General features: G+C 59.9%; 35 protein-coding genes. 14 read left to right on the plus strand and 21 right to left on the minus strand.

Annotated elements, in window-relative coordinates:
* Positions 1-313: 313 nt before the first annotated feature.
* The 5 genes from VGG64_24985 to VGG64_25005 all read right to left on the minus strand — a co-directional run bounded on the left by VGG64_24985 (position 314) and on the right by VGG64_25005 (position 10,228).
* The gene (locus VGG64_24985; GenBank protein HEY1602884.1) at positions 314-1,468 is read right to left on the minus strand and encodes a hypothetical protein; all 1,155 of its coding nucleotides are present in this window, start codon (positions 1,466-1,468) and stop codon (positions 314-316) included.
* Between the two features lie 570 nt (positions 1,469-2,038).
* Positions 2,039-3,466 (minus strand): c-type cytochrome domain-containing protein, encoded by a 1,428-nt coding sequence (locus VGG64_24990; protein HEY1602885.1) that lies wholly within the window; start codon positions 3,464-3,466, stop codon positions 2,039-2,041.
* Positions 3,467-3,552: 86 nt separating this feature from the next.
* On the minus strand, positions 3,553-6,045 hold the full coding sequence (locus VGG64_24995) for a DUF1553 domain-containing protein (GenBank protein ID HEY1602886.1): 2,493 nt from the start codon (positions 6,043-6,045) through the stop codon (positions 3,553-3,555).
* A gap of 135 nt (positions 6,046-6,180) precedes the next feature.
* Positions 6,181-8,520 (minus strand): pre-peptidase C-terminal domain-containing protein, encoded by a 2,340-nt coding sequence (locus VGG64_25000; GenBank protein HEY1602887.1) that lies wholly within the window; start codon positions 8,518-8,520, stop codon positions 6,181-6,183.
* A 265-nt stretch (positions 8,521-8,785) separates the two neighbouring features.
* Positions 8,786-10,228, minus strand: coding sequence for a DUF1501 domain-containing protein (locus tag VGG64_25005; GenBank protein HEY1602888.1), 1,443 nt, complete (start codon positions 10,226-10,228; stop codon positions 8,786-8,788).
* A 402-nt stretch (positions 10,229-10,630) separates the two neighbouring features.
* Between VGG64_25005 and VGG64_25010 the strand changes: the two genes are divergently transcribed.
* Positions 10,631-11,125, plus strand: a complete 495-nt coding sequence (locus tag VGG64_25010; GenBank protein HEY1602889.1) for an NIPSNAP family protein — start codon at positions 10,631-10,633, stop codon at positions 11,123-11,125.
* 223 nt (positions 11,126-11,348) lie between these two features.
* A complete protein-coding gene (locus VGG64_25015) occupies positions 11,349-11,552 on the plus strand; it encodes a hypothetical protein (GenBank protein ID HEY1602890.1) in 204 nt (67 codons plus the stop codon).
* A 356-nt stretch (positions 11,553-11,908) separates the two neighbouring features.
* Here VGG64_25015 and VGG64_25020 read toward each other — a convergent pair whose 3' ends face one another.
* The gene (locus VGG64_25020; protein HEY1602891.1) at positions 11,909-13,072 is read right to left on the minus strand and encodes a hypothetical protein; all 1,164 of its coding nucleotides are present in this window, start codon (positions 13,070-13,072) and stop codon (positions 11,909-11,911) included.
* Positions 13,073-13,466: 394 nt separating this feature from the next.
* Between VGG64_25020 and VGG64_25025 the strand changes: the two genes are divergently transcribed.
* Entirely contained in the window at positions 13,467-14,147 is a 681-nt protein-coding gene (locus VGG64_25025; protein HEY1602892.1) for a zinc metallopeptidase, read from the plus strand.
* A 36-nt stretch (positions 14,148-14,183) separates the two neighbouring features.
* Here VGG64_25025 and VGG64_25030 read toward each other — a convergent pair whose 3' ends face one another.
* Both VGG64_25030 and VGG64_25035 read right to left on the minus strand, forming a co-directional pair.
* Positions 14,184-17,195, minus strand: a complete 3,012-nt coding sequence (locus VGG64_25030; GenBank protein ID HEY1602893.1) for a PVC-type heme-binding CxxCH protein — start codon at positions 17,193-17,195, stop codon at positions 14,184-14,186.
* Between the two features lie 699 nt (positions 17,196-17,894).
* Positions 17,895-18,296: a hypothetical protein gene (locus tag VGG64_25035; GenBank protein ID HEY1602894.1), complete on the minus strand. Its 402-nt coding sequence runs from the start codon at positions 18,294-18,296 to the stop codon at positions 17,895-17,897.
* 266 nt (positions 18,297-18,562) lie between these two features.
* Here VGG64_25035 and VGG64_25040 point away from each other — a divergent pair, with 266 nt between their 5' ends.
* Positions 18,563-18,841: a hypothetical protein gene (locus VGG64_25040; GenBank protein HEY1602895.1), complete on the plus strand. Its 279-nt coding sequence runs from the start codon at positions 18,563-18,565 to the stop codon at positions 18,839-18,841.
* Between the two features lie 449 nt (positions 18,842-19,290).
* Here the strand turns inward: VGG64_25040 and VGG64_25045 are convergent, their stop codons facing one another.
* On the minus strand, positions 19,291-19,617 hold the full coding sequence (locus VGG64_25045) for an RNA-binding protein (GenBank protein HEY1602896.1): 327 nt from the start codon (positions 19,615-19,617) through the stop codon (positions 19,291-19,293).
* A gap of 270 nt (positions 19,618-19,887) precedes the next feature.
* Complete coding sequence (locus tag VGG64_25050; GenBank protein ID HEY1602897.1) at positions 19,888-21,534, minus strand: alkaline phosphatase; 1,647 nt, start codon at positions 21,532-21,534, stop codon at positions 19,888-19,890.
* 241 nt (positions 21,535-21,775) lie between these two features.
* On the opposite strand from VGG64_25050, the gene VGG64_25055 reads away from it, so the two are divergent.
* Positions 21,776-22,783, plus strand: a complete 1,008-nt coding sequence (locus tag VGG64_25055; protein ID HEY1602898.1) for a methyltransferase — start codon at positions 21,776-21,778, stop codon at positions 22,781-22,783.
* 68 nt (positions 22,784-22,851) lie between these two features.
* Here VGG64_25055 and VGG64_25060 read toward each other — a convergent pair whose 3' ends face one another.
* The 4 genes from VGG64_25060 to VGG64_25075 all read right to left on the minus strand — a co-directional run bounded on the left by VGG64_25060 (position 22,852) and on the right by VGG64_25075 (position 26,258).
* Positions 22,852-23,646, minus strand: coding sequence for an MOSC N-terminal beta barrel domain-containing protein (locus tag VGG64_25060; protein ID HEY1602899.1), 795 nt, complete (start codon positions 23,644-23,646; stop codon positions 22,852-22,854).
* Positions 23,647-23,685: 39 nt separating this feature from the next.
* Positions 23,686-23,880: a DUF5989 family protein gene (locus VGG64_25065; GenBank protein HEY1602900.1), complete on the minus strand. Its 195-nt coding sequence runs from the start codon at positions 23,878-23,880 to the stop codon at positions 23,686-23,688.
* A gap of 68 nt (positions 23,881-23,948) precedes the next feature.
* A complete protein-coding gene (locus tag VGG64_25070) occupies positions 23,949-24,389 on the minus strand; it encodes an SxtJ family membrane protein (GenBank protein ID HEY1602901.1) in 441 nt (146 codons plus the stop codon).
* Positions 24,390-24,419: 30 nt separating this feature from the next.
* Positions 24,420-26,258, minus strand: coding sequence for a carbamoyltransferase (locus VGG64_25075; protein HEY1602902.1), 1,839 nt, complete (start codon positions 26,256-26,258; stop codon positions 24,420-24,422).
* Positions 26,259-26,634: 376 nt separating this feature from the next.
* Here VGG64_25075 and VGG64_25080 point away from each other — a divergent pair, with 376 nt between their 5' ends.
* The gene (locus tag VGG64_25080; GenBank protein ID HEY1602903.1) at positions 26,635-28,056 is read left to right on the plus strand and encodes a PhoPQ-activated pathogenicity-related family protein; all 1,422 of its coding nucleotides are present in this window, start codon (positions 26,635-26,637) and stop codon (positions 28,054-28,056) included.
* Positions 28,057-28,103: 47 nt separating this feature from the next.
* Here VGG64_25080 and VGG64_25085 read toward each other — a convergent pair whose 3' ends face one another.
* Positions 28,104-29,591 carry a hypothetical protein gene (locus tag VGG64_25085; GenBank protein ID HEY1602904.1) on the minus strand — a complete coding sequence of 496 codons (1,488 nt, stop codon included), beginning with the start codon at positions 29,589-29,591 and terminating at the stop codon, positions 28,104-28,106.
* A 378-nt stretch (positions 29,592-29,969) separates the two neighbouring features.
* Between VGG64_25085 and VGG64_25090 the strand changes: the two genes are divergently transcribed.
* From VGG64_25090 to VGG64_25100, 3 genes are all read left to right on the plus strand, one after another.
* Positions 29,970-30,863 carry a phosphoribosylaminoimidazolesuccinocarboxamide synthase gene (locus tag VGG64_25090; GenBank protein ID HEY1602905.1) on the plus strand — a complete coding sequence of 298 codons (894 nt, stop codon included), beginning with the start codon at positions 29,970-29,972 and terminating at the stop codon, positions 30,861-30,863.
* Between the two features lie 148 nt (positions 30,864-31,011).
* Positions 31,012-32,151 carry a chorismate synthase gene (gene aroC, locus VGG64_25095; protein HEY1602906.1) on the plus strand — a complete coding sequence of 380 codons (1,140 nt, stop codon included), beginning with the start codon at positions 31,012-31,014 and terminating at the stop codon, positions 32,149-32,151.
* Between the two features lie 57 nt (positions 32,152-32,208).
* A complete protein-coding gene (locus tag VGG64_25100; GenBank protein ID HEY1602907.1) occupies positions 32,209-33,558 on the plus strand; it encodes a hypothetical protein in 1,350 nt (449 codons plus the stop codon).
* A gap of 30 nt (positions 33,559-33,588) precedes the next feature.
* Here VGG64_25100 and ccsA read toward each other — a convergent pair whose 3' ends face one another.
* From ccsA to VGG64_25125, 5 genes are all read right to left on the minus strand, one after another.
* Positions 33,589-37,056, minus strand: coding sequence for a cytochrome c biogenesis protein CcsA (gene ccsA / locus VGG64_25105; protein HEY1602908.1), 3,468 nt, complete (start codon positions 37,054-37,056; stop codon positions 33,589-33,591).
* A 164-nt stretch (positions 37,057-37,220) separates the two neighbouring features.
* A complete protein-coding gene (locus VGG64_25110; GenBank protein HEY1602909.1) occupies positions 37,221-38,315 on the minus strand; it encodes a hypothetical protein in 1,095 nt (364 codons plus the stop codon).
* Positions 38,316-38,570: 255 nt separating this feature from the next.
* Entirely contained in the window at positions 38,571-39,392 is an 822-nt protein-coding gene (locus tag VGG64_25115; protein HEY1602910.1) for an OmpA family protein, read from the minus strand.
* An 80-nt stretch (positions 39,393-39,472) separates the two neighbouring features.
* Entirely contained in the window at positions 39,473-40,963 is a 1,491-nt protein-coding gene (locus VGG64_25120) for a helix-turn-helix domain-containing protein (GenBank protein ID HEY1602911.1), read from the minus strand.
* A 79-nt stretch (positions 40,964-41,042) separates the two neighbouring features.
* Positions 41,043-41,384: a hypothetical protein gene (locus VGG64_25125; GenBank protein ID HEY1602912.1), complete on the minus strand. Its 342-nt coding sequence runs from the start codon at positions 41,382-41,384 to the stop codon at positions 41,043-41,045.
* 576 nt (positions 41,385-41,960) lie between these two features.
* Between VGG64_25125 and VGG64_25130 the strand changes: the two genes are divergently transcribed.
* The 5 genes from VGG64_25130 to VGG64_25150 all read left to right on the plus strand — a co-directional run bounded on the left by VGG64_25130 (position 41,961) and on the right by VGG64_25150 (position 48,476).
* Entirely contained in the window at positions 41,961-42,644 is a 684-nt protein-coding gene (locus VGG64_25130; GenBank protein ID HEY1602913.1) for a 7-cyano-7-deazaguanine synthase, read from the plus strand.
* A 102-nt stretch (positions 42,645-42,746) separates the two neighbouring features.
* Positions 42,747-43,148, plus strand: a complete 402-nt coding sequence (locus tag VGG64_25135) for a 6-carboxytetrahydropterin synthase (protein ID HEY1602914.1) — start codon at positions 42,747-42,749, stop codon at positions 43,146-43,148.
* A 280-nt stretch (positions 43,149-43,428) separates the two neighbouring features.
* Positions 43,429-43,794 carry a hypothetical protein gene (locus VGG64_25140; protein HEY1602915.1) on the plus strand — a complete coding sequence of 122 codons (366 nt, stop codon included), beginning with the start codon at positions 43,429-43,431 and terminating at the stop codon, positions 43,792-43,794.
* A 953-nt stretch (positions 43,795-44,747) separates the two neighbouring features.
* Positions 44,748-47,348, plus strand: a complete 2,601-nt coding sequence (locus tag VGG64_25145) for a hypothetical protein (GenBank protein ID HEY1602916.1) — start codon at positions 44,748-44,750, stop codon at positions 47,346-47,348.
* Positions 47,349-47,471: 123 nt separating this feature from the next.
* Entirely contained in the window at positions 47,472-48,476 is a 1,005-nt protein-coding gene (locus VGG64_25150) for a hypothetical protein (GenBank protein ID HEY1602917.1), read from the plus strand.
* Between the two features lie 56 nt (positions 48,477-48,532).
* Here the strand turns inward: VGG64_25150 and bioA are convergent.
* Positions 48,533-49,742 (minus strand): adenosylmethionine--8-amino-7-oxononanoate transaminase (gene bioA / locus VGG64_25155; GenBank protein HEY1602918.1); only part of this gene is annotated, 1,210 nt, incomplete at its 5' end.

The following is a 49,742-nucleotide window of genomic DNA, read 5'->3' on the forward strand; positions in this document are numbered from 1 at the left end:
TGGCAGAATTGCAAAGATACGGATTCCACACCCACCTCGATCGGCCATAGTTATGTGGATATTGCCGTGCGGGCGGATCAAAAATCGCCAATTCACTTCACGTTCTACTGGCCAGACACATTACGCTGGGAAGGCCAGGACTACGTGGTCGCCGTCACGCACACGGATTGAGCGCGAACGCACGCCTTCGCTACTCAAAATCCCCCTCCCTGACGGGGAGGGGGTCGGGAGAGGGGTCAACCGCACAGCACCCCTCCCCCCTTGGGAGAAGATGGTAACCGTCCACCGTTCGTGGTTCGCACGCTCGGTGCGGCTATTGCGAGAAACCAATGGACGATTCTTGCGCCAAGCGCGCTGTCGCCCCGTAATGCAGTGACACGGTGACGGTCTTTTCCTGCCAACTGACCGACGGGTGCAAGGCCAAGGCGTTTTGCCCGTTCTTGGCCGTGGTCGCAAGGGCACCGCTCTCAGCCGGACGCAGCAGGTGCATGCCCGCCAACAGTCGATTCACGTTCAGCGGCTCGCGTGGCAATCGTAATACGAGGGCCGGGGGCGGTTTAATCGCCGTGACCTGGTACTCGGCATAATGTTCCAAGGTGTCTCGACCCCGCGAGACGCACAGGCAGTCCGCTTCGCTGTGAAAACGAACCTTGTGCCACCGTGCCCGTTGCTCGTCGGTGGCAGCCGCCAGATGTTCGGCAAGCGCGTGGTTCATGGCTTGGGCCAACGCTTCGACCTCGCGATCGACGGCCACTTGCATGGCCGCCGCCACGTGAGCCGAACACTCGGCTTCGGCCGCTTGCTGACTTTCTTGCACGCGTCGCCGCGCAATTCGTTCCGTCAAGCGGCCGATCAGGCGCGGTTGCTGGGCCGAGACTCCCTTGCTGACAAGCGTCGTCGTCGCCCGGCATTTGGCCCCTTGAGTGGTCATGCCCGTATGATCTAGGAACAGTTGTTTGGTGATAACGAATCGCGTGGTGGCGTCACTATCGAGCCGCACGCCGTGCGTGCTTCCAGAGCCGATCATGCGGGCCGTTCCTTCGATGCGCATCTCGAGCGCTCCGCGATCGGCGTTGGCCACGGGCGCGATTTGCAGAACGCCATCAACATGAGCCTGACCTTGGACGGGCACTTCGAGCAGCACATCGCGAAACGGTCCCTTGACGGAAAGTTTCGAGGAACGCCCGCAGGCCAGCACCTGGCTCGACATCCGGCAGTCGAAGTCATCCAAGCAATCGGCCAGCGTTAGCAAGTTAGTCGTGCGCTTGTGGAACCGGGCGGGAGCACCGGGGTCGCTGTAGTGAATTCCCAGTTCCATTGAGCCGGCCGATCGGCTGGGCCGCGCGGCATTTTGATTTGTCACAGCGGACTTGCGCACCGCGTCTTCTGCCTGCGCGATTTCTGGTAGCCAAGCGGCGTCACCCACAATGAGCAGAATTACAAATCCGATCTCACGAACCAGCAGCATTCCCTGCCGCGACTGCGGACGAACGGCTCGTGAGGATGCGTAGCAATGATCAGTTACCCGGCAGAACATAGGACGCCTCGGTTTCTCTTCGGCGCTTGGACAATCATTTGCCTTCGCGCTACTGCGATAGGAACTAAATGCCCCCTCTCCAAGGGGCAAACTGTTTTTGTTTTCGTGACGTCTGCTGAGTTTCGACAGATGATGTTTTTTGAACAAACGAGTCGGCAGACGTATTACGCAAACGCAATGCCGTAGCGCGCAGCACAAACCGGCAGCCGCGTGACAAGTTGAAGACTTTAACGGAGTTCCGAGATAAGAATGGCGCGAACGCGCTTGCCTCTTTCCACACTATTTAGCGCGGCGGTCGGTGCATAGACCACAGTTGCGCTTTTTGCAGCCAGTCGCCAGCGGAAGTGCTCGTGCGGTTATTCACGAGCATTTGGCTCGTGCAATCTTTCACGAAGTTGCACGCGCGACCGGAACGCAGATTTAGTTGCCGCAGCCCGGCATAGCGTCACATGGCGCGGGCGCGATGGCATGCCCCTTGGGCAACGCACGAGAGTGTGCCGATTACTTTGCGGCGGCCTGGGCCGCGGCGGGTGGGGCGGGCGCGGCAAGCCCGGGCGCTGCCCTGAACGAGGTTACGAGGGCACCGTCGGCGGTGTTCCAGACGCGCACCTCGCCATCGAAGCTACCGGTCGCCAGCCGTTTTGAGCCGTCGTGATAGGCCATCGAATAGACCCAGTCGGCATGCCCCTCGTAGTTGCGGACCGGCTTGCGCTCGGCCGCTTCGAATTGCCGGGCCGTCTTGTCGGCCGAACAGCAAAAGATCTGACCCGCCTGGACGACGATATCATAGACTTCCTGTCCAAAGCCGGCGATCTCGCCGATCTTGGCCGCGTCGGCCGGTTTCCACACGTGTACCTTTTTGTCACGCCCAGTCGATAGCACCTGGGTTGAATCGGCGTTGAAGGCCACGCCAAACACTTGTTCGCCATGCCCAGGATAGGTGACCAACGACTCGCCGGTTGCGGCGTCGAACATTTTGGACGTTTTGTCGCGGCTGGCCGAGGCGATTCGGGTGCCGTCGTGATTCCAGGCAATTGCCATTACCCAGTCGGCATGGTCCTCGATCACCCGTTCTTCTTTGCCGCTGGCGACGTCGTACAGGCGGATCGAGCGGTCGGCTCCGCAGGCTGCCAACCGATTGCCGGCCGGGTTGAACGCCACGCCCCAGGCCACATCCGGCATCGATCCCAGGTTGCGCACCACGGTCCCTTGGGCCGGGTCGTACAGCGTGACTTCGCCCGATTGGCCGGGCGTGCCGCCCGCGGCCGCTAGCAATGTGCCGTCCGGGTTGTAGGCCAATCCCAACACCCGCTGCGGCACGTTCTTGATGCGCCGCACGAGGGAGCCATTCGTGGGATTCCAGATTGTGATCTCGTTATAGCCGCTGGCGGCCAACTCCTGGCCGTTGGGGCTAAAGGCCAGCGCCGTCACCGGAACCGCGACACGATAGCTCTCCGGAGCGTCCGGATGAGGCAGCCGCGGAACGATCGATGCCAGGGGTGCCTTCGGGTCGGGGGCGTCGAATTTTGCCCCTTCTTCGATCCAGCGCTTGATCGTCGCGATTTGTTCAGGCGACAGCGGGTCGCCGTCCTTGGGCATTCGTTCGTCCTTGTCGGTCGAAGAGATCAACCGCAACAGCTCGCTCTCGTCGGCCTTGCCGGGCGTGACCGCGGCCGAGGTGCTGGCCCCCGGCTTGAGCAACGATTCAAACGTCGTCAGCTGGTAGTCACCTTTGGGGTCGGCCGCTCCGTGGCAGGCCAGGCACTTTTGCACCAGGACCGACGCCACGTCCTTCGAGAACACCACCGGCGCCGCAGCCGGCGCGGGTTCGTCGGCCTGCACGGCGTTACACAGCAACGTGCCGCACAAAATTGCGCCAAGAATTGCTAGACAGCCGGCCGGCAGATGGGAAAAACCGCTCGTAAGCATACGTCGAACCTCTCGCCTATGCACCGCGGCGGCCGGGGCAAAATCCGAATTGCGTCCCGGCTGGAAATAACCGCCTGCCGCCCCTATTAGTGTTGAAACAAGAACTCGTTGGCGTTCAGCAGCGCCCAGCAGACATCCTCTAGCCCGCGCATACGGTCTCCGCTGGCGGTGATATGCTTGCTGGCGGCTCCTAACTCGGCCTCGCTCGGCGGACGCGAGAGCGCGGCCAAATACAGCTCGCCCACCACGTCGTTGTCGCTCTTGCCACCGGTAACGAGCGTGCGCAACCGGTTCTTCTCGTCGCGAACCTTGGAGTGCACCAGCGGGCCGTTGATCATCTGCAATGCCTGCGACAGATTCGAATCGCTGGAACGCTCGCACTGGCAGGCCGTCTCGCGGGCTGGCTGGCCAAAGACCTTTAGGAAGTAGTTATCCACGTCTGGGCTGGGCAGCTGCGTGGCCCGGGTCCCCTCCGGCAAGCCGGCGAATTTTTCGGCCACGCCGGTCACCCGGCAGATCGCGTCGAGCAACTGCTCGGCACTCAGCAGGCGCGTGGTGGCGTGCGAAAAATACTTGGTGTCCATCCGGTTGAAATCATTCTTGCGCGAGCTGAGCTGATACGTGCGGCTGTTGAGGATCGTCCGCATGGTGTGCTTGCGATCGAATCCGTGCTGCACAAAATCCTTGGCCAGATGATCCAACAGCGCCGCGCTCGACGGCGGATTCGAATCGCGGAAATCGTCCACCGGCTCGACCACGCCACGCCCCAGCAAGTGGCCCCACATGCGGTTGACTTCCACCTTGGCAAAGAACGGATTGTCCGGCGCCGTCAGCCAGCGTGCGAAGGACTCGCGGCGATCTTCATCACCCGGCACGTCGGCGTCCCCCTTCAGGGGGAGCCAGGGCTTCATCTGTTTGCCAGTGCGCGGCTGGGTCACTTCGCCGCTGCGCGAAACCCACACTATTTGCTCTTCGGCCGTCATGCCCGGCTTCTTCTGAATGCGATTGAAGAAGGCGCCAATGCCGTAATAGTTGTCTTGCGTCCAGCGCTCGAACGGATGGTTGTGGCACTTGGCGCACTGAATGCGAATGCCCAAGAACAACTGCGACGTCGTCTCGGTGCAATCGTTGGTGTCGGCCGCCGTGCGAAAGAAATTGGCCGCCGGATTGGCATACGTGCTGCCATCGGCCAGCAGCAGCGTCTGGGCAAACTTGTCGGCCGGCATGTTGTCACGCAGGGCCGCCACCAACCAGCGATGGAACTTGTGTACGCCCGACGGCGTGACCTTGTTGCCGCGCAGCCGCAGCAGGTCGGCCCATTTCATCGCCCAGAAGTCCGCATACTCGGGCCGTTCAAGCAGGGCGTCGACCAGCTTGGCCCGCTTGTCGGCCGACTGGTCGGCTAGATAGGCTTGTGCCTCGGCCACGCTGGGCAACTCGCCGATCACGTCCAGATAAACGCGTCGCACGAATTCTTCGTCGTTGCACACTTCCGAGGGCAAAATCTGCAATTGCCGCAACTTCTCGAACACATCGTGATCGACGAAGTTGTTCTCGGCCGGATCGTTCCACTTGAACCCTTCGATGTCTTTCAGGAACACGAGCGAGGCGGTTTCCATTTTTTCCAGGTACCGCACCAGGATCGCGCTCTCGCCACGATCCAGTCCCACGACCAGGCCGTTGTTGTCGACCGTGGCCACACTCTCGTCCGAGCTGGAATAGCAGGCGATGTTGGTAATGTCGCGCACGCTGCCGTCCGAGAAGTTAGCGAGCACCAGCATTTGCTGTGTGTGCGCCGGACGGCGCAGCACTCGCTGCCGCGGATAGACCTCGACTTTGACACATTGGGGTGCGTCGGCCGGATCGGCCTGGCAACCCTGCGCGATCCAATCGTGCAGCAACTCGTAGCTGGGGTCAGTCTTCTTCAAGCGGCGACCGCCGCCGTGCGCGATCTCCATTAGCGGCTTGCGCAACAGCAAGCTGGAGTCTGGTTCGTAGACGTTGGTACGGCGATTGAAAGCCTCGCGTACCAGGGTCTCGGTATCGACGACCGGATCGTAGGCCCGCAACGACAGGCGGAAGCCCCCCTTGCCGCTGGGGGAACCGTGGCAGGCTCCCATGTTGCAGCCTTGCTTCGAGAGTGCGACCAGCGTGCCATATTGAAAGGACACGTTCTCCGGCTTGCCGAAGTTGCTCACCTCGACGGCGACTTTGGCCGTCTGGCCACCGACGGTGACCGCGATCTCGGCTTTGCCGTCGCCCACCGGCACAGCCACGCCTTGCTCGACACGGACGACCTGCTCATTGTTCGAGGCGAATTGCGCGGCCCGGGTCAGATCTTGGACTTCTCCGCCGGCATAAAAGCCACTGACCAGGATGTGCATCCGGCGCTGCGGCGTCAGCAACTGAATCGAGGCCGGCTGCACTTCGATCCGTTCGGGCGTGCCCACCACGATCGGGGCGAGCTGCACGTCGCCAGCCTGTGGTTCGGCCACGGCGCCGCGAGTACACGCCAGCACTACAGCCACCAGCGCCGCGCAACGCATCGCCTGGATCGAGAGCTTGTTTATGTGCCGCATCGCATCTCCTTCGCTTTGCTGCTGCGGGTCACCTTGCCGAGCAAGAGTTCCCCGCGCGACGACTTTCTGTTCTTCAAATGTTCGACATTCGCACGCGTCGCCACCCAAAGGGGCGTTGGCGCCCGTAGCGTGCCCTTACGGCCGGGTGATCTCCAGTGTCACCGGATCACTCTCCAAGCTGATCGCACGATCTTTGACTTTGGTCGTGGCCGTTAGCGCGAGCGCTGCTTTGCCGGCGTAGGCGTCGGCCGCGGCTGCGAGTTCCAACGCCACGTCGTTTTGTCCTTCCGGCACCGTCACTTCGGCCGGACCCGTTATGCCTGGTGGCAGCGAGCGAAAGCGAATCGTGACCGGGCCATTGGCGTCGCCAAAACGGGTCAGCTTCACGCCGATCGTCTGCTTTCCTCCCGCGGCTAACGGGCCGGCGGGAGTAGCTGCCAGCTGAATCGGCTTTACCACGCGTAGCACCAGGTTCTCGATCGCGGCCCGCTGCGGCTGATTTTGGAACGTTGCCGCCGCGGTCACGCGGAACGGATAGTCTCCCTCGGCCATCGCCAGCGGACCCGATAGTTCGATCGTGGCGTCAGGCTTCCCTTTTTCGATCGCCGCGGCCTTGGCCGTCACGCCGGGCGGAAGCCCCTCGACGGCCAGGTCGATCTTGTCGTCGAACTTGTTCAATCGGTTGGCCGCCACCTTGAAACTATTGGTGGCGACAATTTGCGGCAGCGGCACCGTCGTAGCCGGGGCCGAGATCTGAAAGAATTCGGCAAACACCGGACCAACCCCCAGCCCGATCAAGCCGTCCAAATTCGCAGGTGGATAGGCCCAACCGTTGAAGGCCGCCTTCAGCGGAACGAGCGTCGAGGCCACGGTGCGGAAATCGGCCTCGCCGATCTTCGCCTGGCCGGCGATGCGGATATTGGCGCACAACCCCGGCTCGAGCGACGCCGGCAACGTTACCCGCAACACCGTATCTTTGCCCCCTTCGGCAATCGTGTTACCGGCCAAGGTCAGCCCCTCCGGGGCGCCTTGCACAGAGAGAGTGATGGGGCCGTTGTAGTCGCGCCGGGCACAGGTCACCTTAGCCACGAACACGCCCGCCTTGGGCGCTTCGAGCTTTTCGGCTTCTACGGCCAAGGCAAACCCAGCCCGATAAGGCTCCGCCTCGATGCGATAGACATACTCAGGTCCGCCGCGCCGCAGCAGGTCTTCGACCAGCAGTCGATATACGCCATCGGCCGGGGCGGTGAAATCCAGCACGCCTTCATCCCCGGCGGTGTCCTCGGCTTCGGCCACCTGGCCGCCGTCGGCCTTGAGCATCCGCAGGTACAAGTCGCTCGGCGAACCGAGGCTGCGTGTCTTGCCGGTGAAGATCCAACGCTGACCCTGCTTGGCCTCGAACTGGTAATAGTCGCGGTCCTTCGGCACGTCGAAACGGCCATTCAGCGCTGATGGCAAAACCAGCGGCGCCGCGGTCTCGGGTGTGTCGTTCGGTTCAAACTCGATCTGCTCGGTCAATCCATCGGTGGCCAGGTTGACCATCGCCGAGCCTTGTCCGCGCGGAAACCGTGCGGCAATGGCCAATCGATCGGCCGAACCATCACTCGGTATCGGCACGGTGAACGAGGGCAGCTCCTCGGTCGAATATCCGGCCAGTTCGACCTTGGCTCCGCTCCCGCGTCGTCCGCCCAACGGGTATGCAGTCACCGACAGCGGGAAGTTCCCCAATCGCAACCGATAGCGGTGCGTTCCGCCCCCTTGGTACCGGATGTCGCGCAGCTCGAAGTAATAGGTTCCCGCCGCTGGCAGCGTGTAAGCCAACCGGCAGTCGGCCCCAATGCCGGGGGCATCGTCGCTATACGCCAGCTCGCGCCCGCTCGCGTCCAATAGCCGCAGGACTGGGTCCAACGGATAGCCCAAACGTCGGGCCACGACCTCGGCCGTCACCCGCTGCCCAGCCACGCCTTGGAACTTGTAGTAGTCGAAGCTTTCGGCCTCGCACGCGCCGTCGACCGCGCTGGGCAGTGCGAGTTCCTGCGCCGTGGCGATGGTTTTATTGCTGCTGTTGTCCAAAGCGCTCGGCAGGTCGTCGACCATTACCAATCGCACGTTCGAGATTCCTTGGCCGGTGGCCAGCCGCAGCCCGTAAATGCCGACAGGCACCGTCGGGGGAACAGTAACCCGATAGCTGACCTGGCCGGCTTCGGTGCCATTCTTTTCCAAGGCCGGGGTCAAAGCTGCTTCGGTGGGCATGCTCCACCACACGCCCGTCGGCGCTGCCAATCCTCCGCCGTAGAAGACCACGTCAGTCGGTTGCCCCGAGATCAAAGCGGCCGGGATCGTGTGGCTGATCGAAGGAGATTGAGCAATCGCCCGGGTCCCCATCACGCCCCAGGAAATGGCAACAAATGCCAGCGCAACGACTGCCAGCAGTCGCGCACGCACTACGCTCGCGATGGATCGAAACGCGCTCATGTGAGAAACCAACTAGGGCCTAATGTGATCGCACTGTCAGGGCGATCGCAGGTCAGCACGGCAGGACAATTCAGGCGGGTTCGTTCGCACCGTGGTCAGCCCAATGCGTTGCACGCATTAAAACTACGGCACCAAATTCGTCGTCGCGGTAGGATTGCTGGTCGTGGTCGGAAGGCGCTTTTTTTCCCCCTCGCGGCACCCTCACTTCCCATGACCTTAAACCGCCGCGCCGGGGGTTGTCAAACAATTACCTGTATTTATGCGTCTATGTGAAGAGGGGTAAGAGAGCGCGCCCCTGGCAGATCGATAGTGGGCGTCCAAAGCGATCCGCCAGCTGCATCGCCGGGTCGATCCCCAAGGCGTGATAGATCGTGGCCGCGTAGTCCTGCGGAGTGGTGGGAAGCTCGGCCGGGTACGCCGCGTGAACGTCGCTGGCGCCGTAGACCGCGCCCCCGTGTATGCCGCCGCCGGCCAGCAGTCCGCTGTAGCAGCGCGGCCAATGGTCCCGCCCAGCACTGCCGTTGGCGATCTGCGGCTTGCGTCCGAACTCGCCGACCCAGGCTACGATCGTCTCGTCCAGCAGGCCCCGTTGTTCCAGATCCGAGAGCAGGGCGGCCAACGCCTGGTCGGCCGGCGGTATCAGGTCGTCCTTCAAGCGGTTGAAGTTATTGCCGTGTGTGTCCCAGAAGTTCCGGCCGTCGTTGTGCCAATTGATCGAGACCAACGACACGCCGTGCTCGACCAACCGTCGCGCCAGCAATACCGACTGCCCGTGAATGTTGCGGCCGTAGGCGTCGCGAACCGCGGCGGGCTCGGCCGAAAGATCAAACGCTTGCCGGGCCGCTGGCGAGCCCAACAACCCGAGCGCCTGTTGCTTGAAACTATCGGTTCCGGCATCGGCCGCCCTCTCGGCGATATGGCGCTGCTGGTCGATCAGCGACAACAGCGATTGCCGGCTCTCCAGACGAGGCAGGTTGATGTCGTCGTGTAGCGCCAGTTCGGTAACGCGCCAGTCCGTGGCATTGGGGTCGCCACTCAACAGCATCGGATCGTAACGCGAGCCGAGCCAGCCGCCATTCTGTCCGGGGGCCCTACCGCCCGGAGCCGCCGGGTGCATGGCCAGCCACGGCAAAGTCACAAACGGTGGAACCGCGCGATCGGCAGGCTGCCCGGTGGACGTTGCGCGCATGCGGGCGACCACCGAACCGACGTGCGGGGTATCACGATTGCTAGGTGGCTCAGCATCACTGTTGATCACCGGCGCCAAGTGGCCGGTCAGTGCCGTGTGGCCACTCGACAGATGCGCCGGATCGCTGTGCGACAAAGACCGCACGATCGCCAGCCGATCCGCGAGCCTGGCAACGCGCTGAAAATGCTCACTGATCTGTACGCCGGGCACGCTGGTGGAAATCGGTCGGAACGAGCCGCGGATTTCGGCAGGCGCGTCGGGCTTGGGATCGAACGTATCGAGCTGGCTCGGTCCGCCCCACATGAACATAAAGATGCAGGCCTTGGCTCGTCCGAAGCCTGCTAATGCCGCGGCGCCTGGCGACGCCGCCATAGCCTGGCGTGCCCACAACGAATCGAGCCCTATTCCCAGGGCGCTCAGGCACCCGGCTTGCAAAATGCGCCGGCGTCCCAACTGCCGCGCCTGAAGAAATTCAGCGCAGCCGTGAACGCGTGCGGTGGATGGTTTCGGGGAAGGCATGGCGGTGGGTCGAAGGTGGCGGGACGCCCGGCAGACCTCGATCGCCGCAGCGACGGAGCAATCCATCCAAGCGCGTTGATTGATTGTAGCAGTCTGTTACAAACCGACACAACAGCTTTCCCGGCCCCGGCCGGCGCGACGGACCATGTGTTGCAACGGACGTCCAGTCGGTCGCCCGGGAAACCTTCTTAATCCGACGCGGGCGTGCCAATCCCGGGCTCGCTTGGCGAACCGCACCGCCGTTCACGTCAGTCGCGGCACCCAGAATTGAACTACTCTTCTAAATGGCGGGGGACCCGGGGCCGACCCCACCCGGTTGCACCCGGGCCGTCAGCACCGATAATGCGGCACAGACTACCTAAGCGCTTCAGCCAGACCCTGCCGATTTCAGGAGAGACCTCGATGATCGTTCGCACCTTCAAGCGGCCCACGGTTATAACAATCTTGACGCTGCTGGCCGGGCTCGTGGTTTCGATCTTGATCAACCAGCCCCCCAAGCCCGCCACCGCGGACGACACCACGGCTTCGGCCTCGGCGCCGTCGGGCGAGCGATTCTTCGAGATGCGGACCTACATTGCCAACGAGGGGAAGCTGGCCGACCTGCACAAGCGCTTTCGTGATCACACGAACCGCTTGTTTCAGAAGCACGGCATGACGCTGGTCGGCTACTGGACCCCCGAGCCCGACGCCAAGGGCGAGCTGACACCCGAAGCCGCCAACACCCTGGTCTACATCCTGGCGTATCCCAGCCGCGAGGCTCGCGAAGCCTCGTGGAAGGCCTTCATGGCCGACCCCGAATGGCAAGCCGCCTACAAGGAGTCGCACAAGAACGGCGCGCTCGTGGGCAAGGTCATCTCGCAGTTCCTCAAGCCGACCGACTACTCGCCCATCAAGTAGTTGAGGCGCTAGTCGGTATCGCGATCGGCCATCAGCAGTTGTCAGCCGCGGGCTGCGGAACATGGCAGGCTGCGCACTCTCGCGCATCAGCATGCTCGCGCATTATCTTTTGCTTGCGACGGCACTCGGGCTGGATAAGCTACGTAACGAGTCTGTGGATCAAGCCCCAAACACAACGCGCGTCGGTCGTAGTTTCCCAACCCATGAACAAGAGGGCATTGCCATGACACCTCAGGAATTGCTTGGCGTCATCGTTCGCGCGTTTGGGATCTTGATGACTTTTTCTGGTCTGGCGGCAATATTCCTTAATCCGATCGTCGGCGTCCTCTATGCTGCTGCCGGCATCGTAGTGGTTTCCATGGCGGACGCGATCGTGCGCGTGGCCTATTGGAGTCCGCGAGGCCGGACGGCGCAGGTCGATCGCTAAGCGACGGGCCTTCAATTCCGAGGGGTGCTGCCGCGGCTGATTTCTCGGCCAGAGGCCGTCGTGGGTTTGCGATAGAATTCGTCGCATGACCGCAGACCCGCCCCTGACCTTCGCGCGGACAGAATTGGACAGAAACCCCCTTATCTCCCGGGAAATCTGCGAACGTCAACGTCAAGGACGTCGTTTTTTTGATCGGTGAATAATTCCATAAATTGAATAATTCGCCCGTCGACAGGGTCAATTTTTTGGGGTATTCGCCCCACACGAAGCGGGATCAAGTGAGAAGCCTGTGCATGATCGGGCTTTTGAATCAGCGAGAGGCGTGGCCGCCCACATCCGGTCGAGAGCATGCGGCCCTACAAAGAGGGGCCGATGCCGGCCGGCTTGCCCGTGGCCGACACCGGGGGCGGTCCAAAGCGGCGCTCGCGGTAGATCTTCAACCCGCGTGCCGCATGGTACAGCCCGCCGCATTCCAGCTCGTACTCTTTGGTGTCTTCCAGCATTTCGCACAAATACGAGACGGCTTCGACGAGCCAGGGGGCGGTCAACTCGTTGTCTGGCACGGCGATCGCCAGGAATTCGAGCGTGTGGCCAGTCGTGCCGATGCGTTGACCGATATCGCCCGTGGATCGCGGCCCATTGAAATAGTCGGACGAGAACGATCCGTCGGGCTGTTGATAGGCTCGCATGATGGCAATGGCGCCCGAAGGTTCGCCATAGACTTTGTCGTAGGCCGCCTTCCAGCCGCCTGTCAGTTCCTTGCCGGGATTGGCTTTTTGGTAACGCTGCAAGGCCACGGTCAGAGCGGTCAGCCGGTGCATGCCGCCGCAGGCACTGCGGCGCAGGTCGGCGTTGGCTTCCATCCCGACGACCCGCTCGATGGTCCAGTCGCTACCGTTCTTGGATTTCCATTGCGCGTCGAGCGGCAGGTAGGCCGTAAAACCCATCAGCGACCAGGTGGCCTCCATGCCGTCGTAGATATCCCATTGGGCCTGCGTGACCAGATCGTGAATCGTATAGGTCTTGCCGCCGACCTTGATGGGCGTGGTATCTGGCAGACCGATGAGGGACAAATAGCCGAGCCACTGATCCTCGTGCCCTTGGCCAGTCTTGCTACCGGATTCGAGAGGTGCCTCGAGCCCCTTGTCCCCCGGAATCAGATTCCAGCCCGACAGCCGACCCCCTTGTTGCAAATAGGCGAGCGCCGACGTCGGCTTGCCCTGGATCTCGAGTTGCAAATCAGGACCAAAAGCCAGGATGCCGTGTACCACCTGCCAGGCGGCGTTGCTTTCGGCCACCAGGTGGCGTCGTGCGGTCAGCGCTACGGCACTATCGATACGATCGCGGTGGGCGTCCCCTTCGGTCGCCAAGGTTTGCTTCTGAGCGGTCGAAGCCCGTGCACGCGGCATATCGTTCTCGCCGCAACCGCTGAGCGGAACCAAGGAACCAATCGCCAACAGCGCACAGATCAGGCGACCACGCGACAGACCGGAACCTTGCGACGCGGGAAGGGAGGGCATGGTGAGTGCTCGCTTGCAGCGCAGGGGGGAGGCTGCGGTTGGGTGGGTCCTTCCACGCGGGGGGAGGGCGATCCGATGCCCTAGAGGGTGGCAATATCTCGCCGCGGGAAACATAGCATGCAGAAGCAACCGAAGCCAATCGACCGGCGGTTTTTGTCGCGCTGGCGCCTGCCCGGACCTTCCCGGACGGGGGAACCCGAGCCAACAGAAGTGCATGACAAGCAATGGGATACAGCGATCCGTGGTCGCCCGGCAACCCGTTGGGGTCACGCTCCGTAGAATAAGGGAGTAGAATCTCCCTCCAACAACCACAAATCTTCAACGAATGACTTCTGGACCTGCGTAGCTCGATGTGAGCATTTTGGCAGGGCCAAGGAAACGGAGTGATACGGCGATGTTCTTTTTTGATATTCACTATTTGATGTATTTGGCGCCGGCGATCTTACTGGCCATGTGGGCCCAGATGCGGGTGCATTCGGCCTATGCCCAGGCACAGCAGCAGCCGGCTCCGTTGAGCGGCGCGGCGGCGGCCCGCCATGTGCTGGACTCGGCCGGTTTGCAAGACGTGCAAATCGAACAGATCCCGGGCCAGCTGAGCGACCATTACGACCCGCGGCAGAAAGTGCTGCGACTGAGCCAGGACGTGTACCAGAGCCGGTCGCTGGCGGCCGTCGGCATTGCAGCCCACGAAGCAGGACATGCGATCCAGGATGCCCGTCATTATGCACCGCTGACGATTCGCAACGCGGCAGTGCCGGTGGCGAACTTTGGCAGCGGCTTTAGCTTCGTGCTGTTTTTTATCGGCATGTTCGCACATTTGCCGATGTTGATCACCGCCGGCATCATACTGTTCGCTGGCGTGGTGTTCTTTCAGGTCGTGAACTTGCCAGTCGAATTCGATGCCAGCAATCGCGCCAAGGAACAATTGGTGGCGTTGGGCATCGCCGACCGGGACCAGATGGTCTATGTGAATCGCGTCCTGAACGCGGCTGCCTGGACCTACGTCGCGGCGACATTGCAGTCGGTCCTGACGCTGCTGTACCTGATCAGTCGTTCCAGCGGCAGCCGCGACTAGCACGGCGCCGCCGGCCATTCATTGCCAGGCGCGCCGCTAGGGGGCCGCGGCGGGCGAGTCGCTCTGTAGGTACTTCATCAAGTCGCGTACCTGGTCGGCATCGAGTTCGTCGAGAATCTTCTCAGGCATGAGGGACTGATTGGCGCGCTCGGTGGCCTCGATCTCGTCCTGGGTCAGAGTCGTGCGCTGGTTCTTCGCGTCGAGGATCGTCACCACAGGCGGCGAGCTTTCCACGATCAAGCCGGTCAGCACCCGCCCATCTTTTGTTTGCACGACGTAGTTGAAGAATTCCTTGCGAATGACGGCGCTTGGGTCGACGATGCTGGTAAGCAGGAAATCGCGATTCTTGCGCTCGGCCCCCGTCAGGTCTGGGCCGACCTTGTTCCCCTCGCCGAAGAGCGTGTGACAGACGCCGCAATGTTTTGCGAACAGTGGCTTGCCGCGCAGCGGATCGCCCGACGTAAGGTTCATCGACACGCTAATGCCGTGGATCCTGGCGCGTTTTTCGGCCGGGGTTGCCTCGGCCACCTGCCCCCAGTGTTTGGTCATGAGCTCGGCGAGCCGTGATTCCTTGAAGAGGGCGATCTGCCGCAACTGAGCGGCCGAGATTTCTTCAGGCTTGAGTTCGCCCCTGTCTACGCTTTCCAGCAATTCCATGGCCCAGGCGGCGCGGCCAGCAAGAAGTGTCTGCGCCCGCACGCGTGCGTCGGCCGGGAATTTGGGCAACTGCGCGAGCACGAGTCGCGCAATACGCGGGTCAGAGAATCGTTCCAATGCCGCTAGCGCTGCCGATTGAATCGCCGCCGGCTCTGCGTCATCAAGCAGCTTGAGCAATGGATCGATAGCCTGCGGCAGTGCTGCTTGTCCGACAATCTCGATCAACGACAGCCGGTCGGCCGTGGGCACGTTGCGATCGGCCAACACGACCAACGCCCGGCCAAGCGCCTCTTCGCTACCAACACGAATTGCAAAACGAAGCGCCGACGGGTTTGTTTCGTGCTCGATCTGCAGATCGCGGACAACCGCCGCTAGCTGTTGAGGAACCGCCTCCAGCCGGCGACCTTCGAGCCCCTTCTCCATACCTGCGATAAGCAAATCGCGTTCTGGTTTACCGGGAGCCGCTGCCATTAATCGTGCACCGGCGGCAAAATCCTCGGCTGTGCCGCCAGCGGCATATCGACGCGCCAAACGCTGCAGGATAACTGTACGGGTGAGCGGATGTGTCCAGGCATCGCTGGTGGCGAACAAGCCCAGCACGCGGTCACGATCAGAAACAGCCTTATCTTCGACCGACCACCACAGCAGGAGCGGGATATGGGGGTCGTTGACGTCTTCGTCGTGTGCTAGTAATGCCGCGGTGACCGGTAACCCCTGCTCGGCCGGTAGTCGCTTGGCAGTACATGCTAATTGGCTGCGTACTATAGAACTGTCGTCGTTGCGGGCAATTGCGATCAGTTGCGTAGCCAGCGGCTGCGAAACGCGTTTGTCGTCACCGAGCAACCGGACGGTCCAGGTGCGCAAGTCTTCCGCTGGGTGAGCGAGCAACTCGCTGGCAATCGCCTCATCGAATCCGCCACTCGCGTAGAGGGCCCATAATGATTGCAAGGCGAGCGGCGCATCTTCGCACTGCAAGGCCTGCTTGCGCAACAGCGGCCAAACCGCAGCATCTTGCCGCTCGGCCAGCAGCAGCCGCGCCTCGCGTGCATACCAGGCATTGCGATGGGAAAGCAACTCGACGAGTTGCTGGCTGGACAGCTTTGCCAAGTCCAATCCGGCAGCGGCCTTCGTTCCGTCAGCGACGAGTTTGTAGATGCGTCCGTTCGAGCGATCCCAATCATCCTTTGGATCGACATGATTGGCGCGCTTGTCGTACCAGTCGGCAATAAAGAGGCTACCGTCAGGCCCTACGGTGGAATCGACGGGGCGGAATGATTGGTCTTCGGTCGTCAGCAAATCGCCACCGAAACGATTCACGAAGCTCGAACCGCGCCGCTCGATGGAGTGCCAATAAATTGCGTTGGAAAGAACATTGGCAGCCAGATACTGGTCCCGCAAGGCCTCGGGGAACGCGCCCCCTTGATAGACCACACCACCAATGGTGACGTGCCCTCCTTTAAAACCGGTGTACGGTACATGGTCGAAATAGCCGTAAGCGTGCGGATTTTGCAACTCGCCGTGCTTGGCGAACCCTTTGACGTAATACGCTCCTTGCACTTGATGGAGCATCGCTCGATCGCCCCAGTTGGTGCCCGCGATCATGTTGCCGTGGCGGTCGAAGTCGGCTCCCCACGTATTGCCGCCGCCTTCGGCGAAAAGTTCGAAGGCGTGGGTCCGAGGATGGTACCGCCAGATCCCTTGTTGAAAAGTGATGCCACGAATATGAGCCGTCACCGTGCTCCCTTGGGCTCCATACAACCAGCCGTCCGGACCCCATTGCAGACTGTTGGCCAGCGCGTGCGCGTCTTCCAGGCCAAAACCAGTCAACAGCACCTCTGGATCGCCATCGGGCGCGTCGTTGCCGTCTCGGTCTGGATAGAAAAGCAAGTACGGGGCTTGCAGGACGAACACCCCGCCATGTCCAATCGCCAGACCGGTCGTTAGGTTCAGACCGTCGACGAAGTCGTGGGTCCTGTCAGCTTGGCCGTCACCATCGACGTCTGTGAGAATCGTGATGCGATCGGCTCCTCGCGGTCCGCGCGGAGGGGGCTCCGGCACTCGGTCGTATTTTGTCCGCAAAAACTGATCCACCTGGACGGCAGTTAGCCCGGCGGGAGTCGGGTATTGCAGGTACTGGATAACCCACATGCGCCCGCGGCCGTCGAAACTCATGGCGACGGGCTGCCGGATCTCAGGCTCGCTGGCAAAAAGTTGCACGCTAAAGCCGGGTGCGACATGGAATTGTGCCAGTGCCGCTACCGGAGAAAGTCCGTCGCCACGCGCCGCTTGGTTACCGCCAAATAGCAGTGCAACAACTGCTGCGGCGCACTCAAGGGTTCGACCGAACCAACGGAGCCGCGTCGTGGCGTGTGACATCGGAGCACATAACATGGAAAGATCATCCTGACAGAGGGATGCGGCCAATCGGCTGTGGGAACCGGGCCAGGAGCAGGAGGGGTGACGCTTGTCAGGTGGAGCTATTCAAACACATAATCCGCCGACCCGCCACCGCGTGGGGGCAAACGGTTGGACGCGGCAGCGAAATCAGCCCGGAACGCGATCCTGAGCTTCCGCGCAGTATAAACCAAGAAATTGGCAGTTGCAGGCAGTTTTCTTAAACGGTGCGGCAAGGGAGCGCAGGCACGCCTGTCGGTTATTGCCGGCGACGGATCAGCGGCAATAGTCGCATCCGCGAAGGCAAAACAAAGCGGCACCCGAATCCCCTCCAGCGCCGCGACAAAGAGTTTCCTACGACCGCGGGCGGGCCAAACTCCACGTGCCGCTTGTAGCACGCAGACGTGCTTGATCGCGCTCCTTCGACTTGATCGTGCGCACGCGGCAGAGTCGGCATGGCATATAAACCATGCCGCCGCACGTGTGGCAGCGCTCTGCGGGCCCTCGCGGGATGTCCTCGAAGGAATCGTCTGGGTTGCAGCGGACCGGATAGTCTGGCCGGCGACCGGCGGCAATGGCGCCGACTGAAGCCCGGCTAACTCCGGTCAAGATTGCGATTCTTCGTTGCGACACGCCTGGCTGAGTTAGCAGACGTCTAACTTCTTCGACAAGTGATTGAGGAATCATCGGTCCGTCCTATATTCCTAGTGCTAAAGGTCTTCCCCGGGTTCGTGACGAAGTGGACTGGAAAAGGGTGTTAAAATCGGTCACGCCCACGTTGAGCGAACCAGCGTATGGGGAGGCAAATAGCCACGATTTCTCACCGGCCGAACAGCCGTCTTCAACGTCCTCATCCGCCCAAAAGTCGCCGGGCTCCGGCAGGGGTTCGTTGTCGTCAAAATCGGTGCCAAACTCCTCCCACCAATGCGGATTGTCGTGCTCCGGTGGCGGGACATCGTCGTCGTCCAAATCGTCCTCAGGATGGTCCTGCGACGGTGTGGAATCGTCGGCCGCGTGGGCTACCAACTGCCACCGTGGGAGTGAGTTGCTTGGGATGAACCGGCGATACGCGGGCTGGATGCCGAATTGACGAGACATGGTGGAAGACGAGGCCGAGAAGAAATCTGTCCTGGTCCGCGCCACCCCATGCGACGCCTCCCCAACCAGGACGCGGGCCATCGTATGCGGAAAGGTGGCCTATTTTCAAACAAAGTTTTAGACATTTTTTTGCGTATTTATGTAACTCTTTTAGATGTTAAGCGCTCGACACCGCCCACAATGGATCGCTACGATAGCAAGAGTGATTCTTACCCCTGCGGAACAGAATAGAGCCACGTATGACCCTTACGCCGTTTCCCCCCGCAATGCTCGACGAACTGGCGCTGAGGCTGCTTGACGTGGCGGCGGCGGTTCGGAAAATGGCAAATTCTGCCCGAGAAATGTCGTTAAACGACTTTCAATTGCACGGCAACAAGGCCCAGGAGTGGCTCAATAATCTTGAGTTGTGGGCCAGTGACGGAATCGTCCGGATGGAGCAGCACTCACTACGTGAAAGGGGAGCGCGTCGCGGAAGGGGGTTGTCCGAGCCGCCGTCACGACCGACTAGCGAAGGGCGGCGGCGGCGAGGGAAAAAAGCCACCTAATTTTAGGCAAAACGATCGAACAATATGCCATATAATCTATGGGAATTGCTCGGTCAAATTTGTCCCCAGAATGAAGGTTCATGATCCGGCGACAGAGGTGCGCGGATCTGTCGGAGAGAAGGAAAGATACCAGATCCTACAGCGCCGCCCGACGCAGGCGTCGTGCAGGACGCGGGTAGTCAGTCCCTCGAAGAGATTGCACCACTGGCGTTTGTGGGCTCAAGCCAGCCGCATCAGCGATGAGCTGGCGTCAACAAGCGACGGCATCGCACCGACGGTGCGGCCAACGTTGATGCAGACACACACACGATCGCGCATGCCTTGCGCGGTCATTGTACGTGACAGAATTGCAAATACTTCGCTACGAACGCAGGCCGTCGATTGGAGTCATTGCGAGCTGGTGCTCATCTTGCTACGTCCCACAATCAACAGGCACACGCGTCCGACGACTAGTAGCGACCGCCACGGCCGCCGCCACCGCCGCCTCGACCGTAGCCGCCACCACCACCGCCACCGCCGCCACGGTCTTCGCGAGGCTTCGCCTCGTTCACCGTCAGAGGGCGACCACCGTGGTCCTGGCCGTTGAGCGCGGAAATCGCGGCTTGAGCATCTTTGTCAGAGCCCATCTCGACGAATCCGAAACCTTTGCTGCGGCCCGTTTCGCGATCCTCAATGACTTGTGCGCTTTGCACTTGGCCATACTGCGAAAACATTTGCTCGAGATCCGAGCTGCTGGTGTTATAGGGGAGATTCCCTACATACAACTTCTTGCCCACCATTCATCTCCTGTGCGAGGGCGTTCCGACCCGTTCTTGGCGTTGCGGGTCATTTGACTCAAGGGGCCTCGCTCGGCCCAAACGTGGGAATGGTGATCGAGGTCACGGAGGACAGATCAGCACGACTCGGCGTCCCGTACCCCACTCTCGACGAACCAACCGAAGCGAAAGTATAGCAGGAAAGCGAGCAAGGGAATACGTCCAGCGGAAAAATGCCGAGTCCCTTTGGCCACTTGAATGCCGAATCCGAGGACGAGACGGGCACAGGTGTCAGGGGTTTCCAGACGGGCTCGTCGGAGCAGGAGAAATGAGTGCCGCCGGGTCGACCAAATTCAGGTAGTGGCCGTGATCAGCCGTGAGGATTACCGCAGTGTTATCCCAGCTTTTATGAGCTTCGATCCAGGCGATCACCGTGCGAAAGGCAGCGTCGCCGCTGAGGACCGCGCCGATCGAGTTGTCAATGTTGTCGTCGTGATTGGCCCAGTCCACGTCGCCGGACTCGATCATCAACCAGAATCCGGCTTTATTCGTCGAGAGCACGTCAAGCGCTGCCTGCGACATGTCGGCCAAAGTCGGGTTCTCATCGAGATCCGCGCGCGTGTAGGCTTCGGCCAGCCGCTTTACTCCGATTGCGGGGTCATAACCGCCATCGGCGGTAGCGAAGGGGAGATGGGCCGTCGCAGCGCCAAAGAAGCCAAAAAGGCGGCGCTTTTGGCTGGCTGCGGCTGCCGCGGCTTCGCGAAGCGCTCGAGGCCCGTTTACGCCCGTCTGGCGTTGCACGACGACGTAGTGACCCCCGCGACTGGCGTCAATTCGCTCGAGGTCCTTGTCGGTAATGTATTTGTTGCCAGGGACGAAATTTGCGCCTTGCTTACTGTCGGCTTCCACGCTTACGCCCCAGCCGGCGCCCAACAAGACATCAACACCAGCGAGCGGCTGCGTGCGATGCGCGATCGAAGGAATGCCTAGCAAGTCACGGGTTAAGTCCTGGAAATCGTCGCGCCATACATTGTGCGCGTAAGCGCAAGCCGGAGTCGCGTGACTGATTGGTACGCTTGTAACGACGCCGATGGCCATGCCCTTTTCTTGCAACTCATGTGCGACCGTACGGACCTGTCGTCCCTGGGGATCGACGTTGACCGAATCGTTGTACGTTTTGATGCCAGCGCACAGGCTGGTGGCCGATGCGGCTGAGTCCGTTACCGCGTGCTGGCATTCGCGCATTTTGGCAATCAGGTAACCAGGATCATCCCCCGCGGTCCAAGGACTCAGGCCGCCGTGGCGCGCGCAGTAGCCACCCATCAATCTGTCATCGCCGACGAGCACCGTTTGCGCATTAATGTCGACAGTTAGTTCGGCACTATAGGGCGACGAGACGAAATACCCAAAATCGGTTGACACGCCCCGATAATCGAGAAAATCGAGCCCCGTCCCGCGCCCCTCGCGGTAGCCGACTTTGCCGGAATTGTAGATGGCTGCCGCCCGAGTCGTTTGCCAGTCCATGCCATCGAACACGATCAGGATGACATTTTTCTTGCCGGCGGCTACCGCGGCCCGCTGTAGGCGGGCGATATCGGTCTGGTCGAAATAGACGGCTTGCGGATCGAGCGTGTCAGCCGGGACTCGCCCATAGAGTTCGGCCAAGCGGGCCGCATCGCGATAGATGGTTCGTTCACCGCAAAATGCGGATAGGTCGATGCCGAATGTGTATGCGGGAATCAGGCGATTGGAATGGTTTGTCCAGCCCGCGTATTTGGCTGGGTCAGGCCCCCAATAGCCCCAAGCGACAGTACCTTCTGAGATGGCCTTGGTTTGTAATTCTCTGAGATGATCGGCCCCGACTGGCGTACAAAACAGGAATGTGGAAAGTAAAAACGCGGAGTAGAACGATGGTGGAATCGGCCAAGACAGCATCATGATGACGGCTCTACGCGGCGGGACGAAGTAAGCGGAGAAATTGCGGGGCAGGCTTCCGAAATCTTCCTTCCTAGTGTAACCACCCGACCGACGGCCGCCACGGGTATCTGTTCTTGGCTTGCGACTTCGTTACGTTCCTGGCGCCAGCGGCGAGTGACTTGTTTGGCTTGGGCTGACGCGGAAGAATGATCACATCATCGCTATTTGGTTAACTGTTTTTCTTGACGGAGGATCCCAGCTCGTGGAACAAGTCTCACCGGCCCGCACGATCGCGCAGATGCTAAATGGCCACTTGCTCACCCAATCCCTGTATGTGGCAGCCCGTCTGGGCCTTGCCGATTTGTTGGCCGGCCAGCCGCTCACGGCGGACGAATTGGCCGTTCGCACCGCCACCCATGCCCCGTCGCTTTATCGACTGCTGAGAACATTGTCGAGCCTGGGAGTCTTTCATGAAGACGGCCAGGAAAAGTTCCACCTCACGCCACTGGCCGAGTGCCTCCAGAAGGATCACGAGGATTCGCAATGGGCATTGGCGATGATGATCGGCGAGGAGCCTTTTCACGCCTGGGGAGACTTGCTGTATAGCGTCCAGACTGGAGGTTGTGCTTTTCAAAAGGCCTATGGGAAACCGCTGTTCGAGTTTCTCGGTGAGCATCCAGAAAAAGCTCGAATCTTTGACGCGGCTATGACAAGCGTGCATGGACGCGAGAGTGCCGCGATGCTCGACGCGTATGACCTGACAGGTACCAGCACGTTCGTCGACGTTGGTGGTGGCAACGGCAAGACATTGATCGCGGTGCTGAACCGCTATCCTTCTATGCAGGGAGTGCTCTTCGACTTGCCGCATGTGGTCGAGGCCGCCGCGCCTCATTTCCAAAAGGCCGGACTCGCCGCGCGCCAACGTAGCGTGGGCGGCAGTTTCTTTACAGATATTCCCACGGGAGGCGATGTCTACTTGCTGCGGCATATCATTCACGACTGGTATGACGAGCAGGCGACACAGATTCTGCATAATTGCCGGCGCGCCATGCATGAAGGCGCAAAGCTGCTTGTCGTGGAAAGCGTCATTCTGCCGGGCAACGAACCAGCGGTAGGCAAGATGCTCGACCTGGCGATGATGGTTTTGCCGGGGGGCATGGAGCGCACCGAGGTGCAATACCGTGAGTTGCTCGCGGCCGCAGGATTGCGGTTAGAGCGTGTCGTCCCGACGTCGGCTGACGTTCGCGTCATCGAGGCACGGCCAGTCTAGCCGTGAGCGAACGTTTCGCGAGCCGGGTGCGAGGCGGCGAAATGACAGATTATTTCGGCTCATCTGTCTCACGCCGCCACCACGCCGAGAATCCGTACTTCGTCCCCAACCCGAATTGTGCCACCCGTGCTGATTGGGCTGAGGCGTGTGTTGACAGACAATCGATAAAAGTGGTCGAACCTTTCCGGCGCCGCCCAACTCGGCAACGTTTCGCGTCGCCGGTCGGCAAAATGGCGGGCGAATTGCGGATAGATCTCTCCCGTTTCAGGATGGCGCGTCGGGACCACACAGCGTTGGCACGGCGTGACACCGTCGAAGACAATGTCGCCGATCTCGAAACGCACGACATGCCGATCGTCGGCAACCAGCCTATCTTCACAGAAGGGAGCATCTCCATCGATCTCGATATTGGCCCGAAAACGGGCTCGTACTTCGTCTTCGGCGATGCCTGCAAACCAGCGGCCCAGTTCGCCGACCGTTTGTCGACTGACGATCGTCGGGCCGGGCGAATCGGTGTCGTCTGGAAAGCCTGCGAGTTGGTTTTCCACGAGCATGATCCGCTTGCCGAAGAACTCGGTCAAATACGACTCAAGCCGTGGTACTTCCCTGGGCAAATGAAAAACCTTCTGAACTCCGTCGTTTGGCGAGGATAATGTGACATTGTTCAGATCTGTACTAAATTTTGCGCGAAGCAAATGAATATGAGGTGTGGCCTTGGCGTTGACCCAGGCGCCTTGGGTGTCGCGCAAGGCGTAGCGACGATCATTCGCCAGGGCGCCTGTCGGCAGGATATGCGCCTCGTTCAGTGCATGACCGTCGAGCGATTTAATTGGGTAAATCGCAATCCGCGATAGTCGGATCATGAACGCCATATCCTCATAAGGGGGCCGAACGTCGACACTTTAAAACAGTGTGTAGATAAAAGGCGCCGCGCCCGTTCCCGCCAACAACACGAGGATGCCAACTAATCCCATGACGAGCAGAATCGGCAATAGCCACCATTTCTTGTTCTGAGCGAGAAAATACAGGAATTCGGTGAACAGGCTGTTACGGCCTTGGTTCTTCAGGTCATCGAAGGATTTTGGTGCTTCTGACATTGGATCCAAAAACTCCGCTGGGAGAAGCCCGCCTGACACTGGTCGCGACGGGCACGGCGATGGACTGGCTAGGATTGTCGGAAATAGCTCTCGTGGCCCGGTGGATGCGCCTTGGGTTGCCAATAAGTCTTTGCGCGGTGGTCGATGCCGCGCTCCAGGGCGTCGCGTCCTATCAGGCGAAATACCAGGCTCACCGGTAGAAAAAGCAGAAAATAAATGATCGCGAGGACTACCTCGCCCATGACCAGCCCGAGAGGTAATGCGAGCAGCATTGCGCCGACGAACGGCCATCGCAGTGCTTGCGGGCATAAGATCGCCAGCGTCGCGGCGATAACGCCCAGGGCGGCCAGCGTGGTGAGCACGACTTGCTGCATTTGCGTAGAGTCGGCCAGTGGCCAGGGCTTGCCGTCGAACAGCCAACCTAGCATCGGCAATCCTGCCAATGCGATCCACCCGAATTGCCGTAGTTGGCGGTCGGTTGGCTGCCACGAGACGTCTATCAGGGCCATATGTAGTAGTTCCGTCGAGGATTTTGACGATTAATCGAGTTGAAACTGGGCCAGATGTTTAGCTTTGTCTTCGTCGGCAACCTGCGGCTGATCTTCGCGGAGGATGATCTGTCGACCCATGACGAGAACGTCCATCTCGGTCATCAACAAGCAGCGGTAAGCATCTTCCGGCGTACACACGATCGGTTCGCTACGGATATTGAAGCTGGTATTAATGAGCACGGGGCATCCGGTCTTCTCGTGGAATTTAGTCAGCAGATTGTGGAACAACGGGTTCCGCACCCGATCGATCGTCTGCACCCGCGCGGAATAGTCGACATGCGTGATTGCCGGCAGGGTCGATCGCTTATGGTTGAGCTTATCGATCCCGAAGGCCTGTTGATAATCGTCCGCCAATTCTGTGCGCAGCTCCTGACGCACTGGCGCCACTTGCAGCATGTAGGGGCTGTCTTCCAAAGGTCGCATCTCGAAGCACTTGTCGACTTCCTCCTGCAATACGACGGGAGCGAACGGCCGGAAGGATTCACGAAACTTGATTTTCAAATTCATCACCGATTGCATTTTCTCGCTGCGCGGATCGCCGATGATGCTGCGGGCGCCCAGGGCGCGCGGTCCGAATTCCATGCGTCCTTGAAACCAACCGACAACTTTTTCCTGGGTGATGAGCGAGCTGACTTGATCGCAGAGGTCATCTTCCGAAGCACATGTGGTGTAGACGGCGCCCGTGCTGTCGAGAAACTCAACGATCTCGTCGTCGCTAAACGAAGGGCCGAGAAACGATCCCTTCTGCTGATCGTATCTTCGTGGATGACGCGGTCTATCGAGCAATTGATGCCAGATGAACAGTGCCGTGCCGAGTGCCCCGCCGGCATCGCCCGCCGCCGGCTGAATCCACACATTCTGGAACGGGCCCTCGCGGAGAATGCGACCGTTGCCGACGCAATTCAACGCCACACCGCCGGCCAAAACTAGATTCTTCAAGCCAGTGCGGGCGTGAACGTGCCGCGCGCAGCGTAGCATCACATCTTCGGTGACTACCTGAATCGACGCAGCCAGGTCCATCTCGCGCTGCGTGACGCGAGATTCAGGTTGCCGCGGTTCGCCGCCGAAGAGCTTGTGAAATCTTGGGCCGGTCATCGTCAGTCCCTGGCAATAGTTGAAGTAGCTCATATCCAGCCGGAATGAGCCATCTTCCTTCAGGTCGATGAGATGCTCACGGATTAGTTTCTCGTACAAGGGGCGCCCGTAGGGGGCCAGTCCCATCAGCTTGTATTCGCCGCTGTTGACGCGAAAGCCGGTATAGAACGTGAAGGCCGAATACAATAGTCCCAGCGAATGCGGGAAGCGGATTTCCTCATCGAGGCAGATTTTATTGCCGCGTCCAATGCCGGCGCACGTCGTGCTCCACTCGCCGACACCGTCGAGGGTCAGAATCGCGGCTTCGTGGAATGGCGAAGGGAAGAAAGCGCTTGCGGCATGTGATTCGTGATGGTCGGTGAAAATGTATCGCCCCTTGTAGCGATTCTGCAGCCCGCGATCCAATTCGCGCGGCAGGTGCAGCTTCTGCTTGAGCCACAAGGGAAGCGCCATGCGGAATGAGCGAAATCCGGCAGGGGCGTAGGCAAGATAAGTCTCGAGCAATCGCTCGAATTTCGTCAGTGGCTTGTCGTAAAAGCCGACGTAGTCGAGATCCTCGGGCCGTAACGTGGCGGCCGATAGGCAATAATCGATCGCGTTCTGAGGGAAACCGTGGTCGTGCTTTTTACGCGTGAACCGCTCTTCCTGAGCAGCCGCCACGATTTCGCCGTCCACTACCAGCGCCGCCGCGGAATCGTGGTAAAAGGCCGAAATGCCGAGGATCGCCGTCATGCTGAGCCTCATCCGTGGCTAGGGACGCTAATGGCTGACCGTGGTGCGACTTCCACGCACGGAGGTCGCCTGTCTCGCCCGCAAACATCCTATATGGCGGTCGGTAACCCTGTGTTCGTTCTGGAGTTCATTGGGCTTTTGATGTAGCTCTCTGGTCATAAGCGGCCTCAAAAAATGCCGGATGGCAGACGACCGGGGGGCCAAACCAGAAATGCCCTTGGCATGATTTAGCATTATGTTGCGACGTTCGGCGCCGGTCAATCGACATGTGTGTCCCGTGCTGCTTCCGCCGGCAACCGGGGCGTGGTAAGGTCGATCCGACGCACGCGAACTTCGTCACGCGCAACTCCTGAAGCCACTCGATGAGATTCTAGCAATGAGCCGCCAGAGATTGTTACTCAAGGCCCCCGTCTTCCTGATAGCATTCTGCTGCCTGTGGATGCGTGCGACGGCGCCGGTAGTTGCCGACGAACCGAAGCCGATTCTGACCGCCTTGGATCAATACATTGCCAAGCCGGACGCCAGTTTCTCTTGGAAGGTCGTCGACACGATACGCGGTGACGGATTTACGACCTTTGTCGTCGACCTCAAAAGTCAAACTTGGCGTACCAGCGACGAGGTCGATCGGACTTTATGGGAGCATTGGCTGGTAATCGTTAAGCCAGATCGCACTCAAAGTAAGACGGCGATGCTCTTCATTGGCGGCGGCGGTAATGGTGGCGACGCTCCCAAGGGGGGCAGTGACATGATTACCAAGCTGGCCGTAGGCACCGGCTCGGTGGTTGCCGAGCTTAAAAATGTTCCGAATCAGCCGCTCGTGTTTCATCAGGATGGTGAAAAGCGCGTCGAGGACAATCTAATCGCCTACAGTTGGGTAAAGCTCATCAAGACGGGCGATCCCACATGGACGGCGCGCATGCCGATGGTCAAAAGCGCCGTACGGGCCATGGACGCGATGCAGGCTTTGCTCGCCAGCGAGGCGGGCGGTAAGCACATGATCGACGGTTTTGTAGTTGCCGGCGGGTCGAAGCGCGGTTGGACGACTTGGCTCACCGGCGCCGTCGATAAACGAGTCGTGGCGATCGTGCCCATTGTGATCGACGTACTAAATGTCCGTCGCTCGATGCAACATCATCATGACGCCTATGGGTTTTGGGCTCCCTCGGTGGGAGATTACGTTCGCCATAAGCTGTTTGAGATGCAGGATACGCCTGAATATGCCAGCCTGCTGAAATTGGAGGACCCATATTCGTATATCGACCGGCTGACGATGCCCAAGTACATCGTCAACGCGGCGGGCGACCAATTTTTCTTGCCCGATTCCTCGCAATTCTATTTCGACGATTTGAAGGGAGAAAAGCACCTCCGCTATGTGCCCAACGCCGACCACTCTTTGGAAGGCTCCGATGCGCTCGAAAGCATCATGGCGTTTTACAACGCGGTGCTAATTGGCAAGCCGAGACCGGAGTTCAGCTGGACCTTCGTCGACGGTGGCGGGATTCGTGTCTCAACGCGCGAAAAGCCGCGGCAAGTCAATCTGTGGCAGGCAACGAATCCGCAGGCGCGCGACTTTCGCTTGGAAACACTTGGACCTCAATACACGAGTCGCGTGCTCGCTCCAGTGGCCGACGGAGAGTATCTAGCCAGCGTCGACCGGCCCGAGCAGGGGTGGACGGCCTATTTTGTCGAGTTGGTATTCGACAGCGGCTTCGCATTCCCATTCAAGTTTACGACGCCCGTACGTGTGACGCCCGATACGCTACCGTTTAAAGACGCAGCGGCCGCCAACGGGAAATAAGTCCTGCGATCCGAATCAATAACTTCGGAGTTCGCCGCGCAAAGCAATTAGGTTAGGTACTTTTTCCGAACCTTCGCCAAAGTTCCCAAAGCAGGCCGTGGCGCGTCTTCGGCATCGAATAGGCCGCTATTAGGGAACAAATGCCGATGCGAATCACAAAGCTGGTTGTAGATCAGCCCTCGGACTGAAGGCTTGGCAACCAGCAATGGCGCAACTTGTCGCAACCACTGGCGCTGCGCATCTGGATTCCAACCGTAAGGACGTGGTCCCCCCAGTGGTAGCGTACGGCCGTATGCCTTTTCGTCGGTTTCCTGGCTCGCTGGCACGGTTAGAAACAACCACAACGGCAATCCCAGCGCGGACCACCTATCGATAAGCTTGCTGAATTCCAGCGAGTCGCGCAAAAAGCTGCCGCCCGGCCAATAACCTACATTCAGCTCAAGCCCCAGGCCGGACAACTCTAAGCCGGAACGTACAAGAATGTCGGCGAAGTGCAGCGGCGAGAGATCGCGTTCTGCTCGTCCCATGTACTCTCCCCACGGCTGATCGAAGCACAAGATCGCCGGTGTGCGGGGATCGAGTTGACGGGCGATCTCGAACGTCCTCACTGCCAATCGCAATCGATCTTCATCGGCCAGTCCCAGCACGTCTCCGATGTTGACACGGGCGGCGCATTGCCAAAGGCTTACTTTGCCTCGGTTGCGATTGATCGTCGTTTCAACGTAGTCGCTGACAAACGACAAAATGTTGTCGAAGTCACCTTGCCAGATGGCTAGCCAGTCGGGCAGGCCGCGATCGTCGAGTTGTAAAAGCGGCCCGGCGATCACCGGCAGCCCATGCTCGTGGCACCAGGCGATTTGTCGGTCGGAGACATCCCAGCGATAGGTCCCTTCTTGCCGTTCAATGTCGCGCCAAACGAGGGGCACCGCGGCAACGTTAAATGCCGCAAGCACGTGTCGTGACACCGTGGCCCGGAGCAGTTTCGGTCCGAGATTTGTTCCTAATAGTGCCGGCAGAGCTGTCGCGACGCGGCGTCGGGCGGCGATGGCCTTGCTGACGTATCGTGTGGCCAGCAAATCCGCGAGGTCGAGCGCCTTCGTGAGTGCCCGATCGGCATGCTGAGCCGCAAGGTTCGGGTCTTGCTGCGAGGTGGCAGCGCGAGCGAGGTGCATTGTGGCTTCTTGAAGCGCCGCGAGATGATTCTCCTTTGGCCGTACTCCCAAGGTCTGCCAATCTGCAATCTGCATACGCAGTTGATAGATCTTGCCGCGGGCCAGCTCGACTCCCAACTGATAAGGGGCAAAGCGCTCCATCAACGTACACGTAGTCAGGGCAACTTCACCGCGGCCCTCGACATGAAAGGGAATGCACAAGCAGGCTGAATCCGACTCGTTGCGGCTGAGGCTAAGCACCCCATTCTGGAATTGTGTGCGGGTGACCCAGGGGATCTGCTCCTGGCCGACCAGGTAAGCACGGCTGGCCGCCTCAGAGGTGATGCGGCTCGGGGGCGCAACCAGGAACCGCAGAAGGCCCATCGGCAGAAAATCCTCAGGTCGCGCTCAGTCCGCGAAGTCGGCGCAGCCGCCCACGCGTCAGCTTTGCGATCGTGGCCAATAGGGCCAACACTTCCCTCGCCCCTGGGCCGAGTCTAGCCCAGCTTCGCCGGATCAGCAAGCTTGTCAAAAGCGTAAGTCACGATGGCCGTAGTTGGCCATCGTTTTGCCGGCCGGAACTGGCTCACGATTGTCATGACTGGTATAGTTGCCGCGTGCATCGCACCAGATGCGAGACGGGAGTTTCGTACATCTGCCGTTGCGGCGTGCGCAGGCGGACTGGTATCGCGCCCAGGAGGGTGGCCAGCGCGGCCAGACGCCATATTTTGCACACTCATTTCCGAGGGAGCCGGCATGACGATGACTACTTCCGCTGTCCTGGAGACGACGATCCAAGGTATCCCGGTGCGCCGCGGCAAAGTACGAGATGTCTACGATTTGGGAGATAAGCTGTTGCTGGCGGCAACCGATCGGATCAGTGCATTTGATTGGGTATTACCGACGGGCATTCCCGACAAGGGGCGCGTCCTCACGCAGCTAAGTTCGTTTTGGTTCGACGAACTAGGCGAACCCAATCACGTTCTCTCGACCGATATTGAGAGAATGGCGGAGTTGCCGCCGTCGGCCGATCGCGAGATGCTGTCGGGGCGGTCGACCTTGGTTCGCAAAACCCAAGTTGTACCAATTGAGTGTGTGGTGCGCGGCTATCTTGCTGGTTCCGGCTGGAAAGAATACCGCCAACACGGCACTGTGTGCGGCATCCGCCTGCCGGCGGGCCTGACCGAAAGCTCGAAGTTACCCGAGCCCATCTTCACACCGGCCACGAAGGAAGAAAGCGGACACGACATCAACATCTCCTTCGAGCGCATGGTTGAAATAGTCGGCCAAGACGTTTCCGACGAGTTGCGCGAGCGCAGTATCAGTGTCTACCAGCGAGGCGCTGAACTGGCCCTGACCAAGGGCATCATCATCTGTGATACAAAGTTCGAATGGGGAAGCGTCAATGGTCAGTTGATTCTGATCGACGAGGTGCTCACGCCCGACAGCTCGCGGTTCTGGCCAGCCGACGCCTATAAGCCCGGCGGCAGCCCACCGTCGTTCGACAAGCAGTTCGTGCGGGACTGGCTCGAGACGACAGATTGGGACAAGAACAGCACTCCGCCCGAATTGCCGCCGGATGTCGTGACGCGGACCCGGGAGAAGTATATCGAAGCGTACGAGCGTCTTACCGGACGAAGCTTTCCCTGGCGATAGGGAGCCGGCCGCCAGCGTTGCTGGCGTGGGCAGCGTGGACCCGCGAACCGCCCTGTCCCCATCGGGCAAACCCAGTTAAAATGGGCGTTTTCGGGCAGGTCGTTCGGTCCTGCCGTGAACTTTTGTCCGCTTGTGAGCCTTCACGCCCATGCTGCGCTATTGGACCGCCGGAGAATCGCACGGCAAGGCGCTTGTGGCGTTGGTACAGGGATTTCCGACCGGCGTGTCGATTGAGACTGCATCAATAGATCGTGAATTACAGCGGCGGCAGGGGGGATACGGTCGCGGTGGTCGGCAACGTATCGAAACCGATCGTGTCGAGCTCCTCAGCGGCGTTTGGAAGGGGCAATCTTTGGGCAGCCCGATCGCAATGATCGTTGCCAACAAGGACAACAAACTCGACCGGCTCGATGATCTCGACCGTCCGCGTCCAGGGCATGGTGATCTTACCGGAGCCATTAAGCATCTTGGCTCGATCCGCGGCATTCTGGAACGCGCAAGTGCTCGTGAGACGGCAGCTCGCGTCGCGGCCGGCGCACTGGCCAAGCAGTTGTTGACGCAGTTCGGCATCACGGCCTTCGGATACACGGTCGAGCTCGGCGGCATTGCCATCGAGCCGCAGCCCGGCTCTCTGGAAGAACAGCGGGTCTTGCGTGATGAAAGCGAGATCTACTCGCTCAATCCGGCCCAGGATCAGCGGATCAAGGACCTGATCGACGAGTGTGGTAAGGAGGGCGATACGCTGGGTGGGGTTCTTGAGGTGCGCGTCGAAGGTCTGCCGTTTGGTCTGGGAACGCACGCGCAGTGGGATGTGAAGCTTGACGGCCGTTTAGCCCAGGCCGTTATGGCTGTGCAAGCCATCAAGGGGGTCGAGATTGGTTTGGGGTTCGAGGCGGCGCGGCGGCGCGGCTCGCAAGTTCACGATCCCATCGAGTACGACGAGCGCCAAAAGAACACTGCCAATCTGGGCTATGTTCGTCCCACAAACAATGCCGGAGGACTCGAGGCGGGCATGACTAACGGTCAGCCGCTAGTCATCCGTGCGGCCAAAAAACCCATCAGCACGCTGCGTAAACCGCTAGCAAGCATTAATCTTGGCACGAAGGAGCCTGAAGCGGCGGCTTACGAGCGCAGCGATGTGTGTGCGGTGCCGGCCGCTGGCGTAATTCTAGAAAATGTCGTGGCCTTCGAGATTGCCGCCGCATTAATCGAAAAGTTCGGCGGCGACAGCTTGACGGAGATGCAGGCCCGCTGGGATTTGTTTCAAGAAATGGCGCGACAGCGTTAAGCCGTTCCAGCGTTAGCAAGATCGAACCGCAGCAAGTAATGATTTGCAGGAACAAGGATGTTCCGACTGCGTCAGAAAACACGACGCCAATTGTGCCGGGCCGGCTTCCTGATCGGATGCCTGTTGCCGACGCTTGCGCTGGTGCTGTGGGGCACGTTCCGGCACACCTCGCTCTACGCCAAACGGCTTGAACTTTCGCTGGAGCAATCGCTCGGACTTCGCGTCCACGTCTCTGAAGTAGTGCACAAGCGACCGGGTCTGCTGTGCTATCAAGATCTGCAACTGTACGACGCCGAAAGTGGGACCCCGGTAGCGACGTGCGATACTGTTACCGTTCGGATGTCCAATACAGGCGGGCCGACGGACGTATCTGTTGGTGGACTATTACTCGAGCACGGCGGGCTAACGGCTTGCTTTGCATTGCTCGATCGCATCCTGCGAACCGGACACTCCGCGAATGAATGCCGTCTCCAGATTCGCTTTGAACAAGTTATTTTCGCCGACACGATCGACGCCGATTCTCTGACGGATGCCAGCGTGTCGATTCGTATGAGCAACTTCGAGAGCGAAGCATTGTTGAGCATGGTGCCAGCAGGACAGGGCTCGGCAGACGGATCCAGCGCGGACAAGATTTTGCTGAAGATTGTACGCACGCGAAAATCGCCGGCACCGATTACTTCGGAGTGGGAACTGCACACCAATAAGCACGCGATACCCTGCACTTGGTTGTCCGCGATATCCGGGGACCTGCCGCAGTTGCAAGGAAGCTATTTCCGTGGCTCGTGCAAAGCCCAAGATGCCGAATCGGGCGGTCCCGTCGTAGTTTTGGGCACCTTTTCAGGAATCAATATTGGCGGCCTGGCGAATACCTACCTCGACCGATCACTAGATAGCACCGTCGACGTCGAACTTACCGAGCCGGCGCGGTTTCGTGGCGGCCGCCTGGACTATATGCAGGCACGTGTCGTCGGTGGACCAGGACGCATTAGTCGTTCGTTGAGGGACGCCTTGTCGACTTCACTCGGATGCTCGTCTCATTACAATCCCCAGGACTCGGACGGGATGGTTCCCTACGCGCATCTGGATCTTGAATTCAGAATTGATTCGCGGGGGCAGTTCGCCGTCGCCGGACGTTGTAATCGTTCGGGTGCGATGTTGGTCGACGGTGATAATCGGGCGCTGCTTGCGGCGCCACGCACTGAATTGCAACCGCAATCGGTTCTAAATCTGGTGCGGGGATTAGCCGACGACAACGGTCCGCCGATACCTGCCACACCATCGTCGATTTTGCTTTTGGAACGATTGCCGCTGCCGGTCAGCAGCGCCGTGTCGCCCGTCAGTGGCGCCGCGCGGACCCCCGGTCGCTCTCCCGCAGCGGCTCGGCCATCCGATAGCGAGCGCCGTTAAAATCGCAAATGCCCAGGCTGCCATTTCGAGCTAGGCCGTTGCCTTGCCCGCGGCGCGCGAACTCCACCACTTGCTACGGGGAACCATTGCCAGCCCGACGATCGCTAGCTGCGAGGCCACGAAGAGTACAAGCGCCAGAGCAATCCCTTCGGTAAAACCGTAGGAGTGCAATCCCACCGAGAGTTGATTGACGCCAAATGCCGACCAGGCGACGGCAATATTGCCGAGCACCGCCAGCACTGCCAGGCCGCGTTCCTTGATCATGCCGTCCCAGCGGGCGTGCAATACAAGGGCGTTCCAAAGGACGATGATCAGCGCACCATTTTCTTTGGGATCCCATCCCCAAAAGCGCCCCCACGAATCGTCGGCCCACAGCCCACCCAGAACCGTGCCGACGAAACTGAAGAAGATCGAGAAGCACACCACGCCATAAATCATCCGCGCCAAATCAGTGGCCCGCTGCTTGGACAGTGAGGGCGTCAGGACTCCGCCAACGATATACAGCGCGCCCAACAAGCCTGCGACGAACGTCGTCGCATAGCCGAATGTGATGCACGTCACATGCGTGGCAAGCCAGAACTGGGTATCGAGAACCGCCTGCAGCACGATGAATGTGTCTCCGCCGTCGGATGCCAGGCCGTCGGCGATCAACAACGTGGCAAAGCCAGCTACGCCGGCGATGATGTTCCCAATCCCCAGGCGATACACCCCTTCCAACACCAAGCCCAACAATACTCCTCCCCAACCGACAAAGATGGCGGCGGAGTACAAATTCGTCACGGGCGGTCGTCCGGAGATGTAAATTCGCGAAACGAGCGCTGTGGTGTGCAGCACAAATGTGAAGGCGATCAGCGCAAATGCCGCCCGATTGAGTGGCTTGCCCCAACCCAGCCACGCTAGCGCGGCCAAGGCAAACGCAACAACGTACAACCACTTGGCCCAAAAGAAGAGCCGGGCGCGGTTGAAGAATGCTTCGAAGTCAATTCTGTTCAGGTTAAGGCCATCGGGCGTATCGGTCTCAAGACCGGATTCGTAGTGCGAGACGGCCTTGTTAAATGCCGAGGCATCGTTTTGGCCGTAGGCCAGCAAAATCTTGGCAAACGAGAGTGTCGCAGGACTTGGCTGATCACCAGCGCTGGCTTGCGCCAACAATTCGGTCCACGCCAAGGCATAGGGGCGCCAGTCTCCCTGTCCTGAATCCGGCGGTATCGCAAGCGGCACGTGCATAGCGCGGAACATCTGCCCTTGTCGTCGCACCAGTTCCTGCATGACCTCGGGCGACAGCCGCTCCTTGGGCACATTGAGCTGCTCGAAAGCCGTATCGAGCGTCAAATAAATCCGCAGGCGGCTTTCCAACTCGAGAAGCTTCTTCTGGTAGACGCTGCGCTCTGCTGGGAGTGTATCCTGTGCTACCTTAACCTGCTTGTCGAACTCGGCAATGTTCTTGCGCAACTCGTCGATCGCGTAGCGATATCCCTCGCGCCGCGTTAGACCGAAGATGTCGAGCACTTCCAAGTTCTGAATTCGCACGACGTTATATTTCGTCGCTTCCGGAGCGTCCGAGATGACGTCCAACAGCCACTTCACCGCTGGCTGTCGCTTGCCGAGTTCATCGACAAATGTTTCGGAGTCGGACAACGCGCGCAAGCTGTTGCGCGCCAACGTGTCGAGGGGCTTCATGCGCCCTTCGTACATCACGGGCAAACGTCCGAAGGCGTCGAAATTCATCTGACCTACCGCCGTGCGTGGCGGCCGGATCGACGAGTATGTAAAGGCCAGCGCAGTAGCTACGACGAAAAATGGCACTGCCAGATCTGTCCACGACCAGCGGCGATCGGCGACCTGTTCTCCGCGGGGCCGTTTGAGAAAGCGCATCAGCACGATGCAGAAATGCGCGAGCAGCCCCGTAGCCACGATCATGCAGGCCACATAGGGAATCATCCAGCCTGTGTTGGCGACGACGCTCAGGCCGGTGAATTCGCGCCCGGTGGCCGGATCGACGTCCATTTGCGATTGATAGAACGTCTCGCCGGCGTAACGCAGCGGATTGTTCATCCAGATATGAACCTTGCGGTCCACCTGGCGCGTGGCGTCGACTAGCCGCAGATCCGATGAATAGTTACTGGGCTTGTCGGTGCCCATGTATTTGTCGAAGCGACCGTCGATTAGGTGCATCGAGTAGGGCTTGTAATCCCGCTTGAATCGCAGTGACATGTCGTACGTCTTGCCGTCGACCGTCACGTGCTCGGGTACGCCGCGAAATGATTGCAGGATGCCGACAAGATAGGTACCCAGAGGCTTGTCGTCGTGTTGTTTGTCCAGGATCCGCACATAGGCGGCGGGCATGTCGACTTTGCTGTCGTTGTCGGTGCCCGTTCCCGGCCGCACTTCTTGCGCAGCGAACTTCAAGCCGGTTCCGGCGTCGGCCGGATTCTGTTCATCAGGCTTAGTTTCACGGAGTGTTGAATTCGGCAGATAGCGTACGACTTCGATATCGAACGGCAGTTGCTCATCACTGATCTTGGCCCCTTCGGTCATATACGACTTGGGCACGACTACCACGTCGTCTTCCTGAGGGTCGGTGGGATCGACCACCGCCAATTCGACGGTGCGAATATCCTGCGCGTAGTTGACGGTTTCTCCCTCTTTGATCTGCATGAGAGCTTCGGAGTGCAAACCGTAGACGACCAGTTCGTTGATCATCATCAGGGCGATGCCGCCGTGCAGCAGCACGACGCCGGCCCGTTTGCGGAACAACAATACGCAACCGGCTAAAAGCACTACGCCGGCCAATCCCCCCTTGAGCAGTTGCCAGAGAATGCGCAAAGAGGATTCGCCGAGTTCAACGCTGCTGCGCATGTAGAGCCAAACGACCAGTCCGCCCAATCCGGCCGCTAAAATCGCCAGCGCCACTCGTTCGACGCGACGCGTCGGCTCGATCTTCAACAGTAGGTACAGCGTGCCCAGCCAAAGCGCGGCCAGCCCCAGCTTTAACCCAGCCCATAGGGTCGACCAAGAAACTATGGGGGAATCTTGCAAACCGTTGGGATTCGATCCGCTGGCGATCACCAGCCAAGTCAGCGCCGCTCCCACGGCCACTACGGTCAGGCCGGCCCCTAGGCGTCCACCGCGAGCTTGAATCTTGAATCGAAGCAAATGCGCCGCCAGTAGATTCACAAGCATCGCCCCGCCGATCAAAAATCCACCGGGGAAAGGAAATGTTACCGCCGGCACGCTCCACGATCGGGGGAAGAAAACACGCAGATCGATCTGAGCCACCGGAGTGCGGAAGTACTCCGCCATTACCTGCCAGATGTCCTTGTCGATTTGGGCCAGCGTGCCGGCCAGAATCAAAAAAATCGCCATCGCCATGAGCACGACGGTGATTTTCAGCGATGCGAGTGGTCGCAAGGCGTCGGCCACCACGCGGGGCAGCGAAGTCTCGGTCGACTCTCGTTCCGCCGACGCGTGCCGTTGTTGCAAGAGGTCGCTTGCCATCGTGTCGTCTTTCTTAGGTTGGTCAGGTGTCCACGCCCCCCGTTGCAACGGAAAGGCATGCCTAACATTTCGATCGTCTTCGCAAAGTCACGCCGCATGAACTGAAGCGGACGTGCTCTTCGCGCACTTGAAGTCGTCGCAGGATCGTCTCGCTGGGGCCCCTGCTACGGCGCGGCGAAGCGCACCGACCGAACAAACGCCTCGAAGTTTGGCTTCTCGCGATTGACCAGCGGCACATCGCCGGTCATTTTGAAAAACCAGGCGCGGCCCCCTTCGGCGGCCATCACGCCCAGAATGGCCTTCTTCGGCCCCACGAGTTCTACATAGTCGCCAGATTGCGCAGCGACTTCAATCTTCCTGAGCCCAGCATCAAGTTCCTGCTGTGTTATCTCGCCGAGTTCGATCTGTTGTCGCCAACGGTTGATATTCGGAAGTAAGGCACCCCCGGCACCATCGAGACTGATAACCGTCACCTCGGCCGATTCGGCGCCGTCGGCAATTGCAAAGGCCGCCTTGCGCAAGCCACCTGCGGGGGCTGGTTGCCACCCCGCCGGTTTGTCGTAAGTCAATTCCGAACTTGAGGATGCCGGTCCGCGTGGCTCCTTCCTCGGATCTTGCAGTGGAGCGGCGGAGGGTATTCCCCTGCCCGCGAACGGTGCCCGCGACATGCTGTCTTGCGGCTTATGACCCACGAGATCGACCAATGTGGCCGTTCCATCGACGATTTCGACAGATGTCACATTCTCGTGCAGCTGTGGGAGCGCCACAGGCGACAGCCCCAACTGACCACGCCAACGATTCAGGTTCGACAAGGTATATGCGTCGAGATCAGCTTCTGTCCGCGGCAGCAGAGTGACACTGAGATCGAGTGGCGCAGTTGACGACTTGGCGTCCGGCGCCGCGATTTCAATCGTTGCGTATCGCATCCCCGAGGCGGGTTTTTGCTGCCAACCCTCGGGCAATGTCCATTCGGGGGCAGCATCGCTGACGAAATGGACGCTTTTGACGAGCGCGCGAAAGTTGTCCGTCTGACCAGCGACCAAGTCGGCTGGTCCTAACAAGCGAAAAAACCACGCCTGCTCGCCGCGCGGAATCATCGCCGCCAGCATCCGGAAGTCGGCTGCTTGCGACGGCGTCTCTTCGCTGGCGTCCGGGCCGTTGCTGGCGGTGAGTGCCCGATCCTTGGGAACCCGATAATGGCTGATTTTTTCGCTACGATCGCAGCCGGCCGTGCCCACTAGGAATAGTCCCGTAAGCAACGTTAGAAAACACGGGTATATCGCAGGTCGCGATTTGTAAGCGAGCATGCAACAAAGACTTACGGCTAGGGGGTGAAAACCGGGCCGCAATCGGCGGGGGCGTCTATCAAGACGCAGCAGGCCCATGTCCCTCGTCACCCATTATAGCGCTCGCGTAAGGCGAAAGTATAGATACGCCCCCTACATCGGTTTGGGACGGGCAAGATAGCCCTGGCGAGGCGTGCCGGAACGGTTCTGTGCCGTTGCGACCGCAGGTCAATAAACGCTCGTCGTTGTCTCGGTCCAGCCGACCACAGGGGTTTCCGGGCCCATCACAAAGACTTCGACCCGGCGATTGGAATGCCGGTCTTCGGAATCCGCGTTTGTCGAGATCGGCTGGTGGTGGCCGTAGCCTGCAACCCCGATCTGTTCGTCGCGCACGCCTTTGTTACGTAGGTAATCAGCCACGGCCAGGGCCCGCGCGGCGCTGAGATGCCAATTATCGGGATATTTGTCTCGGGTTGGTCGCTTGGCAATCTGTCGGCTATCGGTATGGCCGACAACCATAATTCGCAGCTCGCTAGCCTCGGGCGACTTGAGAAAGTGTGCGAGTTCGTCCAATGAGGTCCGCGCGTCGGACCGTAGTTCGGCCTCACCGCTGTCGAAAAGCACGTCGATGTCGAAACGACTGACGCCCATTTCCGGATCGTAAGCGAGCCAGTCGTAGCGTCGCGATAGGTCGGCCAGTTGCAGGTCGCGTGACGATTTGTCGCTCCGCGCGCCTTCAACGAGTGAATCAACCTGACCGCGAAGCTTCCGGCGTTCTTTCTGATAGTTGGCGAGCTGCCGGCGGTCGACTCCTAGACGCTGATCGAATTCGGCCAATTCCTCCTCGGCCTGGATCAGCTTGTTCTCGATAGTGCGATTGTGCGCCTTGAGATTCTCGATCTCTTGTAATTGGGCTTGGTTCTGCTCGGTGAGCACCCGGCTCTGCATCTGAGCAGAGGAAAGCTGCCCAGGCGAGCTCCACTGGCACCCAGGCGCAATCGCCATCAAGCCCAGTAGGGCAAAGATCGATAGTTGACGGGACCAGCCCATGATTCGACTCCTTTCGAATCCGCACACTTGATCGCTGTAATTTGTCGGCCGCGCGCGAAACTAATCCTGCTCGTGAGCAATTAGCCAAACAAATTCATGATTGCGTCCATGATCGTGCTGTTGACCGGAAGCGGACCATTCCAACTCCACATGTTTCGCACCAGGTCGTACATCATCATTCCGCACAACGACATGAACAGCAGGCACATGCCAAGCAGCAATACGACCCAGATAGGATAAGGCGTTTCGACGGTCATGACCGGCGCTGTCCCGCTGGCGGCGGCAAACGCGGGTGCCGGTCCTCCCAAGCCTCCTTCGGACAACCCCCCTCCTGCACCGACATCCTCCTCGAGCATGGTCGACATGCCCCCTTCGGCTGAGGCGAACATGCTAGAGTCGGTCGCCTCGAAGGGGCTTTCCGAGTCGACGGCGATTACTTGTGACCCACTGTCTTCCGAGGACTCTTCTCCCTCCGGCGCCATGGGCGTCAACAAAAACTCGTCGCTGGTCTTCAGATCCATTACATCATCGGAATCGAACTCGGTGGCCCCACCGAGATCCTCACCCGACTCTGCTACTTCAAACGATGGGTCGGCTCCGGCCGAACGCAACTCGATCGGCGCGTCCAACGACAACCCGCTGTCCGCTGGATCGACCAACGAGATGCCGCTGTCTCCAGGGCTAAGGGTGATGTCACTGCCGGGGCCGCCGAGCACAAAATCGTCGTCCGAATACTCGTTCGCCAAGGTAATGCCCGAGTCGACGACCGGATCGACCGGCAGCGCTTCGCCGGCGAAAACTGTCGACCCTCCGACGGGCGGCGGTTCGATAATGCGACTGCTGCCCGCGGCAGGGGGGCTGATGGTTCCCAGGTCAAAGTTGCTGTCCTCAAAGGCACTAAGTTTGATTTCGCTTTCGTCCGACGCCACGCCCTGACCGGGTTTGCCAATCACTGTGCTCGAGGGACTGTCAGGACTGGCGCTCCCTGATTGCACACGAATCGTGCTATCCTCGGGACCCAGAGGTAGACCCGGCGTTCCAATAATTGTGCGGGAAGTGCTCGCGTCCTCAAAGCCGGCGGTCTCCAGTTTCACCGCGCTCTCGCCTGGCGAAAGCGGTGTTCCTGGCAAACCGATCATTGTTTTCGAGGCGCCGGCCGACGCATCGTCGGATGACACCAGTTTCACGTCGCTATCGAACGAAGAAAGAGGTAGGCCCGGCTGTCCAATTACGGTCGCCGAGGCGCTGGGACCCGAACTTCCAAGCTCGAATTCACTCAAAAGCACCACATCGTCGCCCGAGTCGTCGGCATCGTCCGGATCGATCGGCAGGTCCAGCGGGACTTCGCTGATCTCGTGCGAGTCTCCCAGAAAAACCTCTCCTGACATGTCCGAGGCCGCGCCGGACGAACGATTCTCCGCAACCCGATCAACGTCCTCGGGCTTAAACTTCCAACTCGTGCCATCACGGTAACCGTACAAATGTCCCTGCTGCCGCAGTTCATTGACTTCGTCGGGGCTCATCCCCAACTGTTCGGCAGCTTCGGCCAACGTGACAAACTTGCGGGTCATGCGTTACCTCCGGCAGTTGTGTTCTCTCGCCATGCAAGAGAACCCAGTTCGCCGGTTGCATCGCACAACCAGCGGACGCTTATCTCTGTTCCACGAGGGCCCGCACTTCCGACGGCAACGGGCTGACGCCGTTGTACTCGTCGATCTGCAAATCCCACTGGAACTTCCGTACACCTTTTAGAACAATATCGCCTTTGCTCGGATCGAGCTGGTAATAGCCCAGCACCCGCGTTTTTGAGTCAACGATCGCCAACATTTGGCGGCCATCGGCCGATTGCGAAGGCAGGACGATTAGTCCATCCGATATGTCGGGCGCCGTTGACGTGCGTTGTGCCAGGGCACGACCGCTGTCACCGCCTCCCGCGACAGCCGCGTACGCCACGCCAGCGCCGGCTAAAGCTCCCAGTATCATTTGTCTCATGCAACCACCTAGGGCTGATGGGATTAGGGAAACTGGGGTCCTTAGTCCATTCTAAGAAGCCCAATTTCCGATTCAACAAAAAATGTGCCGGCGAAATGGTTCTGGTACTGCGGAACAGGGGGTGACCGAACCAATTACGGACCAAATACCCGCACCGCCGCTAGAACCGCACCAGTTCCACCTTTGAACGCCGGAGACTTAAAATCGCGAATCTAGGGCCGGAAGCCGTACAACTCGTCTGGGAAATAGCAATCCAAACTCTCGTACGGTGGCCAGCAAGAAGGGATTTCCGCCGATTGCGAACGCTAACGCCTGGGATCCGAGCCATGGTCCCACCGGCCCGAACTGCCTAGGCTCGTCCGTGGACGAGCCTGCGCCATTCACACGGTGGAGACAAAAACGCGCGGGAGTGTACCGCCGCCGTCGGGCGACCACAAGGTCAAGTAGTGCCAAGCCCTTAGCGTGACGAGCCTTACCGGCAATGCTCGCTAGCGGTGGTCGGGTCGACCTGCCGGCATCCTTGTCTACAATAAGCGAGCCCGCCTCTTTTCTAACCTCAAGCAAACAACCGGCAGCATGCAGCACGCCACGCGCACCGCCGACATAGGCTTGCTGGTGAGCGGTGGGCTCGATAGCGCGATCCTACTTGCACATTTGATTGATGCTGGGCGTCGAGTGCAGCCGTTCTACGTTCGTTCTCATTTGACTTGGGAACAGACCGAACGGGCGTGGCTCCAGAAGTACTTGCGGGCATTGAATCGGCCAAGCTTGTCGCCCCTAGTGACGCTAGATTTGCCTCTCGACGATGTGTACGGAGTGCATTGGAGCACTACCGGCAAGGCCGTTCCGGGGGCCGACACGCCGGACGAGGCCGTGTATCTGCCAGGCAGAAACGCGCTGTTGCTCATCAAGGCAGTCATCTGGTGCCAGCTGCGCGGTATTGGCGAGCTTGCGCTTGCCCCGTTGGGGTCGAATCCGTTTCCCGATGCCACGGACCAATTCTTTGCAGAGTTTGAATCTGCCTTAAACCGTGCAACCGACAGCCAACTGCGCATCGTACGGCCCTTTGCCACCTTTTCCAAACGCCAAGTTATGGAATTGGGGCGAGGTTACCCGTTGGAATTGACATTCTCCTGCATCGCGCCTGTCGACGGAATTCATTGTGGAGAATGCAACAAGTGCGAAGAACGCCGGCAGGCTTTTCTGAATTCCGGGCTGCCTGACCCGACGCAGTACGCACGAGGACGTGTATTGAAATAACGCGGCACGATAACGCCGCGAATTTGTATTTTGCCCGAGACAGTTTGACTTCACTCATCAAAACTAGGGGAGGCCGCTGTTGACTGCGGCCGAGGTTAGACCATGTTCCGCGTCACACGCGAAATCGACTTCTGCTATGGGCACCGGTTGCTCAATTACGATGGGAAGTGCAAGAACCTGCACGGGCACAATGGCCGAGCGGTTATCGTGCTCGAAGGTGCCGCGCTCGACGATCGTGGCATGCTGTTGGATTTCTCCGACATCAAGCAAGTAGTAAGCCGCTGGATCGACGATCAGTTAGACCATCGTATGTTGCTGCATCGTGATGACCCGGTGGTGCCATTGTTGCGCGAGGTGGGAGAACCACTCTATCTACTCGACGAAAACCCCACGGCCGAGAACATTGCCAAATTGATTTTCGAGTTTACCGCCGCGCAGGGATTTCCAATTGTCGAAGCGCACCTGTGGGAAACGCCGCACTGTTTCGCGACATATCGCCGCTGAACAGCGTAGCGCGCGTCGTTTGCCCCACGTCCGTACAGCTGCAAGCGCGACATCAATGCGATAGGTGATTGTCGCAGGTTCGCGACGGAAACAGCCTTTCTGCCGGCAGGGCTACTCCCGATGCTGCCATCTGGATAGTTCAGCTGCGATTGAACTTGCGCTGACATATTTCGGCATTATTCTTTGCGGCACGGTACGTGCATCTTGTCCCACGCAAGCAAGAGGAGGCCTTCGGTAGCCTCCAAGAAAAGTGCAAATTCAAGGAGAGAGGAGTAAGGACATGCGACGCATCATGTGGAGCGTAGTCATGACGGGAGTGATGTTGGCTGCCGTGGGACTCTCCGACCCAGAACAAGCCCAAGCAGGCCCGGGATTCTTTAGCTTGTCCGTTGGAACGCCAAGCTATACGGGATACTACGGTGCCGGCTATCCAGGCCCCGGCTATGGTGGCTATCCGGGGCCGAACTATGCCGGTTACGCGGGCGTCGCTCCCGTTGTTTCGCAGCCATATATGTACGCTGGATTACCGTTTGGTGGCGGTCCAAGTTATCCAGGTCTGCAGTATGGCGCTTATACCCCGGGCGGATTCTATCCGCATGCCAGTTATGGTCATCACGGCTATGGCCACGGCCATTATCGCTGGTAGGTAGATGTGAGTACGGCCCATTGCAAGCTTGCGCCAGTCTAGCAGCTGTCGTGCAAGCATTGGCTGGACTGGCGCAAAAAAAAACGCTCTGGCGGACCGTTTCCAGTCAACACCAGAGCGTACCCTCCTGGGAAGGCGCGTCGATAATCTGCGTTGTCGGGGTAGGGGAGTGCGAAGACGCGCCGCGGCAGGATTGCGGATCGCCCGTTTTTCGCTTCGTGCCTATCGACCCAAAATGTCTGCGAGCATTTCTTGCACTGCTGCCGTAGGGCTATCACTAGGGCACACAAGGATAATGCAACACGATATCGGCAAATCGATGTCAGGAATCTGAGGCCGTTTCCTTGAGAGTCCCCGAAGATGCGTTGCCACCATTGTGAGTCGCGATAGCGAAGGAAATGATCGATGCCTCTCAACGTACATAGAGGACGCCGGCACGCGTAGGCTGGAACGTTTTCGTTTTCCAAATTCAAGGCGACCCTTTTGCAACGCATTGCACATGTCGTGGCGATGTCGCTTGCTGCCACAGGATTCTAGGCACCCACGTCACTTCGCCAAGTCGACGGTTCGCCGAGGTGGTGCATTTGGCGCGGAATCGCATGTTTCTTGGGAGACTGCTGGACCTGGCTGCTAGCTTCGCCTCTCCTCCCAGATTCCCTCGGTGCAACTGTGCTTGGCGCTGACAAGCCTACCGAGTAGCTTTAGCGGCCCGATATCGCAGCCCGGCTGCATGCTGGCGCCCGTTTTCCTGCACTGACTTTATCGATTAGGTCGATTGTATCGACAGACTACTGCTGCGCACTGGCTTTGGCCGAAGGCAAGTTCCGATGCGGCGCCAGTTTGGCTTCGGATGGTCGGCCAGCTGGGCCTAGCGGGGTCGATCGAAGAGCGCTGGTCGCGGCACTGACGATTCGAGTTCGGGTGAAAGACATCTTTCAGGCAGGCCGCACGGCATGAGTCGTTCACCCAGGAAGACCGCAGCGTTCTCGCTGTTCACGTTTCTAGACGTGATGCTGTGTACGTTGGGGGCGCTGATCATCGTCCTGATTTGCGTGGTGCGAACGGCCCAGATCAAAAATGCAGAAGCGGCGCCCGAGGCCGGTACGGAGGTCGAAGAACTGGTTTCGCAACGCGAGACCGTCGAGTGGCGTTCCAAGCACCTGGAGGCGGCGCGCGAACAAACCCGTGCGCAATTGCGGGACCGTCGTTTGGAGTTGAGTCACATCGAAGAACACTCGCGCCGCTTGCGCATGCAACTGGCCGAGTTAGAGGCTGCCGAGGCGGCTCTGACCAAGGACCACAACGACGCGCAACTTGAAGGTCTCCGCAGTGAGGCACGCCGTCTTGCGGGATTGGCCGCCGACGCCGAAAAGGATCTAGAGCAGGCTCGTAAAGATGTTCGCTCTCGTCGCCCTTCGTACGCGGTCGTGCCTTACGAGGGGCCAAATCAGACCATGCGCCGCCCCATGTACATTGAATGTACAGGCGATCGTATCATTCTACAGCCGGAGAACGTTGAGCTCTCGCCAGATGATTTCGCAGGCCCGCTCGGCCCCGGCAACCCACTTGCTGCAGGGTTGCGAGCCGCGCGGGAATACCTCATCGACTACCGAGGCACTCGCGAGGGAGAGCCTGGCGAGCCTTATCCGCTGCTGCTGGTTCGGCCGGACGGCATCGAAATGTATTACGCGGCTCGCGCCGGCATGACCTCATGGGGTTCGGAATTTGGTTATGAGTTCATCGACCAGGATTGGAAGCTGGAATACCGTGACCCGCAGCCGGCCATGGTTGAGTCGATACGGGTCGCTGTGCAGGAGGCACGTATTCGACAGCGCGTTCTGGCCCGCGCGGCCCCCCGCTATTACGCGGAAAACAAACCAGCAAAATGGTATCGAGCTTCCTCACAAGGGGGCATCGTGCAAGATAGCGGCCCAACCGACGACGATGTGCGCGGCAACGGTCGCTATGGCGGATCGGGCCGGTCGGGTGGCCGAGGTGGTTATGCGAATCGGGGCGGCAGCGGTCGTGGACCTGGGAGCGATGGCAGTACGGCCGGACGTGTTGGCGGTTCAGGACGGTACGGCTCTGGCAATGGCGCAGCCAGAGGCTCAAACGGTACAACCGATTCGTCGGACGGTGGCGACGACGTTGCGAGCGTATACGGTGCCGCTGCTAGCGGGACTTCGAGCTACCCAGGTGGCGGCAAGCCGGGCGCGGGGCCAGGGACTGGCGCAGTTGGTGTTGCGACGGGCACGGGTTCTGGCGGGTCAGCAGCGAGCTACGATGGCGGTGCAACCGCCGGCAGCGTCCAAGGAGGGGCAGGTTTCGGTGGCGCGCAATCGGGTCTTGCCGCCAATAACACATTGGGCAATGGCCTAGGGAACGGTACCGGATCAGGGGGTGCTGCGGGTGATGGCCCCTCATTAGGAGGCGGCACTGGCACGGGGACCGGTAACTCAAACGTTCCTGGTGCTGCGCCAATCGCAGTACCAACGGGCAGTCAGGCCGGATTGGCCGGTGTTCGGGCGGGTGGGCTACCAGCCGGCGCGGGCGGGGGCGGTGCTTCAGGTGACATGCTCGGCGGTTATGTAGCGGGCAACGCCTCGGGCGGGGGCGCCGCAGGAGGCTCATTCGATCAGCGCGCCAACAGCCTGGGTGGCAATGGCAGCGCCGGTGGCACAGGGCAGGCAATGCCAGGTGCGGCGGCAAACGCACTCGCACAGCAAGCAAACAGCGCAGCGGGCACTATCGGTGATAGTCTGGCTGGGGGCGACTCGAGCACCGGTCAGCTAAGTGCTCCGGGCGCGGCAGGTGGACAACCGGGCGGTCAGCCCGGCGGTGGTCCTGGAGGAAGTGCGGGGGGAAATTCCGGAGGCAGCCCGGGCGGCGGTCCCGGGGGAAAATCAAACACGCAAACCGGACAGGCGGGGGCAGGACAACTTGGCGGACAACCCGGCGGCGGGCAAAGCGGACAAGCATCTAGTGGACAACCGGGTAGTCCTGGCGGGCAGGCCGGCATGATGTCGGCAAGCGCGAGCGGCAACTCCAGTTCATCCAGCTCCTCATCGAGTTCGGCCTCTGGCAGTCCCAGCATGACGAACCAACCTTCAATGCCCAACCTGACGTTTGGCAACCAGGGCCAAACGGCGACATCAAGCATGGCCGACAGTCGCGGCAAGAACTGGGGCCTGCCTGAAGAAGCACGTCATGCAGTTCCAATCGCTCGTCCAGTGCGCGTCGAGTGCTTGCCGGACAAATTGATATTGCGCTCCGAACAGAATCCTTCGCAAACACAGGAGATTCCGCTGACCGCACGTACGGAAGACTCGGTCGAAGATCTGGTCAGTTCCGTCTGGAAGCACGTCGACAATTGGGGATCAGCGGGCCGGGGTATGTACTGGCAGCCAAGCTTGTCAGTCGACGTGGCGCGAGGCGCGGACGGCCGCTATGCCGATTTGCAGACTCTGCTGGCCGACAGCGGCCTGAACGTGAAACAAGCGCCCAAGGCGCCGGCCCAGGCGGCGAAACCGAAAAGAAAGTTTACCCCATGGTGAGACACAAGAGTGGCGGAACCTTTGTGCAGGTTTTTGGACTGCGCACCGTGGCGCCGGCGCGCTTTTGGCTTTGCATGACCCTTGTAGCGTTTTTGTCATCGTAAGCGAGTGGAATGAGCTCCCATGGCGCGTGTCGTTCGAGGAGAAGAAGAAGCGTTCGGCAACGACTCCTTTCTGGATGTCGTCGCCAACATTGTCGGTATTCTGATCATACTTGTTGTCGTTGCCAGCATGCGGATCAAGCATTTGCCATCGCTGCTTTCTCCCGGGCTTCAATCGAAAGAGAAAGCGTCAGCGGCGTTGGAAGAGGCACAGTCGGCGATGACGGCGCTCGAGCAGGACTCGTTGGACCTTACGGCAGAAATTCAAAAGGTCACGATGGCCGCCGCAGGCCGCTATCAGGAGCGCGCCGTACTCGCACAGATTGTGGCACAGCGTCAAAACGCGATCGAAGAAAAACGCAAATCGCTGAGCGGCGTCTCGCGAGATCAATTCGATCTTGAGCAGAGCCTTGCGGTCGCGGAAGCCAAACTGAATCAGATCGAGCAGGAAAAGCAGTCGTTGGATACGTCAGCAGCGCCGACGATTGAGGTCCGCACCTACCCGACGCCCATTAGCCAGGTCGTTTATGGCAAGGAAATGCACTTTCAGCTGAAAGACGGCCTGATTTCGGTAATCCCACTGGACGTGCTACTCGAGAAGTTCAAACGTCGCGTCCACGAGCAGGTCGATCGCCTGCGCGATGAGCGCGAGTTTTCAGACACTGTAGGCCCCGTCGACGGCTTCCGCCTGAAGTACATCGTCGAGCGAGTCGATATGCAGCCCGACTCGGGTCACTCAGGCAGCTATGCGCAACTGCGCCAATTCACGCTCATCCCCATGTCCGCCGACCTCGGCGAACCACTCGAGGAGGCGTTAGCATCACAATCAAGGTTCCGCACGTCGTTAGCGGGTACCGATCCACGGCGCACTACCATCACGCTTTGGACTTACGAAGATAGCTTCCCGATGTTTCGTGAAATGCGGAAACAGATGCACGAGATGGGTTACAGCGTAGCCGGGCGCCCGCTATCGCAGGGACAGCCCATCGCTGGTTCGCCGCACGGCAGCAAATCTGCCGCACAATAACAGTTTGCCAGTTCAATGCCGACTACTGACGACGTTCCGCCGTCGAACGCTAATCCCTATTGAACATCGACCGTCGCACGAGTGATCCCGTGCTCGACGGCCGCAAAGATGCTGTCGATCTCGGCGAGCGTGATCGCCAGCGGCGGCATAACCACGACGACATCGCCCAAGGGACGCAGCAGAACGCCTTCATCGCGTGCGTAGCGACAGACGGACCGGCCGCGCTGCTCCTCCCAGTCAAAAGGGGTATGCGTCGATTTGTCGCGTACCAACTCGATGCCTGCAATCATGCCGCATTGTCGAACATCTCCCACGCAACGATGCTGAGCCAGACGCTGTAAGTGCCATGCGATTCTATCGATCTTCGGGGGCAACCTTGCGAGTACCTGATCATCCTCAAACACCTGTAGCGATGCGAGCGCTGCGGCCGCTGCGAGAGGGTTGCCGCTGAACGTATGACCGTGGAAAAACTGGCAACCGGCCGCGTAAGGACCGAGAAAGGCGTCCCTCACTTCGCTCGTGGCCAGCGTTGCGGCCAGCGGCAGATAGCCGCCCGTCAATCCCTTGCCCAAGCACAAGAAGTCAGGGGATACGCCTTCCTGTTCGCAAGCGAACATTCGTCCCGTCCGACCGCAGCCCACGGCCACCTCGTCGGCAATCAAGAGCACATCGTAACGGCGCGTCAACTCGCGCAGTCCACTCAGGTAGCCGGCCGGATGCACTATAATGCCGGCGGCGGCTTGCACCAATGGCTCGACCACGAGGGCGGCTATTTCCTCATGTCGCTCGGCTAGGGTGCGTTCGACAAAGCCTAAATAGTATTCTGCAGCCCGCTCGCGCGATATGTCAGCAGGGGCGTGATACGTTACAGGCGATGGTACGCGGATGCAGTCAAATAGCAGCGGCCGGAACATCGCGTGAAAACGGGCCACGCCGCCGACGCTCACGCTGCCGAGCGTGTCACCATGATAGGCGTCAGTCATGGCAAGAAAACGGGTCTTGGCCGGACGCGGATCCTGGCGCTGTTGCCAGTATTGAAAGGCCATCTTCAATGCGACTTCCACGCTCGACGAACCATCGCTCGAAAAGAAAACGTGGTTCAAACCCGCTGGCGAAATTTTAACCAGTCGTCGCGCAAGTTCGATCGTCGTCGAGTTGGACGCGCCTAGCAGCGTGGTGTGCGCCACCTTGTCGAGCTGATCGCGAATTGCCGCATCGATTCGCGGATGCTGGTGACCATGAACGTTGCACCATAGGCTGCTGACG

This window comes from Pirellulales bacterium (assembly GCA_036490175.1).
In the GTDB taxonomy this organism is placed as follows: Bacteria; Planctomycetota; Planctomycetia; order Pirellulales; family JACPPG01; genus JACPPG01.

Bases quoted from the DNA above. Each gene is read 5' to 3' on its own strand.
- VGG64_24985 (HEY1602884.1), bottom strand. From the start codon at position 1,468: ATGCTGCTGGTTCGTGAGATCGGATTTGTAATTCTGCTCATTGTGGGT.
- VGG64_24990 (HEY1602885.1), bottom strand. From the start codon at position 3,466: ATGCTTACGAGCGGTTTTTCCCATCTGCCGGCCGGCTGTCTAGCAATT.
- VGG64_24995 (HEY1602886.1), bottom strand. From the start codon at position 6,045: ATGCGGCACATAAACAAGCTCTCGATCCAGGCGATGCGTTGCGCGGCG.
- VGG64_25000 (HEY1602887.1), bottom strand. From the start codon at position 8,520: ATGAGCGCGTTTCGATCCATCGCGAGCGTAGTGCGTGCGCGACTGCTG.
- VGG64_25005 (HEY1602888.1), bottom strand. From the start codon at position 10,228: ATGCCTTCCCCGAAACCATCCACCGCACGCGTTCACGGCTGCGCTGAA.
- VGG64_25010 (HEY1602889.1), top strand. From the start codon at position 10,631: ATGATCGTTCGCACCTTCAAGCGGCCCACGGTTATAACAATCTTGACG.
- VGG64_25015 (HEY1602890.1), top strand. From the start codon at position 11,349: ATGACACCTCAGGAATTGCTTGGCGTCATCGTTCGCGCGTTTGGGATC.
- VGG64_25020 (HEY1602891.1), bottom strand. From the start codon at position 13,072: ATGCCCTCCCTTCCCGCGTCGCAAGGTTCCGGTCTGTCGCGTGGTCGC.
- VGG64_25025 (HEY1602892.1), top strand. From the start codon at position 13,467: ATGTTCTTTTTTGATATTCACTATTTGATGTATTTGGCGCCGGCGATC.
- VGG64_25030 (HEY1602893.1), bottom strand. From the start codon at position 17,195: ATGTTATGTGCTCCGATGTCACACGCCACGACGCGGCTCCGTTGGTTC.
- VGG64_25035 (HEY1602894.1), bottom strand. From the start codon at position 18,296: ATGTCTCGTCAATTCGGCATCCAGCCCGCGTATCGCCGGTTCATCCCA.
- VGG64_25040 (HEY1602895.1), top strand. From the start codon at position 18,563: ATGCTCGACGAACTGGCGCTGAGGCTGCTTGACGTGGCGGCGGCGGTT.
- VGG64_25050 (HEY1602897.1), bottom strand. From the start codon at position 21,534: ATGATGCTGTCTTGGCCGATTCCACCATCGTTCTACTCCGCGTTTTTA.
- VGG64_25060 (HEY1602899.1), bottom strand. From the start codon at position 23,646: ATGATCCGACTATCGCGGATTGCGATTTACCCAATTAAATCGCTCGAC.
- VGG64_25065 (HEY1602900.1), bottom strand. From the start codon at position 23,880: ATGTCAGAAGCACCAAAATCCTTCGATGACCTGAAGAACCAAGGCCGT.
- VGG64_25070 (HEY1602901.1), bottom strand. From the start codon at position 24,389: ATGGCCCTGATAGACGTCTCGTGGCAGCCAACCGACCGCCAACTACGG.
- VGG64_25075 (HEY1602902.1), bottom strand. From the start codon at position 26,258: ATGACGGCGATCCTCGGCATTTCGGCCTTTTACCACGATTCCGCGGCG.
- VGG64_25080 (HEY1602903.1), top strand. From the start codon at position 26,635: ATGAGCCGCCAGAGATTGTTACTCAAGGCCCCCGTCTTCCTGATAGCA.
- VGG64_25085 (HEY1602904.1), bottom strand. From the start codon at position 29,591: ATGGGCCTTCTGCGGTTCCTGGTTGCGCCCCCGAGCCGCATCACCTCT.
- VGG64_25090 (HEY1602905.1), top strand. From the start codon at position 29,970: ATGACTACTTCCGCTGTCCTGGAGACGACGATCCAAGGTATCCCGGTG.
- aroC (HEY1602906.1), top strand. From the start codon at position 31,012: ATGCTGCGCTATTGGACCGCCGGAGAATCGCACGGCAAGGCGCTTGTG.
- VGG64_25100 (HEY1602907.1), top strand. From the start codon at position 32,209: ATGTTCCGACTGCGTCAGAAAACACGACGCCAATTGTGCCGGGCCGGC.
- ccsA (HEY1602908.1), bottom strand. From the start codon at position 37,056: ATGGCAAGCGACCTCTTGCAACAACGGCACGCGTCGGCGGAACGAGAG.
- VGG64_25115 (HEY1602910.1), bottom strand. From the start codon at position 39,392: ATGGGCTGGTCCCGTCAACTATCGATCTTTGCCCTACTGGGCTTGATG.
- VGG64_25120 (HEY1602911.1), bottom strand. From the start codon at position 40,963: ATGACCCGCAAGTTTGTCACGTTGGCCGAAGCTGCCGAACAGTTGGGG.
- VGG64_25125 (HEY1602912.1), bottom strand. From the start codon at position 41,384: ATGAGACAAATGATACTGGGAGCTTTAGCCGGCGCTGGCGTGGCGTAC.
- VGG64_25130 (HEY1602913.1), top strand. From the start codon at position 41,961: ATGCAGCACGCCACGCGCACCGCCGACATAGGCTTGCTGGTGAGCGGT.
- VGG64_25135 (HEY1602914.1), top strand. From the start codon at position 42,747: ATGTTCCGCGTCACACGCGAAATCGACTTCTGCTATGGGCACCGGTTG.
- VGG64_25140 (HEY1602915.1), top strand. From the start codon at position 43,429: ATGCGACGCATCATGTGGAGCGTAGTCATGACGGGAGTGATGTTGGCT.
- VGG64_25145 (HEY1602916.1), top strand. From the start codon at position 44,748: ATGAGTCGTTCACCCAGGAAGACCGCAGCGTTCTCGCTGTTCACGTTT.
- VGG64_25150 (HEY1602917.1), top strand. From the start codon at position 47,472: ATGGCGCGTGTCGTTCGAGGAGAAGAAGAAGCGTTCGGCAACGACTCC.